The organism is Thauera sp. 27 (assembly GCF_000310125.2).
GTDB lineage: Bacteria > Pseudomonadota > Gammaproteobacteria > Burkholderiales > Rhodocyclaceae > Thauera > Thauera mechernichensis.
Map to the genome: position 1 here is coordinate 1 of NZ_AMXB01000031.1, position 56,195 is coordinate 56,195.

Genomic DNA, 56,195 nt, shown 5'->3' on the forward strand with positions numbered 1-56,195 from the left:
GGCCCGCGCACGCGGCGGCGAGCTCGGGCGACAGTGTGGCAGGCCAGCGCCGGCCGTGCGGCGCGTAGCCGGGGCGATTGGCGACGGCGATGTGGGCGAGGTCGAAGAGCGCCTGCCAGCGGTGCCAGCCGGGCAAACCTTCGAAGGCGTCGGCGCCGAGAATGAGCACCAGCGGGCGGGCGGGACCGAGTTCGGCGCGCAGGCGCTCGAGGGTGAGCACGGTGTAGCTCTTGCTTGCGGCGCGTACCTCGCTGTCATCGACTTCGAATGCCGGGTTGCCGGTGCTCGCCAGCCTGGCCATGGCCAGGCGCTGATCCGCACTGCTGCGTGGCTCGCCGCGGTGGGGCGGCTGACCGGCCGGGATCAGGCGCACGGCGGCCAGCCCGAGGGCCTCGCGCGCCTCTTCGGCCAGGCGCAGGTGGCCGAGGTGGATCGGGTCGAAGGTGCCGCCGAGCAGGCCGAGCGGCCCGGCGGTTGCCGGCGGACGCGGCTCAGCCGGCATCGTCGGCGTCCTGCGGACTGCGGTCGATCACGGGGGGCGCGTCGGGCAGGCCGAACACGTCACGGGTCGCGGTGTAGAAGGTGGCGAAGATCACCGGGATGACCACGAGCGGGATCGGCAGCGAGGCCAGCGTGCCAAGCGCGGGCGAGAGCAGCCCGAGCACACCGATGACGATGCCGGGAAGGATGGCGCCGAAAATCGCCACGCCAATGGCGTAGGCCAGGAAGGGGCGCCAGTTCTGCAGGCAGGCGTAAAAGCTGAAGAACAAGGCCTTGGCTGGGGACACCTTCCACCAGGCGGCCAGTACCGGCGCGAACCAGTAGGCCATGACGACCGGTGTGGACAGGGTGAGGGCGATGAGCAGCGTGAAGCCGACACCGGCATCTTCGGCAGGCGCCTCGCCGCGCATGAGTGCGAACAGGCTGCCGTCGTCGACCAGCGATACCAGCACGAGTACGAGCAGGGTGGCGACCAGGTAGATGCCGCCGATCGCGATGAGGGACTGCAGGTTGGTCTTGAAGCCGGAGAACAGCACGTCCGGGCCAACCTTGCGACCGCTGTCGATGGCGCGGCAGGCGTTGAGCACCCCGACCGACAGGGCCGGCATGAGCAGCGAGGCGGCGAGCTGGCCCAGCAGCGGGACCAGGCTGAGCACGACGATCGAGAGCAGGTAGCCGAACGTGGCGAAGGTGATGAGCGCCGGATTGCGGCGCCAGAGGACGAGGCCCTCGCGCAGCCAGAACCAGCCGCGCTGCATGGGGAGTCTGTTTGCTTGCATTGATGTTCTTCGTGGGCGTTCAGGGGGGAGGAGGGGCGTCCGGCGTTCGGTCCGCAGACTCGGGGCCATCGGCAGCGATCGGCAGGGACGCCGGGAGCTGTGGTGCGAAGGTTTCCTTCCAGGCGGCATAGAGCGCACATGCAATCACCGGGATCAGCACCAGCATGCCGAGCCCGGCGGGGAGCATCGCCACCCAAAGCAGGACATAGAGCAGCGCGGCGAGGATGAGGAAGGCGAGCAGGTTGTGGATGCAGGCGCGTGCAGACAGGCGCATGGCGTCGAGTGGGGCCATCTCGTGCAGCATCACCAGGGCGGGGGCGAACCACAGCGCCATCATGAGCAGCGCCCACAGCACGGTAAACACCACCACGCCGAGCATCATGCCGCTGCCGGCCATGCCCATGCCTGCCAGGGCACCGACTGCGGCGCCGGTCAGCGCCGCACTGCCGCCGATGGCGGCGGCGATCAAGGCGGCCAGCAGCAGGCCGAGCAGATGGAAGACGCCGACCAGCAGCAGGTTGCCCGCATGGTGGCGAACACCGTCGAACAGGTGGTCGACGCGCAGCGACTCGCCGCGGTCCAGGGCCTGGGCTCCGGCGATCATGCCGCCTACCAGCACCGGCAGTGCGATCGGCGCCGCAGCCCAGCCGAGGAAGGGCATCAGGCCGAGCGCGGTGAGGATGACGAAGAAGATCAGCGCCTGGATGGCCCACACGCCGGGCGCCTTCATGAACAGGCGCCAGCCCTCGCTGAGCCAGTTGAGGGCGTGGCCGGGGGCGACGTCGCCAGGTGCGGGCGGTGCAGGGTGGGGGCGGCGAGCTTCGGTCATAGCGGCAGTGGCGGGGTGTCCGCGATGCGCAGGCGCAGGATGTCGCGGTATTCGTTGGGGTCCTTCACCAGCACCATCTCGCCTGCGCGTGGTAGGTGGAAGTCGGCTGCGCGCGACAGCCAGAAGCGCAGTGCGGCTGCGCGCAACTGGCCGGGCCAGGCAGCGCGCTCGGCCGCGGTGAACGGACGCTCGGCATGGTAGGCCGCGAGCAGGGCCGTGCAGCGGGTGCCGTCGAGGCCGCCGTCGGGCAGGGAGCACCAGTCGTTGACCGTGACCGCGACGTCGAACAGCAGCGCGTCGTGACCGGCGAAGTAGAAATCGATGACGCCGCCGATGTGCACGCTGCCGTCGGCATCCGTGTCCCATAGCACGTTGTCGCGGAAGAGGTCGGCGTGGATGGCGCCGGCGGGCAGGTTGGCGAGCGCCTGTGCGGACTGGAAGGCGATCTCGGCGTCGAGCAGGGCGCGCTCGTCAGTGGGCAGGAAGTCGCGCACCGCCTGCGCCGTGGCCAGACGCCACTCGGGGCCGCGTGGATTGGGCTGGCGGCGGCCGTAGGACTGGCCGGCGAGGTGGAGTCCGGCAAGCATGGCGCCGACACGGGCGCAGTGCTCGACGCCGGGCGCCATCTCCGAAGCGCCGGACAGGCGCACCACCAGCGCGGCCGGGCGCTCCTGCAGGGTGCCGAGGTATTCGTTGTGCAGGTTGGCGATCGGGCCCGGCACCGGCAGGCCGTGGCGCGCAAGATGGGCCATCAGATGCAGGTAGTAGGGCAGCTCGGCGCGCGACATGCCTTCGAACAGGGTGAGGACGTAGCGGCCGAGCGTGGTGGTGACGAAGAAGTTGCTGTTCTGCACGCCGGCCGAGATGCCCTTGAGTTCCACCAGGCGGCCGATGGCGTAGTCCTTGAGCCAGTCGGCGAGCGCGGATTCGGGAACGGGGGTGAAGACGGACATGCGGGCTCCGGTGGGAGGGGGTCAGAGGGCGCCGGGGCTCAGCCGGCGAGTGCGTCGGCCGCACAGGCGGCGGAGCGCACGGCCTGCCAGGCGGCAAGCTTGGCCTCGAAGCCGCGTGCGGCATGCGCCGGGCTGGTCGATGGCAGGCGGGTGAAGCGCAGGGGCTGGCCCGTTGGCGGTCGTTTTACATGACGACGGAAGGCGGCCTCTGCAGCACTGCCATTGAAGAAAACGTGGCCGATGCCTGGGCAGGCCGAGAATAGCGCGGTGAAGTCGTTGGCCACGATGCTGTCGCGCGCGATCGCGCTGTCGAGGCTGCCCTCGCGCTGGCACGCGCCGATGACGTCCCACAGGGCTACCCCGGCGGCGCACAGGCGTTCGAGGCGTTGCACATACGGCAGCTCGGGGCCGGCACCGAACAATGCGCCCATGATCGGCCAGAACGCGTTGCGGGGGTGCGCATAGTACTGCACGGCGGCCAACGAGGCTTCGCCCGGCATGCTGCCCAGAATGAGTACGCGCGCAGCGCCAGTGTGCACCGCAGGAAAGCTTCGCACGCGCTGCCCCTGTCCGGTTTCCCGGGTAGGGCGCTCGGGGAGATCGGCCGGGACGTCCGGGGTGGTCCCCGGTGTTCCATGGCGAATCGGCGTTTTCTGCCGACTCGCCGGCGGCACGATCGCGGCGCTCACCAAGACTTGATCACCCACATCGGCACGGCAAGGCCGGGCGCAGCGTCGTCGCGCACCATCTGCCCGTTGCCTTCCTTGTCGATCAGGTAGTAGGGCACGCCGTGCGGCGGGGTTACCTTGACCATGTAGAGCTTGCCACGGATGCGGTACTCGGCCACGGTGTCCTCGCCGCGCTGGACGATGGTGACTTCGGGTTCGTCGAGCTCGCTCATGCCGGCGGGCATGGGCGGCGGTTCGGGGATGGGCTCGAGGCCCGCGGGTTGCTGGGCGAAGGCGGGTAGGCTGACGGCCAGCAGCAGTGCCAAAAGGGTGCGGCGCATGGTGTTCTCCTGAAGATGCCTCAATTCTAGCCAGAAATGCTCAGGAGCCCCAGACGCTCGCCCGCCCCAGACGCCATTACAGGTTGAGCATCATCTCGCGCTCGGTGGGCAGGGGCTGGAAGCCGCGGCGCTCGTAGTGCTTGAAGATGGCCTCGACGACGTCCTCGGGCTTGTCGATGACCTGGATCAGGTCGAGGTCTTCGCGGTTGATCATGCCTTCGCTGACGAGCCGGTCGCGCAACCAGTCGAGCAGCCCCTGCCAGAAGGGACCGTGCACCAGGATGATCGGGATCTTGCGGCTCTTCCTGGTCTGGATCAGCGTCATCGCCTCGAGGAGTTCGTCCAGCGTGCCGAAACCGCCCGGCATGACGACATAGGCAGTGGCGAACTTCACGAACATGAACTTGCGCGCGAAGAAGTGCTGGAAGGTCTGCGAGATGTCCTGGTAGGGGTTGGCGCTCTGCTCCAGCGGTAGCTGGATGTTGAGGCCCACCGAGGGGCTCTTGCCGAAGTAGGCGCCCTTGTTGGCGGCTTCCATGATGCCCGGGCCGCCGCCCGAGATCACCGCGAAGCCTGAATCCGACAGCAGGCGGGCGATTTTTTCGGTGAGCATGTAGTACAGGTGGTCGGGCGGCGTACGCGCGCTGCCGAAGATCGACACCGCCGGCCGGATCGAGGCCAGGCGTTCGGTCGCCTCGACGAACTCTGCCATAATTCCAAAGATTCGCCAGGACTCGCGCGCGTTGTAGCGTGGCGCGGTACTGTCGGGCGCGCTGCGGGGGAGTTTTTCTTTCGCGGTCATGTTGTTGTTCTCGTTGTGTCTCTCTGGGGTCAGGTCTTGCATTTGCTCGTTCCGGTGAAGCGCGGATGAGCAAAAGCAAATGCAAGACCTGACCCCAACAAGGACAAGGATTTTCCAGAAGATGCCCACCCTGCTGCTCGTCGATGGCTCCAGCTATCTCTACCGCGCTTTCCATGCCTTGCCTGACCTGCGCAATTCGCAGGGCGAGCCTACGGGGGCGATCCGGGGGGTGTTGTCGATGCTAAGGCGGCTGGAGAGCGACTACAAGGCAGAATTTCGCGCCTGCGTGTTCGACGCCAAGGGCAAGACCTTCCGCGACGACTGGTATCCCGAGTACAAATCGCACCGCCCGCCCATGCCCGACGATCTGCGCGCGCAGATCGTGCCGCTGCACGAGGCGGTGCAGGCCGAAGGCTGGCCGCTGCTGGCGGTGGAAGGCGTGGAGGCCGACGACGTCATTGGCACGCTTACCCGCCAGGCGCTCGAGCGCGGCTGGGAGGTGGTGATCTCGACCGGCGACAAGGACCTCACCCAGCTCGTGCGCCCCGGGGTGCAGTGGGTCAACACGATGAGCGAGGAGGTGCTTGACTCCGCGGGCGTGGAGGCCAAGTTCGGCGTGCCGCCCGAGCGCATCGTCGACTATCTCGCGCTGGTCGGCGACACGGTGGACAACGTGCCGGGCGTGGAGAAGTGCGGCCCCAAGACGGCGGTGAAATGGCTGACCGAGTACGGCACCCTCGACAACCTGGTCGCCAACGCCGACAAGGTGGGCGGCAAGGTGGGCGAGAACCTGCGCCGACACCTGGACTTCCTGCCGCTGGGCAAGAAGCTGGTGACGGTGGCGACCGACGTCGAGCTGCCGGTGACGCTCGATGAACTGCCCGCGCGCGCGGACGACAAGGTGGCGCTGCGCGCGCTGTACGAGCGCTTCGAGTTCCGCGGCTGGCTCAAGGATCTGGACGCCGGCGCAGCGAGCGTCGCCGCCTCCAAGGCCGCGACCGAGGCGCGTCGCTTCGATGGTCAGGGAAGCAGGGGGCAGGCCCCAGGCGATGTCGCCTTCGACCCCTCGCGGCTCGCGCCGCTCCCACGCTCCTCGCACCCGCAAGGGTTTTCCGTAGGAGCGGCGCCAGCCGCGAGCCTTTTCGGCGATGGAGAGGGTGAAGAACAGCTCGCGGCTGGCGCCGCTCCTACGGGGGGCGTTGCAGGCGCCCACCGCAGCGGCTATGTGACCATCCTCGACTGGCTGGGCTTCGATGCCTGGCTGGCGAAGATCTCCGCCGCCGCGCTCACCGCATTCGACACCGAAACCACCAGCCTCGACCCGATGGCGGCGCAGTTGGTCGGCATGTCCTTCGCGGTCGAGCCGGGCGAGGCGGCCTACCTGCCGCTGGCGCACCGTGCATCGGACGCGCCGGCGCAGCTGCCCTTGAACGAGGTGCTGGACAAGCTCCGTCCCTGGCTGGAGTCTGACCAGCACGCCAAGCTCGGCCAGAACCTCAAGTACGACGCCCACGTGCTCGCCAACCACGGCATCGCGCTGCGCGGCATCGCCCACGACACCCTGCTCGAATCCTACGTGCTGGAGAGCGACAAGCCGCACGACATGGATTCGCTCGCCAAGCGCCACCTCGGCCTGGCCACCATTCCCTACACCGAGGTCTGCGGCAAGGGCGCCAAGCAGATCGGCTTCGACGAGGTCGCCATCGACCGCGCCACCGAATACGCCGCCGAAGATGCCGACATCACCCTGCGCCTGCACCTGCAGCTGCACCCGCAGCTGCAAGGGACGGCGGCGCTCGACGCCCTCTACCGCGACATCGAGATGCCGGTGCTCGGCGTGCTGCAGCGCATGGAGCGCACCGGGGTGCTGATCGACCCCTTCCTGCTCAGCCAGCATTCCGAGGAACTCGGCCGCCGCCTGCACGATCTGGAGCGCGAAGCCCACGATCTCGCCGGCCAGCCCTTCAACCTCGGCTCGCCGAAGCAGCTCGGCGAGATCCTGTTCGGCAAGCTCGGCCTGCCGGTGGTCAAGAAGACCGCCACCGGCCAGCCCTCCACCGACGAGGAAGTACTCGAGAAGCTCGCCGAGGATTACCCCCTGCCCAAGCTGCTGCTCGAGCACCGTAGCCTGGCCAAGCTGAAGAGCACCTACGCAGACAAGCTGCCGCGCATGGTCAATCCGAAGACCGGTCGGGTGCACACCAGCTTCTCGCAGGCCACCGCCGTCACCGGCCGGCTGTCGAGCTCCGAGCCCAACCTGCAGAACATCCCGATCCGCACGCCGGAGGGCCGCCGCATCCGCGCTGCCTTCATCGCGCCGCGTGAGCACCTCATCGTGTCGGCCGACTACTCGCAGATCGAGCTGCGCATCATGGCCCACCTGTCGGACGACGCCCGCCTGCTCGAAGCTTTCGCCCACGGCGAGGACGTGCACCGCGCCACCGCTGGCGAGGTTTTCGGCGTGGCGCCGGCCGAGGTGACCAGCGAGCAGCGCCGCTACGCCAAGGTGATCAACTTCGGCCTCATCTACGGCATGAGCGCGCACGGCCTGGCCAAGAACCTGGGTATCGAGCGTGCCGCTGCGCAGAGCTGGATCGACCGCTACTTCGCGCGCTACCCCGGCGTCGCGGCCTACATGGACCGCACCCGCGCCGAGGCGCGCGAGCAAGGCTATGTCGAGACCGTGTTCGGCCGCCGGCTGTACCTGCCCGACATCCGCGCCAGCCAGGCCGGCCGCCGTGCCGGTGCGGAGCGTGCGGCGATCAACGCGCCGATGCAGGGCACGGCCGCCGACCTGATCAAGAAGGCGATGATCGCCACCGACGCCTGGCTGGCCGCGTCGGGGCTGAAGTCCAGGCTGGTGCTGCAGGTGCACGACGAACTGGTGCTGGAAGTGCCCAGGGCCGAGCTCGACACCATCCGCGCCGAACTGCCGAAGCTGATGGGCGGTGTCGCCGAGCTCAAGGTACCGTTGCTGGTCGAGGTGGGGGCGGGCGACAACTGGGACGAAGCGCACTGATGGCGGCGGACACCGCTGCCGAGCGCTTCCTGGCCGAGGCGCTGGCGCGCCAGGTGCATAACGTTGGCGCCCACGACTTTGGCGGCGAGCGCGTGTGGGTGAAGAAGGCGGGCCCGCGCAACCCGCGCTGGCGCTACATGCTGATGGGCTTGCTGTCGCGCGCGCTCGGTCTCGGGGTGCTCAGCCCGGTACCCAACTTTGGCGGTGCCGACGCCATCAATACCGAGGTGCGCCGCCTGCAGACCCTGGCTGCGCAGGGCGTGTTCGTGCCTGAGGTGCTGGCCTGGAGTGATACCGGCCTGATGCTCAAGGACCTGGGCAGCACGGGCGAGCCGGGTCTGAGCCTGCAACAGGAAATGGCCACCGCCATGGACGTATCCGCCTGCCTCGCCCTGTTCGACGAGGGCCTCGCCGCGCTGGCCGACCTCCATCGCCGCGGCGGCTACCTGAGCCAGGGCTTTGCCCGCAACATGGTGCGCGCCGCTAACGGCCGCATCGCCTTCATCGACTTCGAGGACGACCCCGGCCGTGCGCTCGGGCTCGCCCAGTGCCAGGCGCGTGACTGGCTGTGCTACCTGCACTCGACCGCGCTCATCCTCGACCAGCGCGAACTGCTCGAGGCCGCCGCCCCCAGGGTGCGCGCTGCCCTCGCCGCGGTAGATGCCGATATCCGCGCCCAGGTCCTGCGCACGGCGGGCCGTCTGGCCTGGCTGCGCCATCTGCCGCGTGGGCGCCGCTTCGGCCGCGACGGTCAGCGCCTGCGTGCGGTGGCCTGGCTGTTGCAGGGCCTGTCGCGCTGACGCCACGAGCACCGCGTCGGCTTGGCATATCATTGGCCGCCATGAGCCCAGCCCCTTCCAGTACCGAGCCCACGCCCGCGCCCGAGGCGGTGCCCGCATCCGCGCCTGCGAGCAGCCTCACGATCTACACCCGCCTGCTTGGCTATACCAAGCCCTACCTCGGCTACTTCCTGCTCAGCATCCTTGGCTTCGCCATCGCCGGCGGCGGCAAGGCGGGCCTGGCAGCGGTGTTCAAGTTCTTCGTCGATGGGCTGGCCACGCCCGATGCCCCGGCCACCACCGGCATCGGCTGGCTCGATGCGCTCGACATCGTGTACGCGATCCCGGTCATGGTGATGCTGATCGCGCTCTGGCAAGGGGTGGGGACCTTCCTGGGCAACTACGCCATCTCCAAGGTGTCGCTCGGGCTGGTGCACGACCTGCGCACCCAGCTCTTCGAGAGCTTCCTGGTGCTGCCCAACCGCTTCTACGACGCGCAGAACTCCGGCCACCTGGTCTCCAAGCTCACCTACAACGTCACCATGGTCACCGGTGCCGCGACCGACGCGGTGAAGACGCTGTTCCGCGAGGGGCTCACCGTCATCGCGCTGCTGGGCTACCTGCTGTGGATGAACTGGCAGCTCACCCTGACCTTGCTCGTGGTGCTGCCCGTCATCGGCTGGCTGGTATCGAACGCCAGCCGCAAATTCCGCCGCCTGTCCAAGAACATCCAGACCGCCATGGGTGAGGTCACCCATGTGGCCTCCGAAACCATCCAGGGCTACCGCGTGGTACGCAGCTTCGGCGGCGCGGACTACGAGCGCGGTCGCTTCGTGCATGCCAGCCTGGACAACACCAAGCGCCAGCTAAAGATGGTGCGCACCGAGGAGGTTTTCTCGGCGCTGATGAACCTCATCATCTATACCGCCATGGGCGTTCTGCTGTTCATGGTGCTGAAGGTGCGGGGCGACGCCACCGCGGGCGACGTCGTCGCCTTCATGACAGCCGCCGGCCTGTTGCCGCGCGCCATCCGCCAACTGGGCGAGGTCAGCTCCAAGATCCAGCGCGGCGTGGCTGCAGCCGACAGCATCTTCGAGCAACTCGACGAAGCGCCGGAGCCCGATGGCGGCAGCGTCGAGCGCGAACACATCAGCGGTCGCGTCGAGGCCCAGGGCTTGGGCTTCACCTATCCCGGTGCGGAAGGGCGTGCATTGCAAGGTATCGACTTCAAGGCCGAGCCGGGGCAGATGATCGCCCTGGTGGGCAAGTCGGGCAGTGGCAAGTCCACCCTCGCCAACCTCATCCCGCGCTTCTACCAGCACGACGAAGGCCGGCTGCTGGTCGACGGCGTGGCAGTGGAGGACTACACGCTCGCCAACCTGCGTCGTCACATCGCGCTCGTCACCCAGCAGGTCACGCTGTTCAACGGTACCGTGGCCGAGAACATCGCCTACGGCGAGCTCGCCGGTGCCAGCCGCGAAGAGATCGTCGCCGCCGCCGAGGCTGCCAACGCGCGCGAGTTCATCGACCGCCTGCCCCAGGGCTTCGACACCGAGATCGGCGAGAACGGCGTGCTGCTCTCGGGCGGCCAGCGCCAGCGCCTGGCGATTGCGCGCGCCTTGTTGAAGAACGCGCCGATCCTGATCCTCGACGAGGCGACCTCCGCGCTCGACACCGAGTCCGAGCGCCTGATCCAGGCAGCGATCGAGCGCCTCATGGAAGGGCGCACGACCATCGTCATCGCCCACCGCCTATCGACGATCGAGAAGGCGGACCAGATCCTGGTGATGGAGGCCGGGCGCATCGTGGAGCGGGGGACGCACGCGGAACTGGTGGCGCGGGGTGGGGTGTATGCGCGGCTGCAGGCGATCGGGGAGGAGCCGGATACCGTGCGCTGAGGCTGTCATCGAGATTGCGATGCGCTCGGGTGCTTGGCCCGAGGTTGCTGTTCTGGGTCGAGCACCTTTCTCAGTACGCGTTCGGATTCACGAAGCCCTTCAACACCGTCAGTAGGATGATCTTCAGGTCAAGCCACAGCGACCAGTTGTCGATGTACCAGAGGTCGTGCTCTACGCGTGCCTGCATCTTTTCGAGCGTGTCCGTCTCACCGCGCAAGCCATTGACCTGTGCCCAGCCGGTGATGCCCGGCTTGACTTGGTGACGCTGCATGTAGGACTCGACGAGGTCCTTGTAGTACTCGTTGTGGGCAAGCGCGTGTGGGCGTGGCCCGACGATGGACATGCGGCCTTGCAGCACATTGAAAAACTGCGGTAGCTCGTCGAGGCTTGTGCGCCGCAGAAAGGCCCCGATGGGCGTGATACGGACATCGTCCTTAGTGGCCTGGGTGACCTGTCCCCCGCTCTCCCGGTGAACGACCATTGAACGAAACTTATAAACCTTGAAGTTCCTGCCGTTGATTCCCGTGCGGTATTGCTTGAACAGCACAGGTCCTGGTGATGTGAGCTTGATGGCCGCTGCGATTACGGCGCATATCGGCAGGATCATCAGGAAGATCAGACCACCGATGATGAGGTCCTCCGCGCGTTTGACGATGCGAGCGGGGCCATCCATGGGCGTGACACTGAGATCGATCGAGTAGAAACCCGCGACACGGCTCACTTGGTGGTTGAGAAGAGGAAGGTCGTTCAGCTGGGGCATGAAGCGCACCGAAACCACGTGGTGCCGCAGTGCATATACGGCGGCCTGGATCTGCGCGCCTTCATTCAGGGGCAGCATCAGCCAGACTTCATGCGCTCGAGTGCCTTCCACTGCCGCAGCCAACTCCTCCAGCCACTCGGGCGATGAGCTGCAAGAGACGGCTCGCGAAACGGTATAGCCCTGCTCGCGAAGTGCTGGCTCAGACGGCAACTTCGAACTGCGAACGCCGGCGGGTGTTACAACGACCAGCTGTTTCAGGTTTCGTCCCGAGCGACGGGCTCGGCGCAAGGCCACGAACGCGCAGATACGCAGACCAATGCCGAGCCCCACGCTTAACGTGACCGTGTAAGCGAACCAGAGCCGTGAATAGTCCTCTGATACTTTCAACAAGAAGCCGAGCATTGTCAGTGCGGTGGCCGCGAGGAGCCAGCCACTGACAGAGCGCGCGGCCCGTCGTGCGAACGACTGGCCGCGCCACGAGCTGTAGGCACCTACCAGGAACAGCATAAGTACCGCCAAGCTGGCCCACAGGATCGCGCCAGCCACGTAGAGCGGGCTGAGTTCTGTATTGTTGAACCGCAGGTAGAAGGCCAGATACGCCGCCAGCACAGCCGCACCTGCGTCGACCAGCGCAGCGGCCAGCGCAACGGGGTAGCGCTCGGCAAAGGTTGGAGAGTAGTTTATGGAGTAAGGCATGGTTACCCGGCCTGCCGTGTCGTCAGCGCGGCAGGCAAAGAAAGTCAGTTGTCGGGGATCAGAAACTCTTCACGGCGACGCCCTGATTCGACCGCGTCCTTCATCCACTTTGGCATCACGCCGCGGCCGGTCCAGGTCTTGCCCGATGCCGGGTCGCGATACTTGGGCTTGACGGCGGTGCGCTTGTCACTGCGGCTGGCGGTCTCGGCTTTTGTCGGCACGACGGCCACGAATCCCAGATCGGCCGCTGTCAGGTCGTAGTCCTGGATCTTCTGCCTGATCTCGGCGATCACGCCCGCGATCTCCGAACAGCGAACCTCCTCGGCCTGTTTCTGCAGCGCTTCGATCTGCGACATCAGTTCGGCATAGGTTGGCATGTCATTTCCTTCTGAAAGTAACTCAGCTCATTAAGGCGATTCGATCGCCCGCTCGTCCAATGCAATCTCTGACACACGGGGATCCTCATTGGCGTTGTTGATGGTAGCCAAGGCATGCTTCGCCATCATCAGGTCCATGCTGCGGGCAGCTTTCTCTGCGCGTTCCAGGCGTCCTTGGACATTTCTGCAATGGTTGGTCGCTTCGAGTAGTCGTACCGTAGGTCAAACCTGCCGACCAAGTCCCCTTCGTCGTCGTGATGCGGGCGTGGTCAGTTTGCTGCGTTCTGCGGCGCAGCCAGAGATTGCGTCGCCAATCAGTCTGGCCTGAATGTCTCTTGCTTTCATGCGCCGCCTTACCGGTAGCCTTGATACTTGGCCGGTATCGTCTATGGAAAGATGTCTGTATATGGTAACGGCATCTTCCAGGGCGTAGCGCTTCTTAGTATCGCCCCATTGGGGTGACCAGTCACGCTAGTTCTCCTGCCGCAGATTCTTCAAGCCCTTTCCTGCTGACAACAGTCCGTTCAGTTCTTCGGATACCAGCGTGTGAGCAGTTCTTCGTACTCACTCAGCACCTGCTCCCAGGTAAAGCGCTCGTAGAAGCGTGCGCGGCTGGCGGCCTTCATACGTTGCAGGGCTGCATCGTCTGCAAGTAGCCGATCGAACAGACGAGCGCAATCGGCTTCGTCCTTGAAATAGGCTGCTTCCGGCCCCGCCACCCAGCGGTTGAAGTGGTTGTCGTGAGCGATCACAGCACAGCCCGCACCCAAGGCTTCAACGAGAGAGGGGTTGGTACCACCCACCCTGTGCCCATGCAAGTAGAACCGACTGTAGAAGCGTAGGGCCTGCACCACGGGAGTCTCGTAGATCGCGCCGGGAAAAATCACTTCGTCGCTAGCAGCGTCCATCACCTGTCTGTGGAATGCATTGCGTTCGGGGGTGAAGTTACCCAGGACCACCAATTTGTGGGCGCGCCGCTTTGAACTGAAGGCGCGAACCATCTCGAGGAAGGAGTTCTCGGGCTCGGGGCGGGCGATGATCACCGAGAAACCGCCGGCCTCGATGCCGTATGCAGTGAGCAGCGCTGCGTCAGCTGAAAGGACCTCGTCACCCCCATAAGGGATCATCGTGATCTTGTCTGCACGGACGCGCGTGGCGAGGTGGTCCTTGATGCGCGGGTGATCGGCGACGAGATGGTTGCCGATCCAACACCCGGCGCGTTCGTTGAGCCAGAACCATGTCTTGGCAACGACTCCCCATTTGTCTCGGCGCCATTCGATGCCGTCCATGTTGATGACATTCGTCTGCTTCCTGAGTCGTTGCATCAGGTTGAAGAGTGCGGTGTTGTACCCCAGAGTGAGAAACAAACCGTGCTCCGAGAGCGCGCGACAGGTCGCTTTCCAGTCGAATATGACCGTCCCCGCGGCACCGGCCCTACTGACTGGAATATGGATGCGTCTCACACCCTCCCAAGTGCTTTCCCAAGAGTTGCCATCACCATCCTCCTGGCAGAACACGGTGACTTGCCATCCTCGTTTCACGAGAAATAAAGCAAGTTTCTCGGCGAAGGTTTCAAACCCGCCGTGCTTAGCAGGCACGCCTCTGATGCCCAATATTAGGAGCTTAAGAGCCTGCATGATTTCCCTTCTTCGCCAAATAAATAAATAAAAAATAAGGAAACAAGAACGAGATATCGGATAGAGAAAAATTAAAAAAGGAGAAAATAAAAAACACAAAAAGAAAAATAAATATGAATAACTTGCTTTGGATTGATTTTCCGGTAAAAACGCAGATGCCTACGATGAAGACCGCTACCCCGATTATTCCAAGGTCAATAAAAAGCGAGTAAAAAAGGCTATGCCCAGAATAGTATAGCCAGCTCCTGTCAATTGGGTTGTGATAGGTAAGTAGTCCCCTTCCAAAAAGATTTGGATCTCCGAATAAAGCCTCTCCGAGTACCGCAAACCGACTCGCGGTCTCATGCGCGAAACGGTTTTCATAGGCGTGTTCCAGCTCGGCAAGTACCCCATCTCCAATCTCTTTTAAAAAATAAAAGTAGACAATCAGAATAACCGAAGAGCACGCTGCTCCTGCCAAAAGTGTAACCACTCTTCCAAATTTTCTTGATAGTACTAGCTCGTGCCAATTGAGAAAAATAAATACTGCTACGGCCGTAGCTTGGCTCGCCTTTGAGCTCGTTAGGAATGCGATGGTGATGCTGATCACAAGCATTGACTGCCGGTTTCTGATCTTTAGCAGGTAAGCGGCGCAGGCGGCAAGCAAAGCAGTGAAAGCGAGAGATGAGTCCGACTTCAGGAAGAATGTTCCGGAGGCTACATCTAGAGGGATCAAAGGCACTCGTGATGCCGCGGCAATTGCATCTGCATAGACGATTTGCAGGACAAGAACGGGTATCTGTATCATCAGTATAATCCTGATGATCAAGAAAGCTCTGTTTATATCAAAGGGAGGGTGGTTTGCGAAAAGCTTGGCGGAGTAAAGCGATAAGCCTAAACAAGAAAAATAATAAGCGTAAACGGCGATCGCTGTTGCGCCACTCCCATTCACAACCCCAAGAGCTAATAGCAGTGCGAGGGATAATAGTAAAAAGAGTTCGGCGATGTTTATCCGGAGAGCTTTTTCGAAGGCAATGAAAAACAACAAATTTGCTGCTATAAATAGGTTTGAGGTTGTTTGGCTCAATAGGCCTAAAAACTGAAGTGCTCCGCCAAAAGCATAAAGCATTAAAATTGCTGGGAAAATTACCAGGCATGCTCTTCTAATGCAAAATCGCCTATTTGTCATTGCGGAAATATTAATTTTATAGAATTTCTAAGCTGCTACGAATTTTAGAAATAACAGGCTCAATTTTCGACTCTAGATAGTCTTCGTTACGAAGCATTGCCTTCGTGTGCTGAGAGCACCTCGGATCATTCAGAAGGTCTTTTAAACGAGAGATAGTATTCTCGATGCCCTCATGGTTGTAGTTTATAATTGAATCGCCGGTAATTTCGTAGTCTATGGAGGTTAATACCGGCTTTCCATAATGGAGATATTCGTATAATTTTAATGGGGAGCCGTCATGGCTTTTTGATCGTAAATATGGAATTAGTCCAACTTCGAAGGTGCTCATTAAGTTAGGTATGTCGTCTTTTTTGAACCTGCCCTTTAGCGTTACGCCGGGAGTTCTTAAGAGCGTTCTCACTAGCAACTTGTCGTAAGAGTCACCATAAATGACCAAGCTGAAGTTGGGGTCGCTTGCCGCCAATTGCTCGATAAACGCGAGGTCGAATTTGTCTGTTAAAAATCCAAGAAATCCATACTTAAATTCTGGTTCTGAGTTTGTCAGGCAGTTTCCTACATCGTAGAGTCCGTTGGTTATAGTGTGCTTCTTCCCCTGCGGAAAGCTTGACAGCGCTTGATCAGTAACGCCAGTTATAATGTCGGCATGGCTGGAGGTTTTTTTATATTTCTTACGGACAAGTTCTTTTTCTATTTCAGTAAAGCGGTTGTGTATAGCGAAGTTGTCAATTAAATCGTACCAGTAAAAGTTGTGCGGTATTTTAATTGTATGAATATTGGCGATTGGGGTAAAGTCTAAAATGACGACGTTATCCCATGATGAGATTGAAGATAATAGTTTCGGCTTTAGTTCTGTGTAACATTCCTCGGTCCAGCGGCGCCCTTTGAGAGGTCCAATTAAGTCGAGTGAGATGTGCTTTATATAGTTGTCTTCGTGGGTTATGCGCCCTAGAGACGCCTCGTAAACCGTTAGTGGTCGATCTACGATTAGAAGCTTTCCGGTATCATTTCTTCTTTTCAGGACTTCAATTATTTGCAGATCTCGAACAGAGACCCCGTAATTCTTCTTAAAAAAATAGCTTCGGTATGGGAAAACGAGATAATTAATTGCCATTTTTCGAGCGGTTCCGATGTGCGAGTTGAGCCAATATCGGTTTCTTGAGGCGCCAGGAGTGGATTGCGTCAAGCGGAATTGCAGTGGAGCATCTGTGTTACCGAGAAGTGCGTTGGTTAATAATCTCGGCCCCAAGTTCGAGAAGTTCTCTGTTGAGTAGCCAAATGAGCACTGCGTACAGAATGACTCCAACGGTTAAGCCAGAGCCCAAACGTAGCCACGGTTGGTTGAATATACTAACGGACAACCATGCGGCTCCCCCGGCAAGTACCGCACACAAGGTGGGTATCAGAACTTGACGACTGTATGCCCAAAGGGTTGCGTTACATGTGGGTTTTACCAATATTGCCCAGCTCGGTACGAATAATGTCATTATCATTCCTGTCATGGTCCACGCCATGCCTTCGGCGCCGTAGTTGGAGCCAAACCACAGAGCTGGCGGAATAATAAAAAGTAGGGCAAGGTTCCATAGAGTAGATAGTCGAACACGACCCAAGCCGAAGACCAAGCTACCGATTGGGTTGCTAAATGACCTAAATAGCCCCCAAGCGGCGAGCACGCGAAGTAGCGGCACAGCATCATGGAATTCATTTCCAAAGAGAAGCTGCACGAACTCGGGTGCAAATACAGCCGTCGCCACATAAATCGGGGCATTGACGCTTGCGGTAAAGTTCATGATTTTAAGATAAACTCGCCGCACTCGATCGTTGTCGTTCTGGATGGAAGCAATAACCGGGAAGCCGACCCGCGTAAAGATTGGATTCACTAAAAACTGAATCTGTAAAATTAAATTGCGTGGAACGCTGTAAAGCCCAAGCTGCGCTGCGCCCAGCAGACGCCCCCCTATCAGCACATCCACCGTGGTGTTGATATGGTTGATGACGTTATTGGCCACCATGCCTCCACCGAAATGTACGAACCAGCTTACTTCTGTCCAACGAAAGCGCCACAATGGGCGCCAGCCCCGAGCCAATATCGTCCAAGCGAGCAGCATTGTGATCCATGCGCTGGACATGGCTGCAAGCACCAACGCATGCACACCCCAGCCTAGCCATGCTGCGGTTACAGCAACTGCAAAGCCAATGACGGCTGAGATGACCTCAATAACCGCAACTGGCCTGAAGTTGAGTGCTTTCTCGGCATCGATGCGAAGCTGTTGCCCTAGCGCGACCACTAGGAAGTTCGTGGAGACCAGGGTGATCAGGCCCGGCAACAGCGGCTCATCGAGCAAATATGCCGCCAGCGGGCTTGCCGCCATAACGAGCAGCATTAACCCCGCACCGACCGCCACATTCAGCCAGTACAGGCTGCTGCGCTCTTCTTGGCTCACGTGTTGACGCTGCACGAATGCCGTGCTCAGGCCCATGTCACTGAATAGAGCGGCATAGCTGACAACAACCGTAACCATCGCCATCAGGCCGTAGTCCTGGGGTGACAGGAAGCGCGTGAGCACAATCAGCTGGGCAAGCTGCAGCCCCGCGCGTGTGATGTTGGATACGGTCGTCCAGCGAGCTGCCGATATTGAGCGGTGTGCCAAACTCACGTTGGTCTCACAGCGATCTTGTCAGTCCGGAATAGAGACATGTAGTGATCCGCCTGCTTAATTAAGTGGGATTGGCTCATCTCTGTGCTTTCTATAATTTTGGATGGCCTTAATCAATCGTTCTGTTTTTATACGTTGATGCGTTCGCCCCCAGTGAGAGTAAATAAGCTGTCGATTAATTTCCTTTTCCCGTTCTTGAAGTGGCTCTAAGTTAAAGCCGTCTGTTGATCCCATGATGGCGCCCCGGGATTCCAGCCAACCCGTTAACGGATTCTGTTTATTGAGATATACCTTGGCGCCTATTAGCATCGCCATGCAGATGTTCCCGAGAGCTTGTTGCCTTAAATGGTTCATCATGACAAAGCCGCATGAACGTACCGTCTCTAGATACTGTTCTTTTGGCATGAACGTTATAAGTGGCGAAAATGCCTCACCAAGTATTCGCTCGCCTTGCTCGATTACCTTGGAGCGGTAGTATAGGTCGCCGTAGCTTAACGGGACAATCACTTTACGGTTCGTTAAATCAACATTTCTACGGATCGCCTCGAATATTTCTACATGGTTGTTTGTTGCGGTGGCGCTGTTGCCGACAAGTATGTTCGTCCCGGTTGTGTAGCTCATATCAGGCAGTGAAAGATCGTCTTCGGCAGTGCCGTAATTCCACGTTATATACTTTGCTCGTAGTTGTACATGCCGTAGCACCATCGCATATTCAATATCGAGGACTGGTGAAAAGTAATCGATTCTTTTCAGGTCGGAAACCGATGCTCTGTTTTTTATAAGCCTGAGCTTGTCCAAAAAAGGATTCAATATACGTTTTGCGCAATTTTTGAAGGGCGGCGACTGCAAATATTTACTTTTGGGAAGAATTCGAGAGTCTTCGTTTTCGTGCTTTAGTAGAGAGTAATAGTCATAGCCCCAGCCAAGCCACACAACACATTTGTCATCTGGGATGTGGCGGAGCAACCTGTAATAAGTCGGGAGTAGGCCATGGAAAATAACTCCGGCAACATTCGAGCGTGATAACTGTTGCAGCAATTCATCGAGAGTGCATTTCCTGGCAAGTGGTGACTTCGTCAGGATTAATTCTTTAGCGACTATCCAAAATTCGTTAACTCCGCGGGCTTCCTCTTCAAACTGACGAATAGCCATGTCATTAAACTTTTCATCAGCCATAACATGGATAATCTTGTTTTCGTTCGGCTGAGTCATGGGTTAGTTTCTGCGATTCATGGGCGTTATAATGAACGCATTGTTCTGCCCTGCCGGGCGGAGGAGAAGTTCATCGTTCTGTTCGTGGCATCTTGAAAGATTTTTCCATTTCGAGAAGATTTTTCTTACGTTCCTTAATCCGCTTGGCAGGTACGCCAGAAAAAATACCAAACGCTTCGCACCGCTTAGTCACTAGGCTTAATGCGCCGATCGCAACTCCGTCTTCTAAAACTACTCCTGGAAGAACAACGCTTCCAGCGCCAATGATGACATGACGGCCGATGAAGACATCTGCATGCTTGACATTGGTGAACTCAGAGGGGACGGTTGGGCCTGTTAAGAACGCTCCGCTGTAATCGTCGTTGCTGCTGTAGATCGAAACCCGTGAGGAGATTCCGCTGAAATCACTTGCTGTGATATTTCCAGAGCCGATGAGAGAAGCGTAAATCGCAATATGAACATGGTTCCCAATGTTTATCCCGCCATCTCCTGCAGATATAACGCAAAAATCGTCAATCCGGACATTGTTGCCTATTTTTATGTTTCTGCAGTTGTAGTAAGACGCCTTGTCGGAGAGTTTCGTATTTTTGCCGACCTGCGCGAAACCCATCAAGTTGACTTGTTCTTGACTCATAAATCCCATGTCAGTGCTCCTGTAAAAGATCTGCGACCCAGCTTAGTTGCTCATTTTCGAGGGCCGGGTATATTGGAAGGCAGATGATCTGCTCTGCGACCAGATTGGCAATTGGCAAGTTATTGTGTTGTGCGGAACTCATGCCACGATACATCGGGAAGTTGCTGATCAGAGGGTAAAAGTACCGACGAGCGAAGACATTGTTGTCTTTCAGCTTTTGATACAGCGCATCGCGGTTCAATGGATAGTCGGCATCGACGAGGATCGGGAAGTACGAGTAGTTTGCGGTGGTCTGACCGGCGCTGTTGACTAGGCGGATGCCGGGCACATCGTGGAGTTGCAGGCGGTAGAACTGATCGATTTCGCGGCGTCGCTCTAGGGCATGGTCGATATGTTGTAGCTGCAACAGTCCGAAAGCGGCGTTGACCTCGCTCATCTTGCCGTTGATACCCGGGGCGACCACAGTCACCTCATCGACGAAACCGAAGTTCTTTAATTGGTCGATGCGTTTCTTGGTCTTTGCGTCCGGGCATACGATCGCACCTCCCTCGAAGGTGTTGAACACCTTGGTTGCGTGAAAGCTCAGTACGCTCAGGTCGCCATGGCGCAGTATGCTGCCGCCGGCATCTTCCACTCCGAAGGCGTGGGCGGCGTCGTAGATGACCCGAAGATTGTAGTTGTCGGCGATTTTTTGGATGGCGTCGACATCGCAGGGGTTGCCGTAGCAATGCACCGGCATGATGGCGGTGGTCTGAGGGGTAATGGCCGCCTCGATCTTCTCCGGATCAAGGTTTAGGGTGTGCGGATCGATATCGACGAATATCGGCTTGATGCCGTTCCAGAGGAGCGAGTGGGCGGTGGCGACGAACGAGTAGGGTGTGGTGATCACTTCTCCTGTTACCCTTAGGGCCTGTAGGGCGGTTAACAGGGCGATGGTGCCATTATTGAATAGCGCCACATGCTCAACTCCGAGGTAATCGCTCAGAGCGGCTTCCAGTTGTTCGTGCATTGGGCCACCGTTGGTTAGGAACTTGTTATCCCAGATCTTCTGTAGATATGGAATAAATTCCTCCAGCGGCGGAAGATAGGGCTGCGTTACGTAAATCGGTTTTTTGCTCATTAGAACTCCGTGGAGTGGGGAGAGCGTTTCTGGCATGTTATCGCCCATGAAGGCGACAACGGCCTCGGCTGTTGCTCTTTGGGTCAAGATAGTTGTCGCCTCGATAGAATCTAGAACCCGAGGGCGATAATGGAAGAACGAAGTGGCTAGATACGGACAAGCATTCAAGGACAAAGTGGTAGCACGGTTGTTGCCCCCGGAGAGCGCCGGCCCGATTCGACGCGGTCCTGGTTATCGCATCGATGGATGAGGCCAGCGAGAGCGCCTGGTGCCGCGAAAAGGGGGTGTATCCGCAGGAGTTCGGGCAATGGCGCGCAGTGGCCACGCAGGCGCTGGCCGACCGCGAGGCTGCCGCGCGGATTAGCCACCGCGAGAAGAAGGCCGACCTGCGTCGCATTAAGGAGCTCGAGCGCGACCTGAGTCGCAAGGAGAAGGCCCTGGCCGAAGCCGCCGAGCTGCTGGTGCTGTCAAAAAAACTCGAGGCGATCTTTCCGAAGGACAAGGACGAGGATGCATGATCGGCCTGGAAGATCGCCAAACGATGGTCTGCCACATCGACACGGCTCACGCAGCGGGTGCGCGCTTGCGCCCGGCGTGTGAGGTCGCCGGCATCACCGACACCCTGCAATGCTGCAGGGCCGAGGACGGCCTGCAGGTCGGCTATCGCCGGCCCTTGGCCGACCGTCCGACGCCCGCGTGCGCGCTCACCGAAGAGTAGCGCGCACGCGTCCTGGCGGTGGCCAATGAGCTGCGTTTCGCTGATCAGCCGCTGGCGCGCATTGTGCCGACGCTGGCCGATGAAGGCGTCTACATCGCCAGCGAATCGAGCTTCCAGCGCGTGCTGCGCTCCCAAGGGCAAACCCGTCCTAGGGACCGCGCTGGGACACCACGGCGCTCGCGTACGCCCACCACGCATATGACCACTGCGCCGGGGCAGGTCTGGTGCTGGGACATGACTTACCTGCCCACGCAGGTGCAGGGGCGCTGGTTCTACCTCTACCTGATCCAGGACCTCTACAGCCGCAAGATCGTCGGCTGGGAAATCCACGATGCCGATGACGCGGACCACGCGGTGAGCCTTCTCAAGCGTACCGCGCTCGCCGAAGGCGTCCACGCGATGACCGACAAATCCGTGCTCCACGGCGACAACGGTAGCACGCTCAAGGCCACCACGGTGCTCGCGATGCTGCTCTGGCTGGGGGTCAAACCGTCGTACTCGCGCCCGCGCGTCTCCGATGACAAAGCCTTCGTCGAGTCGCTCTTCAAAACGGCCAAGTATCGCCCCGAAGTCCCGGCGCGTGGCTTCGCCACGCTTGAAGATGCCCGCCTCTGGGGGCGCGAGTTCGTGCGCTGGTATAACTTGGAGCACGGCCATAGCGGCATCCGCTATGTCACGCCGGGTCAACGACACGCACTGGGGGATCGGGAGATTCTGGCGGCACGCTATCAGACGTATCTCCAGGCCCGCGAGCGCAACCCTGCGCGCTGGTCCCGTGGGACACGCGACTGGACACCGGTCGGCGCGGTCACGCTCAATCCGGAGCGCGATGTCGTCGTGCGCGAGCACGTACATGCTGAAGATATAAGGCGGTTGGTTGCATGAATCAGGCGACAACTATCTTGACTTGTTCCGATTGCTGGCATTCAGCCTTGGATACGATGCATGCAATAGGCCTAAGCCATTAGGCACGGGGAATGCAACTTGAGACGCAGCTGCTGCAGAATCGCATAGGCCTTTGCCCAACATGCCGGCAGACAGAGTGCGTGCGGTTATGGCAAGCGAATCCGTAGCCGCATCGGTGGACATCTTCTCGCTGACGGTTGCGTGCGGCGCCTGACAGCTCGCTTCGTCGACGAAGGCCGCGCGGATTGGCGCGCCACGCTGGGCGTGCTCTTCGTGCTTGTCGACGATATTGGGGGGTGAGTGGCGACGCCCGATCTTGGTGGAAGCTGGTTGATTTGAGCCAGGAGGAGCGAGCGCATATACTCAGATGCGAAGTCGCCGCCGTTTGCCCAGACCTCGGTCTGCCAGTGTCGTCCAGGCGCGCCGTGGAGAACATCGTCTCGTCCTTGAGCGGTTCGGACATCTCACCTGATGGTTCGTCGAACTGTGCAACCTCGCCCGCCGTGTCGTTTTTGAACCGGAGGTATAGCCGATAGCCAGGGCGTGCTTCTACGTGTGTGGGGTGCAGGAACATGGTTCGTTACTCCAACGGTGCGATTGGCTCGAGTGGTTTGCGTGGTTACGCGGGTACCCAATCTTCCGTGCGATCTGCCTTGTGTTCGTCCAGCCTGCCTAACCCCAGTTGGAAACTGGGGTTAGACCTGGTCTTCTAAGGTCTGGCGGTGGGCGTCCAAAAGTTGACGAGTTACAGTCAGCTTCAGGTCAGTCTGGGGTTGGGTTTAGTCCCTGGTCTTCTCCGGGCTGTCGTTGTCGTCCCCACGCCACCACGCCCTCACCAGTGCGCCGAAGATCCCCAGCATGCCGCCCAGCAGTCCGCCCAGCACCAGGCCAAGCGCCATACCCGGTTTGCGCTCCTTGATCTCCGTGCCGTCAGGCGAGGCGACAAAGCGCATCGCGCGCAGGTAGGTGTTGGTCCAGTTCGCTCGCTCTACGTCGAGTTCGTTCCAGGTCTGTTCGACGATGTCGACCGACTTGTCCTGGTCCTGGAAAATTGCGGTCTGGATGTTTGCGAGGCCCTCAAGGAAAGCGGGCCCCGTAGTGGGTTGCTGAAGGGCTTGCTGTGCTTGGCAGTAATAGTCGCGCTTGAGCGCACTGGCAACGCGTTCCCGCTCACGACGTACTTCGGCCAGCTTCATGTCGGCGATCTGGATCTCGGCTGCGACAAGCTGCGCGGCTGGAGAGAGGAAGCGCTCGCTGCCCTTCTCCAGCGAGACGATCTGGCGGTTGTCGCTCACTGCCGCCTCGGGGTTGCGGGCGATGATGTCGCGCAGGGTTGCGACTCGGCGTTCTTCCTGGGTGATGGCGAAGTCGTTGGTGAGTTGGGCGTTCCTCAACTCCTGCTCGCGTGTGCGAAAGTCGGCACAGCGGGCGAGCATCGTGCCCTCGAAATTAACTCTTATGAGGGTGTCTCGCACATACTCGGCCAGCAGGGCGACAGGGGGACCGTTGGTTGGCTCCTTGTGCTTGAACTGGATACGGACGCCGATCATGGCCCCGGGTTCGTCGTTCTCGGTAACCTTGACGCCAAACGTCTTCTGGTCCTTGTCGGTGAAGGCGAATTCCGGCTTGAGCGTGTCACGTAGTGCATCCTGATTGTCGGCGAGCTCGTACAGCATGGCCCCATAGGGGGTACTTACCTGATTGGTGCTGCGCAGGTACTGCTGCAAGCGCGGTCCGTTGGAAAACACCACCTCGAAGCGCTTGTAGTTGGCTGCCGATACGCCGGGGGTCATGAACAGCCCATCAGTGACGTACTTGGTCGAGATGAGGCTCGCGCCCACGCCGAGGATGGCGCCGAGGACGCCGGTGCCGACGATGAGGTTCTTCTGTCGCCAGAGCGTTTTTACAAGTTGGCGCAGGTCGATCTCGTCGTCGTCGTATGGCTGTTGGGAAGGCTGGGGGATTTGCATGGTGCTCGGAGAATGCGGAAACTGGAATTATCTCACCCCATTGCCGCGATTATGAATTCAACGAAAGTAGTACTCCAAAATCATGTCATTGGAGTTTTTGAGGCTCAGGCGACCCCACCGGCAAAGGGTTGGCCGGCATGGCCCTGGCTGTACTAGTGAAAGGGCTGATTGCCCAACAGGCATGGACTGCGATCAGAACCCACAAGCCTTGGTAAAGGGAGGATGTGAGAAGGGTGTAGTCGACCATCCCCGCCGCGAGGAGCGTCACGAGCATCGCCAGCGGACCGCGAACTGCTTCATCGCGCCTCGTGATCAGCCCCCCAAGTAGGCGCAATGTGCTGTACAGCCAGCCCAGTACGGCAAACACGCCGACGCTTACTCCCATGTCTAGCAGTACATTGTGGGTTCCGGTCCTCCAGCGATTGCCCTCCAGGAACGGGAAGGTGCCCACACCCCAGCCGAACCAGGGCGCCTCGCGCCACTTTGCAATGGCAAGCTCGAGCAGGGCGCGGCGCGTAACGTCGCTCCCTGCTCGCTGGAAGTCGATGATCTCGAGGGCCTCTGCAGCCCAGACTGATGCGGCAATGGAGGCCAGTAGCGCGAGATGTCGGACGTTGGTGTAAGCAACCAGGCAGAGGAGGCCCGCAAGCGTGCCGATGAGGCTTCCTCTTGAGCCTGTGGCCCAGAGTATGGGTAGGGCAAGGATGATCAGCAGCCAGGGCCAGGGGCTGGCGTGTCTCGCACGCAAGAGTGCGGCAGACAGTACGATGCCGAGAGCCATGAACAGGCCGAGTGCGTTAGGGTGGTATACGGCGCCCGAGATGCGATGATTCCAATTCGGTGCAGTGCCGGCCGACCAGTGGTTGTACAGGTCGTAGTAGCCGGACAGGATTACGGCCGCCACGGTGATCATGCTGAGCGTTACCGCGAACCGTACGCTGAGCCAGCCGCGCTCCAGCATTACAGCCCAGGCCAATCCGAGCAGCAGGATACGCGCCACGGCTTTCACAGCCTCAGCGAAACTGGGCTCTACTGTGAGGGGGGCGAAGTAATGCCAAGCGGTGGCGACAAGGACTGGTATGAGCCAGGGCAGCGTCGTCCCCAGATAGAGCCGTGCCGGCGCTGCGTGCAGTTCGCTCTGCCTGGCGCTGATCAAGCTCGCAGCAAGCAATATCGCTGCGATGTGTACCGTAGCGAGCTTGAAGGGCAGGCTGAGAATGAACAGCGCTGCGAGCAGCTTGACGGCGTGAGCCTGCCAAGCGGTCGGTGGAGAGATCTGCACGGGCGTGACGGACGGGAAAGCCCGGATTATGTCACCCGAGTCCGTTGCGAAGGAATTGGACAAATGTAATAGATTCGCTCCTCAGACCCTGGCGGCGCCGAGATGAGCCAGGAACCACGTGTAGGTTTCGTTGAGGCCGCGCTTCAAAGAGGTGCGCGCCTGCCACCCCAGTCTCGCCAGCCGGCTGACATCCATCAGCTTGCGCGGCGTCCCATCCGGCTTGGTGGTGTCGAACACCAGCCTGCCCTCGTAACCGATCACCTCTACGAGCGTCTCGGCCAGTTCCCGAATGGTTACGTCCGTTCCCGTGCCCACATTGATGTGCGAGCGCATCGGCTCGGTCTCGCTCGCGTAGCGCTCCTGCGAGATGTTCTGCAGATGCACCACGGCTTCGGCCAGGTCGTCCACATGCAGAAACTCCCGCATTGGTGTGCCGCTGCCCCAGATCACCACCTCGGGCGCCTTCGCCAGCTTGGCTTCGTGGATGCGCCGCATCAGCGCGGGGATGACGTGGCTGTTCTCGGGGTGGAAGTTGTCGCCCGGGCCGTAAAGATTGGTAGGCATGGCGCTGCGGTAGTCGCGCCCGTACTGGCGGTTGTAGCTCTCGCACAGTTTGATGCCGGCGATCTTGGCGATCGCGTAGGGCTCGTTGGTGGGCTCGAGCAGGCCGGTGAGCAGCGCCTCTTCCTTTATCGGCTGCTGGGCGAGCTTGGGGTAGATGCACGACGAGCCGAGGAACATCAGCCTGCGCACGCCGTGCGTGTGAGCGGCGTGGATGATGTTGGCCTCGATCATCAGGTTCTGGTGGATGAACTCGGCCGGGTAGGTGTTGTTGGCATGGATGCCGCCGACCTTGGCCGCGGCCAGATAGACCTGGTCGATGCGATGGGCGGCGAAGAAGGCATTGACCGCGTGTTGGTTGGTGAGGTCGAGCGCGTCGCGGCCGGCGGTGAGGATGTTGGCGTAGCCAAGCGCCTGTAGCCGGCGCACGATAGCCGAGCCGACCATGCCGCGATGGCCGGCGACGAAGATGGTGTCGGTGAGGTTCATTCTGTAAGAGCGGCGCAAGCCGCGATGTTCGAGTCGATCAATTTTCAACAGCCACCGGCACATCGTGCCCATGCGCCTTCAGGAACGCATGCCGCTGCGCCACCTTGAGATCTTCGGCGACCATTTCCGCGCACATCTCCTGCACGGTGATCTCCGGTGTCCACCCTAGCTTTTCCTTGGCCTTGGCGGGATCGCCGAGCAGGGTCTCGACCTCCGCGGGGCGGAAGTAGCGTGGATCGACGCGCACGATGACGTCGCCCACCTTCAGCGCAGGGGCTCTCAGTTCGCTCCCCTCGCCGTCGATGTGCTCGACCACCGCGTGCTCTTCCACGCCCTTGCCCTCGAAGCGCAGCGTGATGCCCAGCTCCGCCGCCGACCAGCGGATGAACTCGCGTACCGAATACTGCACGCCGGTGGCAATCACGAAGTCTTCCGGTTGGTCCTGCTGCAGCATCATCCACTGCATGCGCACGTAGTCCTTGGCATGGCCCCAGTCGCGCAGTGCGTCCATGTTGCCCATGTACAGGCAGTCTTCGAGGCCCTGTGCGATGTTGGCGAGACCGCGAGTGATCTTGCGGGTGACGAAGGTTTCGCCGCGGCGCGGGCTTTCGTGGTTGAACAGGATGCCGTTGCAGGCATACATGCCGTAGGCCTCGCGGTAGTTCACCGTGATCCAGTAGGCGTAGAGCTTGGCCACCGCGTAGGGGCTGCGCGGGTAGAAGGGGGTGGTCTCCTTCTGCGGGATCTCCTGCACCAGGCCGTAGAGCTCGGAGGTGGAGGCCTGGTAGAAGCGCGTCTTCTTGTCCAGGCCGAGCAGACGGATGGCCTCGAGCAGGCGCAGCGTGCCCATGGCGTCTACGTCGGCGGTGTACTCGGGCGACTCGAAGCTCACCGCTACGTGCGACTGCGCCCCGAGGTTGTAGACCTCGTCGGGTTGCACCTGCTGCAGGATGCGGGTGAGGTTGGACGAGTCGGTGAGGTCGCCGTAGTGCAGGACCATGCGTGGGTTGGGGGTGTGCGGGTCCTGGTAGATATGGTCGATGCGCTGCGTGTTGAAGCTCGAGGCGCGGCGCTTGATGCCGTGGACTTCGTAGCCTTTGGCGAGCAGGAACTCGGCGAGGTAGGAGCCGTCCTGGCCCGTGATGCCGGTGATGAGGGCTGTCTTGGTCATGGGGAGGGGAGCGTGACGGTTGGCTTGCGCGGAAGCGGGCTGGCGCGTGCGTTACAATCCGGCCCGAGAACGTGTGACAGGCCGCGATTATCCCACGCTCCTGTCAACGCCACAAAACCACGGCCTTGGGGCAGCTGTATCGATGAGTGAATCGACCGATCGCGGGGCAGATCTTGTCCTGCGCCTGAATATGGACATCGCCCCAGCCAGGATGGACTTGCTGAGTCCGGGAGGCCGCATGCGCTGGGGGCGTTGGAAGCTCGAGCTCAACCCGCCGTCGGGAGGTCGGGCCGATTTTTCGGTCGTTCTGGCCAACGCAAGGCCCTATGACAAGTTCCGCTGCGCACCGCAGAACACGCTGTTCATTGCGGGCGAGCCGCTGGAAAAGAAGCTCTACGCGCAGAACTTCTACAGGCAGTTCGGGCACGTACTCGATACCCACCCGATGTCTCGCCATCCCGGCTTGATTCTGGGGGCGCCCGGGCTCAACTGGCATGTTGGGCTCGACTTGCAGACGCGCACTTACCGCTTCGGCTACGACCATCTCAAGGCTTTGCCGCGCCCTGCGAAGGATAACCGTATCGCGGTCGTATGCTCGAGTGCCAACTTCACGCCCGGGCAACGGCACCGCTTGGCCTTGCTGGATTATCTGAAGCAGCGCCTGGGTGACCGGATTGTTCATTTCGGCAGGGGATTTCAACCTGTGGATGACAAGATGGACGCGATTCTGCCTTATCGATTCCATCTGGTACTCGAGAATACTCAGGCGCCGAACTACTGGACCGAGAAGTTGGCCGATGCTTATCTGGGGTGGGCATTTCCCGTGTATCTCGGGTGTCCGAATCTGGATGAGTTCTTCGCGCAAGAAGCGTTTTGCGCGATTGACGGCGACGATTTCGAGTCGGCAGCGGTTCGCATAGAGAGATTGCTGGATGCCCCTGAGACAACGGATGAGGTGACCGCAGTCGCAGGTGCGCGCAATCGGGTGCTGGATGAGTACAACCCCTTTGCCTGGGCCGCGCATTGGGCCGATGCCCTTTACCGGCCTGTATCCGAGTCCGATGTGGTAGTCCGGATTCACAAGGCGTTCCGACCGTTTCCGCGTGGCTTGATTTACCGGCTTCGCCATGCGCTTGGCGGCATGTAGGCCGAGAAGGTTTCGATGATCTTTGCAGCAGGAATGTTCGGGTGGGTTGCCTTGCGATGACGGATCGTGTGCTGATTGCTATCGTGAAAGGAGGGCTGGGTAATCAGCTTTTCATTTACGCCACAGCCAGGGCGCTGGCGCTGAAGACGGGTCGGAGTTTGTATCTGGACGCAGTTCGCGGATACGTGGCCGATGATTTCGGTAGAAGCTATCGACTGAATCGTTTTGGGATCGACGCAGCGTTAATGCCGGAGTCGTGGAGAGTGGCGCCAGATTTGCGGCACCCTCGTGCGAAGTTGATCAGGGCGCTGAATAAGTTTATTCCAAAGAAATGGCGCTTCTATGTGGCAGAGCGGAGTGATACGCGACCCGGTGAGCTCCTGAAGCATGGGTGTAAAGCCAAGCGTGTGACGCTTCTCGGGTACTGGCAAGACGAAGCCTATTTTACCGATTGCGCCTCCCGTTTGCGCGAGGAGCTTTGCCCGCCGACGCCTGATTCTAGCGCGGTTCGTGCGCGTGGCGAACGCTTCAGAGGCGTCGAGTCGGTGTTTCTCCATGTCCGGAGACATCGATACTCCCCACTATTGGATGTGGGCTACTATCAAAAGGCGGTTGATAAGGCTTGTGCTGAATTGCTCAATCCCGTATTCGTCATTTTTGGCGACGACATCGAGTGGGTCGTCAATAATGTCGACTTCCGTGGTGCTAGCTATGAGCCCCAAGATTATGACGGTGGTGACGAACTCACGGACCTTTGGCTGATGACTCGTTGCCGTCATGCGATTATTGCGAACAGCTCCTTCAGTTGGTGGGCTGCTTGGCTCGGGGGCGCGGCTGGTTCGGAGCGCCGCGTATGGGCGCCCAGTCGATCCGGACTGCCGCTGAAGCGTGCCGAAGGCTGGGAGCCTGTCGAGGCAGAGCCCGCGTAAGCTCAGCCGGTTCTCACGGTTCTCGACTGGGCATGGGCTGCATATCAGAGTCTTGCTCTACTCAGCTGCTTTTCGATCAAGTACCGCAAGGCATTTATTGGATTCTTGTTGACTCTTCGTCGGCTCTTGATCGTTGCGGAGCGTGAGACGAGGCTTGATCTCGAAGGTGTATGGTGCTCATTCACGAGTCTCGCAATGGTTGCGATAGTGCCATATTTTTCGAGAACGAGATTTCTGCTCTCAAGGATGGCAGGTAGCCTTTTCTCGTACCAATTTTCGCGGATCGCCTGCTCCAGGAGCTTGGCTGTGCCCTCGGGGTCGGTTATATCGATAAGGACAAAGCTCTCCGATGGGAAGTAGTCGTGAAGGTTCGTGCAGCCGTAGTAGAACGGCAGACAGGCGCCAAGAAATGCATCCGCGAGTTTTTCGGTCCAGTGATGGGGGCCAGAAAAATTCTCGATAGCGAGGTGATAACGGTAGTCGTCAAGTGCATCTGCTTTGTCGATGAGCGGCCTTACGCCGTGGCCGTAAATGTCGATTGAGGGCAGCTTCGCCTTGAGTGCCTGGGTGAAGTCGTAGCGCGCTCGGTGCAGGGTGTTGCCTTGTCGCTTGGATGAGCAGACGGTCGAGACATCCAAGGTTTTCTCTGTCGGAACGTGACTGACGAGTGTGTCGTAATCGCAGCGAGGGGGCGTGTCTGCATAGAACCAGATCAGCGCGGGTTGCTCGAATATCTGACCGGGGTGATGGCCCAAGGCCCAGCTTTCCTGTGACGACAGAATCCACTGATATTGCTTGAGATAAGCTCTGCCGTAGATCTTGATTGAAGAGGGCTCTGTTGTGATCAGCAGTGTGTTGCGCGGGTCGCAGGCGAGACGCTCTTCCCATAAGGGGTGCCGCTCGCCTGCGATTGAGGGCAGGTCATCATATACAACCAGCCAATCGTATTCCTGACAGTGGCGGTCAAATATGAACGTGCAGTTTCCCCAGTGCTGAAGATTGCCAGGGAACATTTTTAGCCAGCCTTCACCGTCGTGGCCGGGTTTGTACTTGCTGAGGAACTTGATGCGGATTTCCGCGCAGGGTGTTAACGCCATCTTTGGCAATCTGTGCTCGCTTGCAGGTTATCAAAAGCCGCGACGTCGTTTGACCCATCCGCGGCCTGCATCGTAAATGCCCTCCAGTGCGAACAGACTGCGTCGCAGCGCGCGTCCGATGGCATAGGATAGCGCGGTGGATCCCGGTTGCGGCAGGGCAATCAGATGGAGATTCTCGTAACTACGCCCCGTTATGTCGGAGATGCCGTCCCTCTGGGTGACGATTGACGTGCTGATAGCTAGTACAGTCAGCGTCTTGGACAGGGTGCGTGCATACCAGCGGTCAATCGCGCGGTTGCGGGTAAGCCATTTCCAGATGGTGCGCTCAGTGGGAAGTTTGGCCAGTAGGGTGGAGTAGGCGCTTTCGTTGACGATATAGGCATGTGCTGCATTACACCCATAGATTTCGCATAGCTCATAGTGCTTTGGGAGTTGTAAGCGCTTCATGAATGGTCCGATGGGGTCTGTGTAGCCGAGATAGCAGATGTCCCATTGGAGCGTATCCAGGGCTTGTTCAATTGGGGTGAGTAGGTCGTCGAAGTCAGGCTCAAGCTGGATGTCGTCTTCGAGGACAAGTACTCTTTTCCAGCTGTTTCTCGACGCATGCTCGATTGCTGAGCGGTGCGAAAGCGCGCAGCCGGCGCGGCCCGCCCAGGTCTTGTCGCGCTTGTGACCGTGGAAGAAGGGTTTCTCTCCAAAGCCAGGAAGGGCGACGCCCTTCACTGCGGACAAGCGTGTGGGTACCAGAGGGCGTAGTCGATCTGCGGCCTGATCCAGGAAGCTCTGCCACCGATCGGTGCGCTCGTCGAGGTTGATGACCAAGACGCCGTCGGCAAGGCGCGATGCAGCGCTCATCCCTGTTCACTCCAGTACTTTGACAGCCATGGGGCAGGGCGGATGTAATGGTGCGGCTTTCCGTCGGAGTAGCCAGTGATCGCCTCTGCTGGGTCAGGTCGCCCATGAAAGACCAGAATCCGGCAGTCTGGCGCAACTTTTGGAGTGACGAACAGATTCAGTGGGAAGATGGGGCGGCAGTTCCACTTGTAGCTCTGCACCCACTCTTCGGGCCACCAGTTCACCTTCTTCATTGCGTGGGTGAGGAAGGCTTGCTCAGTGTTGAATATACGACGGTCTTCTGCTTGCGCCATTTCGCGCAGAAAGGTCTCATACACCTCGTTAGATTTCCCCGCATCGAAGCGGAAAACCGACGAGTTGCCCACCGCAGGGCGACGGCCGAGCAGCTCTTTGCGGCGGCTCACCCAGTTGTGGATGATGCAGTACTCGCCCGGCTTGTAGTCGAAGAAACAATCGAGCTTGCCCATGATGATTAGGTCAACATCCATGAACAGGGTTGGGCCCTGCAGGTTGCCAAAGCCGTCTTGAAGCACCATGAGCTTGACGAGGATGTCGGGCCAGCCGCGCTTGACGCCCGGATTTTCTGGAAACGGGATAATGCGGATAGCGGGGTCGAGGCCTGTAGGGTCGTCGGTGCAGCAGTGGAAAAGAAAGGGGCGGTCCAGGTTTCTCGAAACCGAACGGTAGAGGGTATTGACGTAGTGCGCGCCGTAGCGTGTGCCCCATTTGAGGCAGAGGATGTTCACCGGGTCTGGGCGAGTGGTCACGAGCAGTCGCTTCCTTTGTTGTCTCTGGGCTGTCTTGGATATCCGGTCAGGCTTGAGTATAGCGACAGGGTCGCCGATTGCATTTCGTCCAGCAGGTAACGGTAACTGGGGCCAACCGTGGCGTTCAGTCCGGTAAGTGCGTGTTTGATGCTGCGGGCAGCGCCCTCCACGTCCCCCTTCGCCACCGCCCCCTGCGGAAACAGCTCCGCCAGAATTTCCGCCACCCCCCCGTGCGCATACCCCACCACCGGCCGCCCCATCGCCAGCGGCTCGAGCACCGTGCGCCCGAACGACTCCGGTGTGCTCGACAGGCTCAGCACGCAGTCCGAGATCGCATAGATTTCGCGGACGTCGCTTCGATGCCCGGTAAACACGATGCGCTCACCCAGCCCTTCGGCCTGCACGCGCTCGCGGATTTCCTTCGCGTAGCCGGGCCGCTTCGGGTCATCGCCGCCGACGATCAGCCCGACCACGTCCAGTCCGTCCGCGACCAATTTGCCGGTGAGGGTGATGAAGTCGTGATGTCCCTTCAGCCGCGTGAGCCGCCCCGGCAGCGTCAGCACCTTGCGCTGGCCGATCCGGGGGAACTCGGCGTGGAAGCGCACCAGCCACTCTGAAGATGGCTGGTAGTCGCGTGGAAACTCCGCCGGGTCGATGCCGCGCGGGATCACCGTGATGCGGTCATCGGTGAGATGCGGCCAGCGCGCCGGCGGGTAATGCGTGCGGATGTAGTCGCGCACCGTGTCGCTGACCGCGATCACGCGCTCGCCAGCGCACATGATGGCGCTGTAGCGGCTCACCGAGTGCATGCCGTGCACCGTGGTGACGAAGTGCGGTCGGGCGCTTTCCGGCATGCCCCGCCAGGCGAGCCAGGCCACCCAGGCGGGCAGGCGCGAGCGCGCGTGCACGATGTCGAAATGCTCGACCTCGAAAAGCCTGCGCAGCGCGCGGTACTGCAGGAAGGTGGTCGGCGATTTGCGCCCGAGGTCGAGCATGATGTGGCGCGAGCCCTCGCGCTGCAGCGGCTCGACCAGCCGCCCGCCCTTGGACAGCACCACTGATTCATGCCCGGCCGCGACCAGCGCGCGTGCGATCTCCAGCGTGCCGCGCTCGACGCCGCCGCTGTCGAGCGCAGGGAGCAGTTGCAGGACCTTGAGGGGCTTCATTTACGCTTCAACCCTCGAAGAGGTCCGTGTGCGTGCCGGTGCGGACGAAGGTGATCTGCTTTTCGTCGGCGGTGTAGATGAGCAGGAAGTCGCCGCCAACGTGGCATTCGCGGTGATCGGCCCAGTTGCCCTTGAGCGGGTGGTCGAACCACTCGGGGCCGAGCGGGGCGTCGTTGGCAACGAGCAACAGCATGACCTCCTTGAGCCGCTTGAGGTCGAAACGGCCGGAGCGGCTGAGTCGTTCCCAGTCCTTGTGGAAGGCTTTGCTGAAATCTGCCGCGCGCGGCAGCGATGCCCGCTTGGTTTTAGCGGGCTTTTTCGAGCGCATCGAACAGGGCGTCGGTCGATTCGAAACGTGCCTGGCGCGCCTTCATCATGGCGCGTGCCTCTTCCATGGCGGCGCGCGTTTCGGCGTTGGGGACCTTGAGCTCGAGGGGAAAGGCCTGGTCGTTGACGACGCGCTTCAGGAAGATGCGCACGGCGTCCGACATCGACAGGCCCATGGCGGCCAGCGCCTCGGTGGCCTGGGTCTTGGTGTCGTCGTCGACGCGGATGTGGAGCATTGAACTCTGTGCCATGGCTTCCTCGTTTGCTGTGTGCGGATTATGTATCGCATATGAGATGCGATCAAGGCGCGTGGTTCCTTTCCGAGGGGTTCCGTGGCCTCAGTATTCCGGCTTTGGCAGCCTGGCCACGAGCGCATCCCACGCGATCGACACGCCGGGCAGCACGCCGATGGGGGTTTCGTCCTTCAGCTCGTAGATCTCCGGACGGCCGTACTGGCTGTTTTCGAGCAAATAGACCGTCAGCGTGCGGTCGCCCGGATGGACCAGCCAGTATTCGCGCACGCCGGCGCGCTCGTAGGTGCGGCGTTTGGCGATCTGGTCGTGGGCGGCCGTGCTGGGGGAGAGCACCTCAAGCAGCCAGTCGGGCGCACCACGTATGCCGCGGCGGTCGATCTTGGCCGGGTCGCACACCACCAGCACGTCGGGCTGGACCACGGTGTCGATGGCGTCGTCGGCCTCGTCCTTGCGCGGCAGGCGGACGTCGACCGGGGCGATGTAGGGGCGGCAGGGCTGGCCGTCGAGCTGGCTGCGAAGCTGGTAATAAACGTCGCCCGCGACTTCCTGATGCTCGATGAGCGGCGCGGGCGCCATCAGGAAAGCTTCGCCGTCGATGAGCTCGTAGCGTGCGTCGTCCGGCCACTTGAGGTAGTCGGCGTAGGTGTGGTGCTTTTCCTCTTTCAGTGCGAGACCCATGGCGGTGCCCCTGGCGGGTTGCGACGATGTCCGTATTCTAGGCGATCGTGCCGCGCGCTATTGCGGCCATCGAGACAGGACCGCGTCCGCGACGCGGTCGGCCTCGCGCAGAGGCGTTGGCGGCGTGTGCAGCCGGCCCTCACGCTGCCAGCCCGCGAAAGGCGTAACGAAACCCTCCTGCTGCAGCTGCGCCACCCCGGCCGTGATTCGCGTCTCGCCCAGCCGCGGCACCGCGAGCAGGCCGGTGGCGGCGCCGGCGGTCAGGCTCTCGTACACCATGGATACGCTGTCTTCCGTCACCCAGGCCTGGGCACTGCGCGCCACCTGCGCCATCGCCCAGCCGGGCGGGGTGTCGGCCACCGGCCGCACGTCGACCCCGCGTTCGCGCAGGGTGAGCAGGGCGGCTTCCGTTTCGGCCGGCGTGCGCCGCGAGGTGGTGAGGGTCCACCGCATACCGGGCGTGGCGGCGAGGATGGCGTCGATCTGGGTGAGCAGGCCGGGGGTGTTCCAGCCGTGGTGTTTCGATGGACCGCCGATCAGGAACAGACCCGTGTCGGCCTCGCGCTCGGCGCTGGGACGGGCGGTGTTGAGCACGCCGCGGGTGGCGAGGACATTGGTGCGGGCGGGCGGCTTGTCGTGCTGCGGGATCACGCACAGATCGAACCAGCCCAACGGCAGGCTGGGCCGCATCAGCGCGACCAGCTTGCCGCCGCGTGCGCGCCGGGCGGCGAGGCCGGCGAGGTGGGTGCGGTGGCCGGCGACGAGGATCAGGTCCGGGGCGGGCAGGTCTGCGCCGGCTGGGAAGCGGCCGCTCAGCCAGTGCCACAACGCGCTGCGACCCGCCGGTGCTTCGATCCAGTGCGCGTCGATCGCCACGCGCGCTGCCAGCGCCTGCGCCAGCCCCTGCAGCTGGCTGCGGTGGCCGGGCTTGTTGTCGGTGATGAGCCAGAGGGTGAGCATGTCAGGGCGACCTCAGCGGTTGAACCACTTCAACACCACCCCCCAACGCTCGACGTCGATCCGCGTCACCTGCCCGCAGCCGAAGTCGAGCCCGATCCAGCGTTCGGGCGGCATGCCCAGCAGGTGCCCGGCGATTGCGCGCAGCGGCCCGCCATGGGCCACCACGACGAGTCCATGTTCACCATTTCCGGCTCCGGTCACCTCCTCCAGCCACGCCAGTACCCGTGCCGCCATCTCGCGCGGCGACTCGCCGCCCGGTGCGCGAAAGCCGAGCGGGTCCGCTGCCCAGTCGTCGATCGCGCTACCGATGTCGGCGAAGTTGCGGCCCTCCCAGTCACCGAAGTGGATCTCCTTGAGGCGCTCATCCTCGCGCGGCGTGCCGAGCGCTTCGGCGAGCAGGCGTGCGCGCGCGAGCGGGCTTGTGTGCAGGGCGAAGGTTTCGGGCAGCAGCGGGCGCAGGCGCTCGGCGACGGTGGCCGGGCATTCGGCAAGGCCAAGGTCGGTCTGGCCATAGCAGATGCCGGGCGCGACAGCGGGACGGGGGTGGCGGATGAGATGGAGTTGCACCGGAAGGCTCAGCGTAGGGCTGGACTGAGGGTGGTCGTGACGATGCCCACATAGCAGGCAAGCTCGGTCACCTGCTGCACGGCGCCGAGCAGGTCGCCGGTGTGCCCGCCCAGACGGCGCAGGCAGAGGCGGGCGAGCCATACGGTGAGGAGCGCCGCCAGGCTCAGCGCAGCCAGCGCCGGCAGCGGTGCGAGCAGCACCAGGGCGGGCAGCAGGCCACAGGCGGCGGCGATGGCGAGGTCGTTGCGGCCGAGGCGGCGCACCACCGCAGCCGCCTTGCTGCCATCGTCGCTGCGCGCGTAGGGCAGGGCGTGCAGCACCGCCGTGGCGGCCAGGCGTGACAGCGCGTGGGCCACGAACAGGGCAATCGCAGCGGCAGCGGGGCTGGCGCTAGCCAGCTCGATCAGCGCCGCAGCCTTGGCGAGCAGCATCAGCACCAGGCCGATGGCGCCATAGCTGCCGATGCGCGAGTCCTTCATGATCGCCAGGATCTGCGCCTTGTCCCAGCCGCCGCCGAGACCGTCGCAGCTGTCGGCGAAGCCGTCTTCGTGGAAGGCGCCGGTAAGGCGGATCGTCACTGCCATGGACAGGATCACCGCCAGGCTGGCCGGGAGGAACTGGGCGAACAGCAGCAGGCTTGCCGCACCTGCGCCACCCACCACCCAGCCCACCAGCGGCAGCCAGCGTGCGGCGTGGGTGAGGCGCTCCGGTGCCCACGCCACCCAGCCCGGCACCGGGATGCGGGTGAAGTAGCCGAGGGCGATGCAGAACAGTTCGAGCTGCGTGCGCATCGGGCTTCAGCTCTGGTCGCTGACGCCAGCCGACTCGAAGCTCGCCATTTCGTTGAGGAAGTTGACCGCCGCCTGCACCAGCGGGAAGGCGAGCGCTGCGCCCGTGCCTTCGCCCAGGCGCAGGTCGAGCTCCATCAGAGGCTCGACCTGCAGGAAGTCGAGCTGCACGCGGTGCCCCGGCTCCTGCGATCGGTGGGCGAACACGCAGTAGGCGAGGATGCGCGGATCGATGGCGTAGGCGACAAGCAATGCCGAGGTGACGATGAAGCCGTCGATCAGCAGCAGCATGCGCTTTTCGGCCGCGCCGAGCATGGCGCCGGCCATCATCGCGATCTCAAAGCCACCGTACTCGGCCAGCACTGCCAGCGGATCGCTCGGCCGGCCGCCGCGCTCGAGCGCTTGCGCCAGCAGGCTGCGCTTGCGGAAAAGGCCGGCGTCATCCAGCCCGGTGCCGCGGCCGGTGACGTTGTAGAGCTCGGCGTCGTGGTCGGCGCCCACCAGGCAATGGGTGATCAGGGACGCCGAGGCGGTGTTGCCGATCCCCATTTCGCCGAAGCCGATGCAGTTGCAGCCGTTGCCGGCGAGTGCATGGGCGATGCCGCGCCCACGCTCGAGGGCGGCATCGCGCTGCGCCGGCGTCATCGCCGGGCGGTCGATGTAGCTCGCCGTTCCGGGGCCGATCTTGGCGTCGATCAGGCCTGGGCGCTTGCCGAACTCATGATTCACGCCTGCGTCGACCACGCTCAGCCCCAGCCCCATCTGGCGGCTGAAGACGTTGATCGCGGCCCCACCGGCGAGGAAGTTCTCCACCATCTGCCAGGTCACGTCCTGCGGGTAGGCCGATACCCCGGCGCGTGCCGCGCCATGGTCGCCGGCAAAGACGACGATGTGCGGTTGGTGCAGCTCGGGGGCAGGCGTCTGCTGCACCAGTGCGATCTGCAGCGCGAGCGCCTCGAGCCGCCCGAGCGCGCCCACTGGCTTGGTCTTGCGGTCGATCTTGTGCTGGATGGCGGCGCTGAGCAGGGTGTCGGGCTGGGAGAGCTGGAAGTTCATGATTTACGGATGCCGGGTCGCGGGCCTGCCGGATGCAGACGGAATGAGCGCGAGTTTAGCCGTCCTTGAGCACCAGCGGCAGCCCTGCAGCGACGAACACCACGCGTGGGCACGCTGCCGCAACCGCTTGGTTGAGTCGGCCCGCCTCGTCGCGGAAGAGCCGGCCAAGCGCGGTCTCGGGGACCAGCCCCAGGCCAACTTCGTTGGCGACGAGGATGATGTGCCCCGGCAGGGTCGGCAGCACGGCCAGCAATGCGTCGCGTTCGCGGCGGAAGGCAGGCAAGTCTTCGGCGCTCGCGCCCGGGGGCAGGTGGTGGGCATCGGTGAACAGGTTGCTCAGCCACAGCGTCAGGCAGTCGACCACCAGGCAGTGCCCGGGGGCGGAGGCCTCGCGCAGCGTGTCCGCGAGCGCAATCGGCGCCTCCACCGTGCGCCAGCCGGCGGGGCGGTCGGCCTGGTGGCGCCGGATGCGCGCAGCCATCTCCGCATCCAGCGCCTCGGCGGTGGCGATCACCGTCACCGCCAGCCCCGACGCCGCCGCCCGGCGCTCGGCCTCGCGGCTCTTGCCGGAGCGGGCGCCACCGAGGATCAGTTCGCATGTCATTGTTCTGGCGGGTCCTTGTGTAGGGAACGTCTGTATCTTATTGCAGTGCACGATACCGCCCCGTACGGTATCATCCGCGCCGACTGCCCCGGAAGGGGCAACGCGTTATCGGTGCCCACGGGCGTTTCTCGCCCAGGGTTAAACGGGAAACAGGTGCGCGGCCCCTCGCAAAAGAGGCCGCAATGCCTGTGCTGCCCCCGCAACGGTAAGTGCGCGCAAGGTGGGTCATGCAGCCACTGGGTCCTCGACCCGGGAAGGCGATCCATCCGTCCGGCTCTGCCGGCACAGCGCACGAGCCCGGAGACCGGCCGGAGCGCGAAATGGCGGATGTGCCGCGGGGTGGCGGCGACGGGCGTGGTGGTTTCTCTTTCTGCTCTCTTCGGTTCTACCTGGGTCGCGGTGCGTCCATGTGCTGGATGGCTTGTCGCATGCGGGGACGCATTGCGCAGCTCAGGGAGTCTTTTCGATGAATCTGCGTTATTCCCAACTTGGCCTCTGTGTTGGCGGCCTGGCGTCGGCAGTCCTTGCCGTGCCGGTCTACGCTCAGGAGCACATTGCACCGACGGTTGTCGTTACCGCAACGCGTCAGCCGGTCAAGGCCAACGAACTGCTCGCCGACGTCACCGTGATCGATCGCGCCCAGATCGAGCGCGCCGCGGCATCCAACGTCGTCGATCTGCTTAGCCGTCAGCCCGGTGTCCAGTTTGCCCGCAATGGTGGTCCCGGCGCATCGGTCAGCCTCTACCTGCGGGGCACGAAACCGGATCAGACCAAGATTCTGGTCGACGGTGTCCCGTTCAACTCCACGGCCTTGTCGGGTTCGTCGCTGCAGTACCTGTCGCTCAACAACGTAGAGCGTATCGAGATCGTCCGTGGGGCCGCGAGTGCGATCTACGGTGCGGACGCCATTGGCGGAGTAATCAACATCATCACCCGCACGGCTGAGCCCGGGCTGCGCCTGGACGGATATGCCGGTGCTGGCAGTCGGGATACGCGTCAGGGCGATCTGGCAGTGTCGGGCGGGGATGAGCGGTGGCGCTTCCGCCTTCACGTCAACTCGCTGAACACCGATGGCTTTTCGTCCCGCAGGGGCGCCAGCAATCGCGATGCGGATGACGATCGTTACCGCAACGAGGGCTATGGTGGTGCGCTGTCCTTCCATCCTGCCGAGGGGCACGAAGTGGGCGTTTCCTTCCTTGAACAGTCGGGAACGGTGCAATATGACAGCTTTGGCGGTAGCGGCAACTTCGATGACCGTGCGAGCTTCAAGACCTCGGTATTCAACGCATTCGTCCGTAACCGCCTGACCTCGTCGTGGTCCAGTCGCCTGTCGTATGGGCGCACCGACGAGGATCGTGCGGACTACAGCGAGCCCGCGCCCTGGGATCCTTTGGGCATCACCCGGCGGGAGAGCACCAACGAGACCTTGAGTTGGCAGAACGACATCGCGCTGCCGATCGGGACGGGACTTGTCGTGGTCGAACGCTTCGAGCAGGTGGCGCGCCCGCGCGAGACCTTCGCCGAGGGAAATGTGCAGATCGACTCTCTTGGCCTGGGCTGGACTGCCGATCTGGGGCCACATAGCTGGCAGGCAAATGTCCGCCACGATGACCATAGCCGCTACGGGGACAAGCTTACCGGCGGGGTGTCCTACGGCTATCAGCTTGCGCCCGACTTGCGTGCAAGCGCAGGCGTCAGCAAGGCATTCAAGAGTCCGAGCCTTGACCAACTCTACAACGTCTCCTATGGCAATCCGGACCTGAAGCCGGAAAATGCGCTTAATCGCGAACTGGGGCTGACCTGGGCAAGCGGTAACCAGCTGGTTACCGCGACCTATTTCATCAACACGATCGAGGACATGATCGGCTGGAGCGGCGGCTACGCGAACGTAGACAAGGCCAGGATCCGTGGCCTCACGCTCGCCTATGCGCTCAACGTCGATGGTTGGGACTTCGCAGCCAACGCGGACTTCCTCGATGCAAAGGACCGCACGACCGGGTTCCGGCTGGGGCGGCGTGCCAAGCAGTCGATGAATGTCTCTGCCACGCGAACGATTGGGGCATGGACGCTTGGTGGGGAGTGGGCGCTGGTCGGGTCGCGGTACGACACCAACTTCGAAACCAACCGGCTCGGCGGCTACGGACTCGTTAACCTGACCGCACGCTATGCAATCGATCGCGACTGGTCAGTCGAGGCGCGCGCAGACAATGTGTTCGACAAGCAGTATGAGACGGCGCGTGGCTATGGAACACCGGGTGCTGGCGTGTTCATCGGTGTGCGCTATGCGCCGCGCTGAGTCCTGAAGTCGCGCATTCGGGGGCCCGGCCATGTCATGTCGTCGCCGGCACGTGCTTTCGCTGATCGCGCTTGCAGCGCTGGGCTGCGGCGCATTGTTCGCAGCGCTGGTGGCGGGTGAGATTCCGATGGGGCTTGCAGATGTTGCTGCCGCTTTGAGTGGCGCGCAGCATCTGCAGGCCGCCATCATCCTCGAGCTCCGCCTCCCGCGCGCCGTCGCGGCGTTCGTCAGTGGCGGCCTGCTCGCCACCGCGGGTGCGCTCATGCAGGTGCTGCTGCGCAACCCGCTTGCCGACCCCTACATCCTTGGCATCTCGGGTGGGGCGGCGGTGGGGGCGCTGGGAGCAATCACGCTCGGGGCAGCGGCGTTCTGGATCGATGCGATGGCCTTTGCCGGTGCGCTCACGGCGATGCTGGTGGTGTTCGGCCTGGCGCACGGCGACGGCAGCTGGACGCAGACGCGGCTGTTGCTCACCGGCGTCATCGTCGCAGCCGGCTGTGGCGCGGCGGTGTCGATGATGCTGGCGCTGGCATCGGATACGCGGGTGATGCCGATGCTGTTCTGGATGATGGGCGACGCCAGCGCGGCGGCGCGGCCGTGGCCGGCAGTGGTCGTGCTGGTACTGGCGCTGCTGGCGGTGATGCCGTTCGCGCGCGATCTGAACGTGCTCGCGCGTGGCGAGCTTACGGCGCGTGCGCTCGGCGTGCGCGTGCAACGGCTGCGCATCGTGCTCTACGTGCTGGCCTCGCTGCTTACCGCCACCGCGGTCACGCTGGTTGGCTCGGTGGGTTTCGTTGGCCTCATCGTGCCGCACCTGGTGCGGCTCGTCCTCGGCAATGACCAGCGCGTGCTCATCCCCGCGGCGGCGCTGGTGGGCGGCACCCTGCTCACCCTGGCCGACACCGCGGCGCGAACCATGCTGGCGCCGCAGCAACTGCCGGTGGGCGTGCTCACTGCGATGATCGGCGTGCCGGTGTTCCTGTTCCTGCTTTCGCGCAGTCCGCGCAGCAGCACATGAACGCTGCTCGCCGCCTGCCCGTCGATGCCGCGCCCTTGCTCGAGGCCGAACGCCTCGCACTGCAGGTGGGAGAGCGCTGGCTGTGTTGCGAGTTCAGCCTGAGCCTGGCCGCGGGCGAGTGCCTGGTGCTGCTCGGGCCCAATGGCGCTGGCAAGACCACGCTGTTGCATACGCTCGCCGGTCTGCGCGAGCCCACGGTGGGGCAGGTGCGCCTGGGCGGCCTGCCGTATGCGGCGTGGCCTGCACTCGAGGCCGCGCGCTATCGCGGTTTGCTCGCCCAGCAGCAGCCCGACCCCTTCGCCGCCGGTGTGCTTGAGACCGTGCTGGTGGGGCGCCACCCGCACCTCGGGCGCTGGGGCTGGGAGGGCGCGGAGGATGTTGCGATCGCGCGCCGGACGCTGGCCGAGGTGGGGCTGGCGGGCTTCGAGCAGCGCGCGGTGCATACGCTGTCGGGCGGCGAGCGCCAGCGCGTGGCGATCGCCGCACTGCTGACGCAGGCGCCGCGGCTGTTCCTGCTCGACGAGCCGCTCAACCACCTCGACCTGCACCACCAGATCGCCACACTCGAGCTGTTCCAGCGCCTGGTGCGCGAGCCTGGAACGGGGCGCGGCAGCGTGATGGTGCTGCACGACATCAACCTTGCTGCACGCTATGCCGACCACATCATCCTGCTCGATGGCCGCGGTGGGGTGATTGCCGGGGACCGCGACACTGTGCTGCGTGCCGACCTGCTTGGCCAGGCTTTTGGTCACCCGTTGCGCCGCATCGAGCACGAAGGGCGGGTGGTGTTCCTGCCGGACTGAGGTGCCCCGGCGAGTGAAGCCGTTGAAGCTGATGCAGAGGCCGAGCGCGTCTGCCCGGATGCGCGCCACAGAAGGCGCCTTAGCCTGTGGCCGAGCGTGCATTGCGCGTCGTAAGGACGTACGCTCTCGCCCTCTGGACGCGACCTGGCACGCCGGGCTGCGTCATCGACATGAAGCTGGACGCATTTGACCTCGCCGCAGGGGTGAAGGCGGCGGCCGGTATGGAGCAATTGACATGACTATTCCCGATCTTGCCGTTCATCGTCCCGGTCCCCAGCCCGGCTGGGTGTATCTGGTGGGGGCAGGCCCTGGTGATCCGGAGCTGTTCACGCTGCGCGGTGCGCGTCTGGTGGCCGGGGCGGATGTTGTCGTGTACGACAACCTCGTTAGCCCAGCCATCGTCGAGCTCGCGCCTGCCGCGGCGGAGCGTATCTACGTCGGCAAGAAGGCCGCCGACCACTCGCTGCCTCAGGACGAGATCAACCAGCTGCTGCTGGAGCTCGCGCAGCAAGGCAAGCGTGTCGTGCGCCTGAAAGGCGGCGACCCCTTCATCTTCGGTCGTGGGGGCGAGGAGATGGAGGTGCTGGTCGATGCGGGCATCCCGGTCGAGGTCATCCCTGGCGTAACCGCGGCGGCGGGTGTCGCCGCGTACGCGGGCATTCCACTCACTCACCGCGACCACGCCCAGTCCGTGGTGTTCGCAACCGGCTTCCTCAAAGAGGGCAAGGTCGATCTCGACTGGCCGATGCTGGCGCGTCCGCATCAGACTGTGGTGATCTACATGGGCATTTCGCGGTTGGCCGATATCTGTGCACAGTTCGTCGCCCACGGCCTGCCGCCGGAGACGCCGGCAGGGGTCATTGAGCGCGGTACCACGCACGCCCAGCGCGTGGTGGTGGGTAACCTCGCGACACTGGCGCAGCGTGTGCTGGAAGAAGGTGTGCGCCCGCCCTCGCTGACGGTGATCGGCAGCGTGGTCGGCCTGTATCCCAAGCTCGCCTGGTTCGAACCCCAGGACCAGCCCAAGTCCTCGCCGCTGCCGCATGCCGGTTGCGCCGTGGTGCACGGCAAGGGCGCAGCGTGAGCGCTGCAGGTGGGCGCGCCTGCCCGGCGCTGCTCGTTGCCGCACCGGCCTCCGGCCAGGGCAAGACCACCATCACCGCGGCGCTTGCGCGCATGCACACCCGGCTCGGACGGCGGGTGCGGGTGTTCAAGTGCGGGCCGGACTTCCTCGACCCGCAGATCCATGCGGTGGCGAGCGGGGCTCCGGTGCATAACATCGATCTCGGCATGTGCGGCGAGGCCGACATTGCTGCGCGCCTGTACGCTGCCGCCGGCGAGGCAGACCTGATCCTGGTCGAAGGCGTGATGGGGCTCTACGATGGCACCCCTTCCGCCGCCGACATTGCACGCCGTTTCGGGATCCCGGTGATGGCCGTGATCGACGCACGCGCGATGGCGCAGACTTTCGGCGCCGTCGCACACGGCCTGGCGCACTATCAGCCGGGACTGCCCTTTGCGGGTGTACTTGCCAACCACGTCGGTAGCGCGCGCCATGCCGACATGCTGCGTGCGGCGCTGCCTGCGGGCATGCGCTGGTTCGGCGCAGTCATGCGCGACGCCGAGGCTGCGCTGCCCGAGCGCCACCTTGGCCTGCTGCAGGCCGCGGAGATCGCCGACCTGGACGAGCGCCTCGACCGCCTTGCCGATCATCTGCAGCAGACGGGCGCGGCCGCGCTGCCGCCCGCGGTGAATTTTCCACCAATGGCGCTGCCCGCCCCCCCGCCGCTGCTGGCGGGGCGGCGCATCGCCATTGCTCGCGACGCTGCCTACGGCTTCATCTATCCGGCCAATCTTGACACCTTGCGCGCACTGGGTGCCGATCTGGTGTTCTTCTCCCCGCTCGCGGGCGAGACGCTGCCGGCGGGCAGCGCCGCGGTATGGTTGCCCGGTGGCTATCCCGAGCTGCATGGCGCGGCGCTGGCGGCCAACGTGCGCCTGCGCGCCGACCTCCATGCCCACGTGGCGGCCGGACGGGCGCTGCTTGCCGAGTGCGGTGGCATGATGAGCCTGCTCGAAGCTGTGGTGGACAAGGCAGGCGTCGAGCACGCCTTTGCCGGCGTGCTGCCGGGGCGGGCGATCATGCAGCAGCGTCTGGCTGCGCTTGGCATGCAGCAGGCGGACCTGCCCGAAGGGCGTATCACCGGTCACACCTTCCACTATTCGAAGACCGTGACACCGCTCGAGCCCTGGCTGCATGCGCAACGGCCGGATGGCGGCGAGGGCGAGGCGGTGTATCGGCTCGGCTCGATTACCGCCTCCTACATGCATTTCTGGTTCCCTTCCAACCCGACCGCCGTTGCGGCCCTGCTGGCTGGCAACGCCCGCGCGGCGTAGGCACGTCGCGCCGCCCGATGGCGTGCCGTAGGAGCGACGCAAGTCGCGAGCCTTTCGTCGTCCCGCCACCCCCATCGCCTTCAGCCCCTCGCGGCTGGCGCCGCTCCTACGGGGGGCGCACGCGGTGTGCTGTAGGAGCGACGCAAGTCGCGAGCCTTTCGTCGCACCCGCCCACCCCCATCGCCTTCAACCCCTCACGGCTGGCGCCGCTTTCCACCGAACAGCGCGGTAAGGGCGATTGCCGGGGGCTGGTCATCCGGGCGTACCCAGCGCTCTCGCGGCGGCTTCCGCGATCGCGCCTGCGAGCCGCGCCATCACCGGGGACTGTACCTGCCAGTGGTGCCAGTAAAGCACCACCTCCTCACGTTGCGGGGCGAGGTCGATCAGCTCGCCGCGCGCCAGGTGGGCGCGGGCCTGGATCTCGGGGATGAAGCCGTAACCCAGGCCGGCGACCGCGAAGGCCATGAAGCCCTCGGAAGAGGGCACGACGTGGTGAGGGTACTGCCCGGTATCCAGCCCGAAGTGACGCTGCAGGAAGGCCTCGTGCATGTCGTCGTTGCGGCCAAAGATGATCGCCGGCGCGTGCGCCAGCGCGCTGCGGCTGAGGCCGCGCGGGAACCAGCGTGCGCGGAAGGCCGGCGAGGCGGCGCACAGGTAAGGCATCTCGCCAAGCCGGATCGCTGCGCAGCCGCGCATCGGATCCGGGCGGGTGGAGACGCAGCCCAGTACCTCGCCGTCGGCCAGCAGGGCATGAGTGTGATCCTGGTCGTCCACCACGCAGTCGAGGACCAGGCCCTCTTCACGGACCACCTCGGCGACGGCGCCTATGAACCAGGTTGCGAGCGAGTCGGCGTTGACGCCAACCGCAAGCCGCATCGGGCCGTGGCGCTGTCCCGGCTCCAGGGCGCGTCGCGCTTCGGTCTCCATCAGTCGTAGCTGGGCGAGGTAAGGCAGCAGGCGACGGCCGGCCGGCGTCGGGCGCACCGGCTTGCTGCGCACCAGCAGCACCTGGCCGAGTTCGGCCTCCAGCAGCTTCACCCGTTGCGACACCGCGGACTGGGTGAGCGCCAGGCGGCGCGCGGCACGCTCAAAGCCGCCTTCCTGCAGCACGGCTTCGAAGGCGAGCAGGCGATGGTCGATCATTAGCAGTTTTTGTCGAAAATGAATTAAATCGATTTTACTTAATCGTGCGTTTCTGCGGCGCTACATTGGGTCATTGCGGTGCTGCACCGCTCGCTGCATACAAAGGATCGCGCGGGCGCTGCCGCCGACCCATAACGACAACGGAACGCATCATGAGCAATGTCTACTTCAACGGCTTCATCCTCACGCTCGGCCTGATCATGGCGATCGGTGCGCAGAACGCCCACGTGCTGCGCCAGGGGCTGCGCGGCGAGCACGTGCTGCTGACCGTGAGCGTGTCGGCACTGTGCGACATGGCGCTGATCCTGGTCGGCATCGCAGGGCTTGGCAGCCTTTTCGTCGCCAGCCCGGACCTGATGGCAATGGCGCGCTACGGTGGCGCCGCATTCCTGCTCTGGTACGGTGGCCGCGCCCTGCGCTCGGCGCTGCGCGGGGGGCGGGAAATGAACCTCGCCGAGCACAAACGCATGTCGCGAGGCCAGGCCCTGCTCGCGGCGGCCGGTTTCAGCCTGCTCAACCCGCACGCCTATCTCGATACCGTGGTGCTGCTCGGCTCGATCGGTAGCCAGCAGGCGGAGGATCTGCGTCCGCTTTTCGCCGCCGGTGCGATCAGTGCGTCGATCGTGTGGTTCGTGCTGCTCGGCTACGGTGCGCGTCTGCTCGTGCCGCTGTTCTCCCGTCCGCTGGCGTGGCGCGTGCTGGACGGGCTGGTCGCCCTGATGCTGTGGGGGATCGCCGCATCGCTGCTGCTGGCATAGGGTGAGACCGGGGCGGCCGCTATAATCGTGGCCTTGGCGCCTGCTGCGCCGCTCTCGTCCAGGATCTCGCCGTGTCCGAACGTCTCACCGTTGCCCTGCAGTACGTCCTGCCCAAGCGTCTGCTTACCCAGCTTGCCGGCAAGCTGGCCGGTCTCGAGGGCGGACGCGTGACCACTGCCGTCATTCGCTGGTTCATCAAGCGCTACGGCGTGGATATGGCCGAAGCGGCCAATCCCGACCCGGCAAGCTACGCCAGCTTCAACGCCTTTTTCACCCGCCCGCTGCGCGAAGGTGCGCGGCCGCATGCCGAGGCCGACTTCGTGTGCCCGGTGGATGGTGCGATCAGCCAGTTCGGGCCCATCGAGCGCGACCAGATCTTTCAGGCCAAGGGGCACTTCTATTCCACCGCTGCGCTCGTGGGTGGCGACCGCAGCCTGGCTGCCTGCTTCGAGGACGGTGACTTCGCCACCCTGTACCTGTCGCCGCGCGACTACCACCGCATCCACATGCCCTGCGCGGGACGCCTCACCCAGATGATCTACGTGCCTGGCGAACTGTTCTCGGTCAATCCGGCCACCGCGCGCGGCGTACCGGGCTTGTTTGCGCGTAACGAGCGTGTGGTGTGCGTATTCGAGGGCGAGTTCGGGCCCTTCGTGATGGTGCTGGTGGGTGCGACCATCGTCGGCAGCATGGCGACCGTATGGCACGGCGTCGTCAATCCGCCGCGGCGGCCGGACATCGAGAAGCGCGCATACGCCGAGGGCGAGGTCGTGCTCGAGCAGGGCGCTGAAATGGGGCGTTTCCTGCTCGGTTCAACCGTGGTGATGCTGTTCCCGCGCGACGTGCTGCGCTTCAGTTCCGAGTGGGTCGCAGCGCGGCCGGTACGCATGGGCGAGGCCATGGCGCAGTGCAAGAAGGTTGAGGACTGAGCATCCTCGCTTGCACCGTCGCGGTGCGAGCCATGCTGCCCATGCACGCTGGTGAGGCATGCTGCAGGCGGGATATTGCGCTGCAATATTCTTGCAACGTCATTATGCTGTCAAAAAGATGCGCTAAAACAGGTGCTTGGCGCCTGCTGTCGGGTTACGGCAGAGGGTGCCGAAGCTGGCACGGTTGAAGCTTTGATAACTGTGCCTTTCCACAAGAGCATCAGGAGACAGATCATGCCCAGCCGTCCGATCCATCAGGTTCTCGCCGAGCGTCCCTTCGTCAGCGTCTCGGTCTTCAAGCCGGTGCGCGAAGTCACCCGCATGATGCAGGACCTGCACTGCAGCGCTGCCCTCATCACCGAGCATGGCGTGCTCACCGGCATCTTCACCGAACGGGACGCCACTTTCCGCGTGCTTGCCGCCGGCCTCGATCCCGACGCCACGCCGGTCGGTGAGGTGATGACCCACAACCCGCAGACGCTGACCGATGACAAGCCCTTCGGCCATGCCCTGCATCTGATGTTCGAGAACGGCGTGCGCCACGTGCCGGTAGTCGATGCCGACCGTCGTCCGCTTGGCGTGGTGACGGCGCGCGATGCGCTTGCGCTCGATGCCCTGGACTTCGGTTCCGAACTGGTGCGTCGCGAGGAAATCACCGTCATCCTCTGAGCGATCCGTGCTGCGGGGCGATCGCCCTGCAGCACGACTTCCCGGTTTCGCTTACAGCAGCCCCATGCGCTTTGCAGCTTCGCGCAGTTCGGCGCGGAAGTCGGGGTGGGCAATGCCGATCAGCGCTCGCGCGCGTTGCTTGGCGGTCTTGCCGCGAAGTTCGGCGACGCCATACTCGGTCACCACGTAGTTGATGTCGTTCTTGCTCGTGGTGACATGAGTGCCGGGCGAGAGCACTGGCGCGATCCGCGACACGGTGTCGTTCTTTGCCGTCGACGGCAGCACGATGAAGGCCTTGCCGTCCTTCGAGCGGTTGGCTGCGCGCACGAAGTCCACCTGGCCGCCGGTACCCGAGTAGGGCAGGTGGCCCAGGCTCTCCGAGCCGCACTGGCCGAGCAGGTCGATCTGCAGCGTGGCGTTGATCGCGCACAGCTTGTCGTTGCGCGCTGCGATGTAGGGGTCGTTGGTGAAGTCCACCGGGTGCATCTCGACCGCCGGGTTGCGATGCAGGTGGCGATACAGGCGCCGCGAGCCGAGCGCAAAGGTGGCAACCGTCTTGCCCGGCATGAAGGTTTTCTGGCGGTTGGTGACGGCGCCGGATTCGATCAGCGACAGGATGCCGTCGCCGATCATCTCGGTGTGGATGCCGAGGTCGCGCTTGTGCTGCAGCTGCATGACGACCGCGTCGGGGATGCCGCCGTAGCCGATCTGCAGTGTGGCGCCGTCGTCGATGAGGTCGGCGACGTACTTGCCGATGGCTTCCTGTACCGGGCCGATCTGCGGCAGGCCGACCTCGAACAGCGCCTCGGCGCTTTCGACCAGGCCGGTGACCTGCGAGATGTGGATGTGGCAGTTGCCGTTGGCGAACGGCACGTTCGGGTTCACTTCGAGCAGCACCACGCGGGCGCGCCGGATCGCTGCCATCGTGTAGTCGGGCGCCAGCGCCAGGCTGAAGTAACCGTGCTCGTCCATCGGCGAGGCCATCGACACCACCACGTCGGCCGGCGACAGGCCGCGGTCGATCAGCATCGGCAGCTCGGAGAAGTAGGCGGGAATGAAGTCCACCCAGCCCGCCTGGCCACCGGCACGGGTGGCGCCGCCGAAGAAGTAGGCGTCGTGGCGGATGTTCGCGCGCGTCTCGGGGTCGAGGTAGGCAAACTTGCGCAGCGGCAGGATCTGGCTCACCGCGACGTTGCGCAGCGCGTTGCGGCGTTCGGACAGTGCGTGCAGCAGCGCGGGCGGCTCACCGACGCCGGTGGGTACGACCACCGTGTCGCCGTCGCGCACGAAGCCGGCGGCATCGGCGGGTGTCATGCGCCGTTCGAGATAAAGGGCTTGCGGCTCGGTCATGCTGTCCTCCGTGGCAACGGTGCTTTTAGTGGCGTAACCGCGGATTATACCGGGTTCCATACTGGTGCGTATGGATGCGATGTGGCGTCAGGCTGTCGCGCCTGTTTCGCTCATGCTTGGGGCAATCGCTGGGATGCGCAGTTCGAAGCAGCTGCCCCTGTCCTTTGTGCTGCTGGCCGTGAGGCTGCCGCCCAACACGTTGGCGACGGCGTTGAAGGCGATGTGCAGGCCCAGTCCGGTGCCGCCGCGCCCCTTGCGCGTGGTGAAGAAGGGTTCGAACACCTGCTCCAGTACGCTTGCGTCCATGCCTTGTCCATCATCGCTGACGGTCAGCCTGATGCGTCCGTCCTCAGCGCGGCGTGCGGCGATGACGATCGTGCCCTGCTCGCGATCTTCGAATGCGTGGATCAAGGCGTTGTTGATGAGGTTGGCCAGGACCTGCCCGAGCGGGCCCGGATAGCTGTCGAGTTCCAGGCCGGGCTGGATGTCGGTCTCGATCGAGAACGGCAGGCGTCTGATCGAGGGCCGCAGCGTGATGATGATCTCGTCGACGACCTCGTCGAGCATGAAGCGACGGCGCTGGGCACTCGACTGATCCACGGCGACCTGCTTGAAGCTGGTCACAAGGTCGGCGGCACGGCTCAGGTTCCGCGTTGCGATGTCTGCCGCCTGGTCTACGTTGAGCAGGAAGGCATCGAGGTCCGCGCGCCGCAGCCCGGCCTGCATGCAGCGGCGGAAGTCGCCGGCCTGCCCCTGCAGCGTGCTCACCGCCATCAGCCCGTTGCCGATCGGAGTGTTGAGTTCGTGGGCGACGCCGGCCACCAGGCCGCCGAGGGCCGCCATCTTTTCGGCGCGTACGAGTTCGTGCTGGGTACGCTCGAGCTCTGCCAGCGTGGCCTGCAGCGAACGGTTGCTTTCGGCGAGGGCCTCGGTGCGCTGGGCTACGCGCTGCTCCAGGTCGAGGTTGAGCGATTGCAGGTGCGCGGCCATCGCCTCAAGGTCGCCGGACAGGGCATTGAGCTCGACCACCGGGCCACGCGGCCAGTGGCCCTGCCTGCCGTGCGCTGTGTCGCGGGCCTGGGCAATGATGCTGTTCAGTGGCGCGAGCAGAAGCTGCGCGAGGCTGCGTGACAGCAGTACGCCGAGCAACAAGGCGATCGCGAACGCCGCCCCGATGGCGATCACCATACGGCTCACCCGTGGGTTGTCGAGGCCGGTCGGGGCAATGGTGACGAAGCGCCAGTTGAGGGCGTCCGAGAGCGCCAGCCCGGCGTGGTAGCGCTGCCCTTCGAAGTCGATGTAGGGGGGCAGGGGGGTGCCTGCAAGGCTGGCCTGCAGAAGCGGCAGGCCGTTGAGATTCATGCGTCGGGCACCCGGGCCGTGGCGGGACTCGGTGATGACCTCGCCACGGCTATCGATTACCCAGAGTGCGGCAAGGCGAGTGCTGCCGGTTTCTTCCAGGGTGCTCAATACGGCGTCGAGCGGCACCTCGCCGATCAGTACGTGCGAGTCACCGGCCGGTGTCGCGACGCCAACGGTGAGCACCCCCGAGAGCGCGGACAGGTAGGTGTCACTCCAGGTCGTGCTGCGGGTCGCCTGGGTTGCGCGCAACAAGGGGGTGGATGACAGATCGCTACCGAGGATCTCGCTGCGTAGCCGGCTCATCGACGAGTCCAGTCCTGCCGCTGTCACACGCCCGTTGGCATCGACGAGGTAAAGCGCTCGCAGCATCGGAGTGCGCGCGATGATCATGTCGAGGACGCCCGCGAATACCTCTGCGTCAACCAGAGCATGACTCTCGCCTACCACCTCCAGGCGCGACTCAAGAGCACCGAGCACGATCTGTGTGCGGTTGGCGTGGTCGTTGGCCTGCAACTGCACTTCGCGCTGGGTCTCATCTTCGAGGGCGGGAATGCTGATCGCGAGCAGGGCCGCTACCACCAGCACCACGACCATGACGGTCGTGGCGGCCATGATGGCAACGACGAAGCTGCGCAGCCGCCAGTTCCGGAGGGTCATTCAGCGCACCAGGACGAACTGGCCGTCGCGGATCTCTGCGAAATGGATCGGCCGCGTGCTGTCGCCGAAGGCGTCGATCTCGATCAGGTGCTGCAAGCCGGGGTAGGGGCCGTGGCGCAGGACGGCGTCCTTCACGGACTGCCCGCTCTTGCGCCGTTCCAGCGCCTGGAACAGCACGATGCCGGCATCGTAGCTGGCGATCGCGCTATAGCCGGGGTCGCGCTGGAAACGGGCCCGGTAGGCGTCGCGGAAGGCAGTGAAGCGAGGCGCTTCGTCGGTGCGATTGTGGGATTGCGCGATCAACAGTCCGTTCACGGCCTGGCCGCCGAGCTCCACCAGCTGTTCGCTTGCGGCCCATTCCGCGGCAGCGAGCGGCACGTTTGGTGAGAGCTTGCGCGTCTGTTGTGCCAGCCGCGCGACATCCACTGCATTGGCGATGAACAGCAGCCCATCGGGTTCGGTTTCGAGAAGGCGTGCGGCGACCTCGCTGAACATCGTATCTGCGGCGGATTCGAACTCGACCGCGGCAATGACCTCTCCGCCGTAGGCTGGGAACTGGCTGCGCAGTTCGGCGAGCCAGGACTCGGAGAATGCCCGGTTGCGTACGTCGTAAGCCACAGCCAGTCGGTGCAGGCCGCGTTCGGCGAGCACGCGGGCATAGTCTGCGGCATTGTCGCGCGTGCTGCGGTTGAGCCGGATCAGCATGTCGTCCTTGCCGACGAAGTGCATTGCCGTGATGACCGGGCTGAGGACAACGACGCCTGCTGCGTCGGCCAGCGGGAGGATGACATCGGCCATCGCGCTGGTGTACGGGCCGACAATCACCGCCGGGCGGGCACGGATCAGCGCTTGCATGGCTTGGTGAGCAGTGGCAGCGTCCTGGCCGTCGTCACCGACCAGCAGTTGCAGTGGACGGCCTCCGATGCCACCCGCCGCGTTGCGCTCCTCGATGGCAAGGGTGAGCGCATTGCGCGCCGCTTCGCCGGTGTCTGTGGTGCGATTGGAGAGGCCGGCGATGAAGCCAATCACGATCGGCTCGGGTTTGCCGCATGCGGCCAGCAAGGCCGCGAGCAGAAAGATGAGGATGCGTTGTACGCTCATGCGACTCTTGTCCGGTATGTCTGCAGCCACTGCAGGAGCGCATCGAGCGGCATCGGTCTCGCGTAGAGGTAGCCTTGCGCTTCGTTGCAGCCCATCGCGCGCAGGCGTTCGGCCTGGCATTCGGTCTCCACACCCTCGGCAAGCACCGCGATGCCAAGGCAATGGCCGAGGGGGACGATCATCTCCGCAATGCGGGCGCCGGGGCGGCAGCTGTCGAGCAGGGCGATGAAGCTGCGGTCGATCTTGAGCCGGTCCACCGGGAGCTGGTCGAGGTAGGACAGCGATGAAAAGCCGGTCCCGAAATCATCGATCGCGATCTCGACGCCCAGTGCCTTGACTTCGGCGAGAAGCGCGGACACCCGGGCCATGCCCATGACGGCCACTGACTCGGTGATCTCCAGTTCGAGCAGCCCTGGCGCCACCCCGCTCTCCTGCAGGGCGAGGCCGAGCTGTTCGGCATAGCTGCGGTCGCGCAGCTGAGCGGCCGAGACATTGATGGCCATGCGGATGTCGCTGAAGCCGGCGTGGTCGAGTTGCGCGAGTGCACCCAGCGCCGTGCGCATGACCCAGTTCCCCAGCAGGGTGATGATGCCGGAGCGCTCGGCTACCGGGATGAACTGGTCTGGCGGGACGAAGCTGCCATCGGCCCTGCGCCAGCGCAGCAGGGCCTCCACGCCGGTGACCCGTCCGCTTTCCAGTGAGAGCTGCGGCTGGAAAGCGAGAAAGAGCGCATCGCTGCCGAAGGATTGCTGCAGTTCGTGCAGCAGCCGGGTGTGCTGGCGCGATTCCAGCCCGATTGCCGAGGTGTAGAACTCATGCTCGCCCTGTCCGCGCGCCTTGGCGCGCTTGAGTGCGATGGATGCATCCTTGAGCAGTTCGGCCCCAGCGCTGGAGCCGGTGTCGGCTCGCACGAAGCCCATGCACGCCGACACCGGGCGCTCGATACCGTCGAACACGTAAGGGGTTTCGAATAGTGGTGCGAGGTGGGCGGGCGACACCAGGGTTTCGTCGCCGCAGATCGCGAACACATCGCCCGAGACCCGCGCGATCGTGCACGAGCCCGGCAGGGCCTTGCGAAGGCGGCTGGCGATGGCGCCAAGCAGGCGGTCGCCATAGACGTGGCCGAACATGTCGTTCGTCTCGGCAAACTGGTCGAGATCGATGAGGGCGATCGTGCAGCCCGCGAGGGCGTCGGCCTCGATCGCAGTGTCGAGGTGCTGGACGAAGGCGCTACGGTTGGGCAGACCCAGCAAGGGGTCGACAAAGGCGATCTCGCGCAGCCGGGTGACCAGTTCGACGTTGTCTGCGCACAGCGAGATGTTGGTGCAGAACACGCCGAGCAGTTCGCGATCGACGTCGCCCAGGGGTTCGGGTGAATCGATGAACACGGCATAGCGGGTATCCTCGTGGCCGGAAAAGCACAGCGTGACACTGGTTTCGGTTACGAGGTTGCGCTGTTCGCGCAGGCAGCGGGTGAGGTTCGAGATGATCTGCGGATCGCCGATCTCGGAGACGGGGTGCTGGACGAGGTGGCTGAAGCAGCCCGCCGCGGCGATGATCCTGAGTTGTTCTGCGGTCAGGCTGTCCGGGTCGCCGCTGGCGCTTGCGCACACCAGGCCCTCCGAGGGGATGCCGAACAGGCCGGCGATCTGGGTGATCACCCCGGCGGCGAAGCCCTGTACGCCGTCGTGCGCCATCAGGTGGTGGCTGGAGGCCACGATCTGCTCCAGGCCCCTGCGGCTCTCGTCGAGCTGACACAACTGCGCGTAGGAGCGGATTGCCGCGGTCAGCGAGGTAAACAGCTTGGTGCGAGTGAGTTCGCTCTTGGTCTTGTAGTCGTTGATGTCGTAGCGGCGGATCGTGTCGATCTCGGGCGCCTGGCCGGGCTGGCCGGTGCGCAGGATGATGCGCGTGTTGTGCAGGCCCAGTTCGCCGCGGATGCCTTCCACCGCGACGAGCCCGGCGTCGGAGGCCTCCATCACCACGTCGAGCAGCACGACCGCGACGTCGCGCTCGGCGCGCAACACTGCCATGCATTCCGCCGCCGAATGGGCGTGGAGCAAGCGCAGTGGGCGCTCCTCTATGTCCAGGCCGCGGAGGGCGAAACGGGTGCTCTCATGGACGTCCTCGTCGTCGTCGACGATGAGAACGGTCCAGCTGCGTCTTCCATGGGCCGGCGCAGGCCCAGGCAGAGGGGAGTCGTCGATGAACTCGACCAGATCGTCGCCATGAGGCCCCATGAGTCGTTCCGCCTGGATGAAGAAGCGCAAAGCGAATGCCCTCCACGGGTCCTGGTACGCGCAGTGCGTACCAGGACTCGTGTCAGGCGTGGATGCATCCTTGCTTCAATCTTAAACGGTCTCTGCAGGCGCTGCGAAGGGGGCGCCTGACAGCGATTACCCGGGGTGGGGCCCCCGGGGAGGTCAGCGGTTGCCGCTGCCGGGCTTGGCCGCGAACAGGGCCGGACGCTGGGCAGGTCGTCCGCTCGTGCCGCGGCCCTGCCCGTGCGGCGCGCGGTTGCCGTCTGCGCCTGGGGCGCGCCCGCTGTTGCCGCGGTTGCCATCGACATCGGGGCGGGGGGGGGGGCGGCGGG

Annotated in this window: 50 protein-coding genes, 1 pseudogene and 1 riboswitch; of the genes and pseudogenes, 14 read left to right on the forward strand and 37 right to left on the reverse strand. The window is 63.2% G+C overall.

From position 1 onward, the window contains the following. From nadD to B447_RS15720, 7 genes are all read right to left on the reverse strand, one after another. Positions 1–502: nicotinate-nucleotide adenylyltransferase (gene nadD / locus B447_RS15690; RefSeq protein ID WP_002942558.1), on the reverse strand; the 502-nt coding region annotated here is incomplete at its 3' end. Then, entirely contained in the window at positions 492–1,280 is a 789-nt protein-coding gene (locus B447_RS15695; protein WP_269745255.1) for a BPSS1780 family membrane protein, read from the reverse strand. The genes nadD and B447_RS15695, both read right to left, overlap by 11 nt. A 19-nt stretch (positions 1,281–1,299) precedes the next feature. Further along, positions 1,300–2,109, reverse strand: coding sequence for a BPSS1780 family membrane protein (locus B447_RS15700; RefSeq protein ID WP_002942571.1), 810 nt, complete (start codon positions 2,107–2,109; stop codon positions 1,300–1,302). After that, the gene (locus B447_RS15705; RefSeq protein ID WP_002933148.1) at positions 2,106–3,062 is read right to left on the reverse strand and encodes a homoserine kinase; all 957 of its coding nucleotides are present in this window, start codon (positions 3,060–3,062) and stop codon (positions 2,106–2,108) included. Before B447_RS15705 ends, B447_RS15700 begins: the two co-directional genes overlap by 4 nt. Positions 3,063–3,100: 38 nt before the next feature. Next, positions 3,101–3,619 carry a DNA-deoxyinosine glycosylase gene (locus tag B447_RS15710; RefSeq protein WP_002942576.1) on the reverse strand — a complete coding sequence of 173 codons (519 nt, stop codon included), beginning with the start codon at positions 3,617–3,619 and terminating at the stop codon, positions 3,101–3,103. A 128-nt stretch (positions 3,620–3,747) separates the two neighbouring features. Then, a complete protein-coding gene (locus B447_RS15715) occupies positions 3,748–4,071 on the reverse strand; it encodes a DUF2782 domain-containing protein (RefSeq protein WP_002933162.1) in 324 nt (107 codons plus the stop codon). Positions 4,072–4,147: 76 nt separating this feature from the next. Then, entirely contained in the window at positions 4,148–4,873 is a 726-nt protein-coding gene (locus B447_RS15720; protein ID WP_002933163.1) for a TIGR00730 family Rossman fold protein, read from the reverse strand. A 121-nt stretch (positions 4,874–4,994) separates the two neighbouring features. Here B447_RS15720 and polA point away from each other — a divergent pair, with 121 nt between their 5' ends. The 3 genes from polA to msbA are packed head-to-tail and all read left to right on the forward strand — an operon-like array spanning position 4,995 to position 10,569. After that, positions 4,995–7,892: a DNA polymerase I gene (gene polA / locus B447_RS15725; protein ID WP_002942577.1), complete on the forward strand. Its 2,898-nt coding sequence runs from the start codon at positions 4,995–4,997 to the stop codon at positions 7,890–7,892. Continuing rightward, entirely contained in the window at positions 7,892–8,692 is an 801-nt protein-coding gene (locus B447_RS15730; RefSeq protein ID WP_002942578.1) for a hypothetical protein, read from the forward strand. Before polA ends, B447_RS15730 begins: the two co-directional genes overlap by 1 nt. Before the next feature lie 41 nt (positions 8,693–8,733). Continuing rightward, entirely contained in the window at positions 8,734–10,569 is a 1,836-nt protein-coding gene (gene msbA, locus B447_RS15735; RefSeq protein ID WP_002942588.1) for a lipid A export permease/ATP-binding protein MsbA, read from the forward strand. A gap of 70 nt (positions 10,570–10,639) precedes the next feature. On the opposite strand, the gene B447_RS15740 is transcribed toward msbA, so the two are convergent. From B447_RS15740 to B447_RS15765, 9 genes are all read right to left on the reverse strand, one after another. Then, entirely contained in the window at positions 10,640–12,025 is a 1,386-nt protein-coding gene (locus B447_RS15740) for an undecaprenyl-phosphate glucose phosphotransferase (RefSeq protein ID WP_002942589.1), read from the reverse strand. 44 nt (positions 12,026–12,069) lie between these two features. Further along, on the reverse strand, positions 12,070–12,402 hold the full coding sequence (locus B447_RS15745; RefSeq protein WP_002942591.1) for an H-NS histone family protein: 333 nt from the start codon (positions 12,400–12,402) through the stop codon (positions 12,070–12,072). Positions 12,403–12,926: 524 nt separating this feature from the next. Then, positions 12,927–14,039 carry a DUF1972 domain-containing protein gene (locus B447_RS15750; RefSeq protein WP_037983001.1) on the reverse strand — a complete coding sequence of 371 codons (1,113 nt, stop codon included), beginning with the start codon at positions 14,037–14,039 and terminating at the stop codon, positions 12,927–12,929. Beyond that, entirely contained in the window at positions 14,026–15,147 is a 1,122-nt protein-coding gene (locus B447_RS22635; RefSeq protein WP_157384709.1) for a hypothetical protein, read from the reverse strand. The genes B447_RS15750 and B447_RS22635 overlap by 14 nt, the downstream gene beginning before the upstream one ends. A 76-nt stretch (positions 15,148–15,223) precedes the next feature. Then, the gene (locus tag B447_RS22260) at positions 15,224–16,318 is read right to left on the reverse strand and encodes a glycosyltransferase (RefSeq protein ID WP_002942595.1); all 1,095 of its coding nucleotides are present in this window, start codon (positions 16,316–16,318) and stop codon (positions 15,224–15,226) included. Positions 16,319–16,415: 97 nt separating this feature from the next. Then, positions 16,416–17,861, reverse strand: a complete 1,446-nt coding sequence (locus B447_RS15760) for an MOP flippase family protein (RefSeq protein WP_002942597.1) — start codon at positions 17,859–17,861, stop codon at positions 16,416–16,418. A gap of 57 nt (positions 17,862–17,918) precedes the next feature. Continuing rightward, positions 17,919–19,073 (reverse strand): TDP-N-acetylfucosamine:lipid II N-acetylfucosaminyltransferase, encoded by a 1,155-nt coding sequence (locus B447_RS22265; protein ID WP_083491483.1) that lies wholly within the window; start codon positions 19,071–19,073, stop codon positions 17,919–17,921. A gap of 70 nt (positions 19,074–19,143) precedes the next feature. Then, positions 19,144–19,716, reverse strand: a complete 573-nt coding sequence (locus B447_RS22270) for an acyltransferase (protein WP_002942599.1) — start codon at positions 19,714–19,716, stop codon at positions 19,144–19,146. Between the two features lies 1 nt (position 19,717). Next, the gene (locus B447_RS15765; RefSeq protein ID WP_037983006.1) at positions 19,718–20,827 is read right to left on the reverse strand and encodes a DegT/DnrJ/EryC1/StrS family aminotransferase; all 1,110 of its coding nucleotides are present in this window, start codon (positions 20,825–20,827) and stop codon (positions 19,718–19,720) included. A 142-nt stretch (positions 20,828–20,969) separates the two neighbouring features. Here B447_RS15765 and B447_RS15775 point away from each other — a divergent pair. Beyond that, positions 20,970–22,430: pseudogene (locus B447_RS15775) on the forward strand (IS3 family transposase). Positions 22,431–23,230: 800 nt separating this feature from the next. Here the strand turns inward: B447_RS15775 and B447_RS15780 are convergent. From B447_RS15780 to gmd, 4 genes are all read right to left on the reverse strand, one after another. After that, positions 23,231–24,421, reverse strand: coding sequence for a Wzz/FepE/Etk N-terminal domain-containing protein (locus tag B447_RS15780; protein WP_002942607.1), 1,191 nt, complete (start codon positions 24,419–24,421; stop codon positions 23,231–23,233). A gap of 85 nt (positions 24,422–24,506) precedes the next feature. Beyond that, positions 24,507–25,766, reverse strand: coding sequence for an O-antigen ligase family protein (locus tag B447_RS15785; protein WP_002942610.1), 1,260 nt, complete (start codon positions 25,764–25,766; stop codon positions 24,507–24,509). Positions 25,767–25,784: 18 nt separating this feature from the next. Beyond that, entirely contained in the window at positions 25,785–26,753 is a 969-nt protein-coding gene (fcl, locus tag B447_RS15790; protein WP_002942612.1) for a GDP-L-fucose synthase, read from the reverse strand. 37 nt (positions 26,754–26,790) lie between these two features. Continuing rightward, positions 26,791–27,924: a GDP-mannose 4,6-dehydratase gene (gene gmd, locus B447_RS15795; protein WP_002942614.1), complete on the reverse strand. Its 1,134-nt coding sequence runs from the start codon at positions 27,922–27,924 to the stop codon at positions 26,791–26,793. A 142-nt stretch (positions 27,925–28,066) separates the two neighbouring features. Here gmd and B447_RS15800 point away from each other — a divergent pair, with 142 nt between their 5' ends. Together B447_RS15800 and B447_RS22275 are read left to right on the forward strand one after the other, a co-directional pair. Further along, a complete protein-coding gene (locus tag B447_RS15800; RefSeq protein ID WP_002942619.1) occupies positions 28,067–29,071 on the forward strand; it encodes a glycosyltransferase family 10 domain-containing protein in 1,005 nt (334 codons plus the stop codon). A 56-nt stretch (positions 29,072–29,127) separates the two neighbouring features. After that, positions 29,128–30,000 (forward strand): alpha-1,2-fucosyltransferase, encoded by an 873-nt coding sequence (locus tag B447_RS22275; RefSeq protein WP_083491484.1) that lies wholly within the window; start codon positions 29,128–29,130, stop codon positions 29,998–30,000. Positions 30,001–30,044: 44 nt separating this feature from the next. Here B447_RS22275 and B447_RS15810 read toward each other — a convergent pair whose 3' ends face one another. The 12 genes from B447_RS15810 to cobU form a co-directional block, all read right to left on the reverse strand. After that, entirely contained in the window at positions 30,045–31,097 is a 1,053-nt protein-coding gene (locus B447_RS15810) for a glycosyltransferase family 10 domain-containing protein (protein ID WP_002942629.1), read from the reverse strand. Between the two features lie 30 nt (positions 31,098–31,127). After that, positions 31,128–31,952, reverse strand: coding sequence for a glycosyltransferase family 25 protein (locus tag B447_RS15815; protein WP_002942635.1), 825 nt, complete (start codon positions 31,950–31,952; stop codon positions 31,128–31,130). Beyond that, positions 31,949–32,719, reverse strand: coding sequence for a hypothetical protein (locus B447_RS15820; protein ID WP_002942638.1), 771 nt, complete (start codon positions 32,717–32,719; stop codon positions 31,949–31,951). The genes B447_RS15815 and B447_RS15820 overlap by 4 nt, the downstream gene beginning before the upstream one ends. Beyond that, positions 32,716–33,885, reverse strand: a complete 1,170-nt coding sequence (locus B447_RS15825; RefSeq protein ID WP_002942639.1) for a glycosyltransferase family 4 protein — start codon at positions 33,883–33,885, stop codon at positions 32,716–32,718. Before B447_RS15825 ends, B447_RS15820 begins: the two co-directional genes overlap by 4 nt. A gap of 7 nt (positions 33,886–33,892) precedes the next feature. After that, positions 33,893–34,213: a type II toxin-antitoxin system YafQ family toxin gene (locus B447_RS15830; protein WP_002942641.1), complete on the reverse strand. Its 321-nt coding sequence runs from the start codon at positions 34,211–34,213 to the stop codon at positions 33,893–33,895. Further along, on the reverse strand, positions 34,191–34,463 hold the full coding sequence (locus tag B447_RS15835; RefSeq protein ID WP_198291823.1) for a type II toxin-antitoxin system RelB/DinJ family antitoxin: 273 nt from the start codon (positions 34,461–34,463) through the stop codon (positions 34,191–34,193). The genes B447_RS15830 and B447_RS15835 overlap by 23 nt, the downstream gene beginning before the upstream one ends. A gap of 87 nt (positions 34,464–34,550) precedes the next feature. Beyond that, positions 34,551–35,144 carry a Uma2 family endonuclease gene (locus tag B447_RS15840; protein ID WP_002942645.1) on the reverse strand — a complete coding sequence of 198 codons (594 nt, stop codon included), beginning with the start codon at positions 35,142–35,144 and terminating at the stop codon, positions 34,551–34,553. Positions 35,145–35,201: 57 nt separating this feature from the next. Beyond that, complete coding sequence (locus B447_RS15845; protein WP_002942647.1) at positions 35,202–36,104, reverse strand: mitochondrial fission ELM1 family protein; 903 nt, start codon at positions 36,102–36,104, stop codon at positions 35,202–35,204. 12 nt (positions 36,105–36,116) lie between these two features. After that, entirely contained in the window at positions 36,117–36,671 is a 555-nt protein-coding gene (gene cobC, locus B447_RS15850; RefSeq protein ID WP_002942650.1) for an alpha-ribazole phosphatase family protein, read from the reverse strand. Positions 36,672–36,679: 8 nt separating this feature from the next. Continuing rightward, positions 36,680–37,462 (reverse strand): adenosylcobinamide-GDP ribazoletransferase, encoded by a 783-nt coding sequence (locus B447_RS15855; RefSeq protein ID WP_002942652.1) that lies wholly within the window; start codon positions 37,460–37,462, stop codon positions 36,680–36,682. A 6-nt stretch (positions 37,463–37,468) separates the two neighbouring features. After that, positions 37,469–38,515 carry a nicotinate-nucleotide--dimethylbenzimidazole phosphoribosyltransferase gene (gene cobT / locus B447_RS15860; protein ID WP_002942661.1) on the reverse strand — a complete coding sequence of 349 codons (1,047 nt, stop codon included), beginning with the start codon at positions 38,513–38,515 and terminating at the stop codon, positions 37,469–37,471. A gap of 55 nt (positions 38,516–38,570) precedes the next feature. Beyond that, positions 38,571–39,119: a bifunctional adenosylcobinamide kinase/adenosylcobinamide-phosphate guanylyltransferase gene (gene cobU, locus B447_RS15865; RefSeq protein ID WP_002942663.1), complete on the reverse strand. Its 549-nt coding sequence runs from the start codon at positions 39,117–39,119 to the stop codon at positions 38,571–38,573. Between the two features lie 92 nt (positions 39,120–39,211). Further along, positions 39,212–39,445: riboswitch (cobalamin riboswitch) on the forward strand. 140 nt (positions 39,446–39,585) lie between these two features. On the opposite strand from cobU, the gene B447_RS15870 reads away from it, so the two are divergent. From B447_RS15870 to B447_RS15890, 5 genes are all read left to right on the forward strand, one after another. Then, the gene (locus tag B447_RS15870; protein WP_002942665.1) at positions 39,586–41,415 is read left to right on the forward strand and encodes a TonB-dependent receptor domain-containing protein; all 1,830 of its coding nucleotides are present in this window, start codon (positions 39,586–39,588) and stop codon (positions 41,413–41,415) included. 31 nt (positions 41,416–41,446) lie between these two features. Next, on the forward strand, positions 41,447–42,433 hold the full coding sequence (locus B447_RS15875) for a FecCD family ABC transporter permease (protein ID WP_002942667.1): 987 nt from the start codon (positions 41,447–41,449) through the stop codon (positions 42,431–42,433). Further along, positions 42,430–43,236 (forward strand): ABC transporter ATP-binding protein, encoded by an 807-nt coding sequence (locus B447_RS15880; RefSeq protein WP_002942672.1) that lies wholly within the window; start codon positions 42,430–42,432, stop codon positions 43,234–43,236. The genes B447_RS15875 and B447_RS15880 overlap by 4 nt, the downstream gene beginning before the upstream one ends. A gap of 235 nt (positions 43,237–43,471) precedes the next feature. Next, positions 43,472–44,320 (forward strand): uroporphyrinogen-III C-methyltransferase, encoded by an 849-nt coding sequence (cobA, locus tag B447_RS15885; protein WP_002930826.1) that lies wholly within the window; start codon positions 43,472–43,474, stop codon positions 44,318–44,320. After that, the gene (locus B447_RS15890; RefSeq protein WP_002942675.1) at positions 44,317–45,633 is read left to right on the forward strand and encodes a cobyrinate a,c-diamide synthase; all 1,317 of its coding nucleotides are present in this window, start codon (positions 44,317–44,319) and stop codon (positions 45,631–45,633) included. Before cobA ends, B447_RS15890 begins: the two co-directional genes overlap by 4 nt. A gap of 252 nt (positions 45,634–45,885) precedes the next feature. Here the strand turns inward: B447_RS15890 and B447_RS15895 are convergent, their stop codons facing one another. Then, a complete protein-coding gene (locus tag B447_RS15895) occupies positions 45,886–46,776 on the reverse strand; it encodes a LysR family transcriptional regulator ArgP (RefSeq protein WP_002942676.1) in 891 nt (296 codons plus the stop codon). 152 nt (positions 46,777–46,928) lie between these two features. Here B447_RS15895 and B447_RS15900 point away from each other — a divergent pair, with 152 nt between their 5' ends. The 3 genes from B447_RS15900 (at position 46,929) to B447_RS15910 (ending at position 49,132) form a co-directional block, all read left to right on the forward strand. Beyond that, positions 46,929–47,534, forward strand: coding sequence for a LysE/ArgO family amino acid transporter (locus B447_RS15900; RefSeq protein WP_002942677.1), 606 nt, complete (start codon positions 46,929–46,931; stop codon positions 47,532–47,534). Positions 47,535–47,605: 71 nt separating this feature from the next. Further along, positions 47,606–48,463, forward strand: coding sequence for an archaetidylserine decarboxylase (gene asd / locus B447_RS15905; RefSeq protein WP_002930833.1), 858 nt, complete (start codon positions 47,606–47,608; stop codon positions 48,461–48,463). Positions 48,464–48,697: 234 nt separating this feature from the next. After that, on the forward strand, positions 48,698–49,132 hold the full coding sequence (locus B447_RS15910; protein WP_002942689.1) for a CBS domain-containing protein: 435 nt from the start codon (positions 48,698–48,700) through the stop codon (positions 49,130–49,132). Between the two features lie 51 nt (positions 49,133–49,183). Here the strand turns inward: B447_RS15910 and B447_RS15915 are convergent, their stop codons facing one another. From B447_RS15915 to B447_RS15930, 4 genes are all read right to left on the reverse strand, one after another. Beyond that, positions 49,184–50,482 (reverse strand): acetyl-CoA hydrolase/transferase family protein, encoded by a 1,299-nt coding sequence (locus B447_RS15915; RefSeq protein WP_002942699.1) that lies wholly within the window; start codon positions 50,480–50,482, stop codon positions 49,184–49,186. 87 nt (positions 50,483–50,569) lie between these two features. Further along, positions 50,570–52,501 (reverse strand): sensor histidine kinase, encoded by a 1,932-nt coding sequence (locus B447_RS15920; protein ID WP_002942707.1) that lies wholly within the window; start codon positions 52,499–52,501, stop codon positions 50,570–50,572. Continuing rightward, positions 52,502–53,602 (reverse strand): ABC transporter substrate-binding protein, encoded by a 1,101-nt coding sequence (locus tag B447_RS15925; RefSeq protein WP_002942710.1) that lies wholly within the window; start codon positions 53,600–53,602, stop codon positions 52,502–52,504. Continuing rightward, the gene (locus B447_RS15930; protein ID WP_232431647.1) at positions 53,599–55,842 is read right to left on the reverse strand and encodes a GGDEF/EAL domain-containing response regulator; all 2,244 of its coding nucleotides are present in this window, start codon (positions 55,840–55,842) and stop codon (positions 53,599–53,601) included. Before B447_RS15930 ends, B447_RS15925 begins: the two co-directional genes overlap by 4 nt. Between the last annotated feature and the right edge of the window lie 353 nt (positions 55,843–56,195).

Excerpts from the sequence above, each read along its gene's own strand:
- B447_RS15750 (WP_037983001.1), bottom strand. The coding sequence starts at position 14,039 with ATGCAGGCTCTTAAGCTCCTAATATTGGGCATCAGAGGCGTGCCTGCT.
- polA (WP_002942577.1), top strand. The coding sequence starts at position 4,995 with ATGCCCACCCTGCTGCTCGTCGATGGCTCCAGCTATCTCTACCGCGCT.
- B447_RS15920 (WP_002942707.1), bottom strand. The coding sequence starts at position 52,501 with ATGACCCTCCGGAACTGGCGGCTGCGCAGCTTCGTCGTTGCCATCATG.
- B447_RS15720 (WP_002933163.1), bottom strand. The coding sequence starts at position 4,873 with ATGACCGCGAAAGAAAAACTCCCCCGCAGCGCGCCCGACAGTACCGCG.
- B447_RS22275 (WP_083491484.1), top strand. The coding sequence starts at position 29,128 with ATGACGGATCGTGTGCTGATTGCTATCGTGAAAGGAGGGCTGGGTAAT.
- B447_RS15910 (WP_002942689.1), top strand. The coding sequence starts at position 48,698 with ATGCCCAGCCGTCCGATCCATCAGGTTCTCGCCGAGCGTCCCTTCGTC.
- B447_RS15815 (WP_002942635.1), bottom strand. The coding sequence starts at position 31,952 with ATGAGCGCTGCATCGCGCCTTGCCGACGGCGTCTTGGTCATCAACCTC.
- B447_RS15845 (WP_002942647.1), bottom strand. The coding sequence starts at position 36,104 with ATGCTCACCCTCTGGCTCATCACCGACAACAAGCCCGGCCACCGCAGC.
- B447_RS15715 (WP_002933162.1), bottom strand. The coding sequence starts at position 4,071 with ATGCGCCGCACCCTTTTGGCACTGCTGCTGGCCGTCAGCCTACCCGCC.
- gmd (WP_002942614.1), bottom strand. The coding sequence starts at position 27,924 with ATGACCAAGACAGCCCTCATCACCGGCATCACGGGCCAGGACGGCTCC.
- B447_RS22265 (WP_083491483.1), bottom strand. The coding sequence starts at position 19,073 with ATGACTCAGCCGAACGAAAACAAGATTATCCATGTTATGGCTGATGAA.
- B447_RS15925 (WP_002942710.1), bottom strand. The coding sequence starts at position 53,602 with ATGAGCGTACAACGCATCCTCATCTTTCTGCTCGCGGCCTTGCTGGCC.
- B447_RS15730 (WP_002942578.1), top strand. The coding sequence starts at position 7,892 with ATGGCGGCGGACACCGCTGCCGAGCGCTTCCTGGCCGAGGCGCTGGCG.
- B447_RS15900 (WP_002942677.1), top strand. The coding sequence starts at position 46,929 with ATGAGCAATGTCTACTTCAACGGCTTCATCCTCACGCTCGGCCTGATC.
- B447_RS15840 (WP_002942645.1), bottom strand. The coding sequence starts at position 35,144 with ATGGGTCTCGCACTGAAAGAGGAAAAGCACCACACCTACGCCGACTAC.
- B447_RS15740 (WP_002942589.1), bottom strand. The coding sequence starts at position 12,025 with ATGCCTTACTCCATAAACTACTCTCCAACCTTTGCCGAGCGCTACCCC.
- cobA (WP_002930826.1), top strand. The coding sequence starts at position 43,472 with ATGACTATTCCCGATCTTGCCGTTCATCGTCCCGGTCCCCAGCCCGGC.
- fcl (WP_002942612.1), bottom strand. The coding sequence starts at position 26,753 with ATGAACCTCACCGACACCATCTTCGTCGCCGGCCATCGCGGCATGGTC.
- B447_RS15875 (WP_002942667.1), top strand. The coding sequence starts at position 41,447 with ATGTCATGTCGTCGCCGGCACGTGCTTTCGCTGATCGCGCTTGCAGCG.
- B447_RS15880 (WP_002942672.1), top strand. The coding sequence starts at position 42,430 with ATGAACGCTGCTCGCCGCCTGCCCGTCGATGCCGCGCCCTTGCTCGAG.
- B447_RS22270 (WP_002942599.1), bottom strand. The coding sequence starts at position 19,716 with ATGGGATTTATGAGTCAAGAACAAGTCAACTTGATGGGTTTCGCGCAG.
- msbA (WP_002942588.1), top strand. The coding sequence starts at position 8,734 with ATGAGCCCAGCCCCTTCCAGTACCGAGCCCACGCCCGCGCCCGAGGCG.
- B447_RS15835 (WP_198291823.1), bottom strand. The coding sequence starts at position 34,463 with ATGGCACAGAGTTCAATGCTCCACATCCGCGTCGACGACGACACCAAG.
- B447_RS15825 (WP_002942639.1), bottom strand. The coding sequence starts at position 33,885 with ATGAAGCCCCTCAAGGTCCTGCAACTGCTCCCTGCGCTCGACAGCGGC.
- B447_RS15870 (WP_002942665.1), top strand. The coding sequence starts at position 39,586 with ATGAATCTGCGTTATTCCCAACTTGGCCTCTGTGTTGGCGGCCTGGCG.
- B447_RS15780 (WP_002942607.1), bottom strand. The coding sequence starts at position 24,421 with ATGCAAATCCCCCAGCCTTCCCAACAGCCATACGACGACGACGAGATC.
- B447_RS15695 (WP_269745255.1), bottom strand. The coding sequence starts at position 1,280 with ATGCAAGCAAACAGACTCCCCATGCAGCGCGGCTGGTTCTGGCTGCGC.
- B447_RS22635 (WP_157384709.1), bottom strand. The coding sequence starts at position 15,147 with ATGCTTTATGCTTTTGGCGGAGCACTTCAGTTTTTAGGCCTATTGAGC.
- B447_RS15830 (WP_002942641.1), bottom strand. The coding sequence starts at position 34,213 with ATGCGCTCGAAAAAGCCCGCTAAAACCAAGCGGGCATCGCTGCCGCGC.
- B447_RS15930 (WP_232431647.1), bottom strand. The coding sequence starts at position 55,842 with ATGGGGCCTCATGGCGACGATCTGGTCGAGTTCATCGACGACTCCCCT.
- B447_RS15800 (WP_002942619.1), top strand. The coding sequence starts at position 28,067 with ATGAGTGAATCGACCGATCGCGGGGCAGATCTTGTCCTGCGCCTGAAT.
- B447_RS15895 (WP_002942676.1), bottom strand. The coding sequence starts at position 46,776 with ATGATCGACCATCGCCTGCTCGCCTTCGAAGCCGTGCTGCAGGAAGGC.
- B447_RS15765 (WP_037983006.1), bottom strand. The coding sequence starts at position 20,827 with ATGAGCAAAAAACCGATTTACGTAACGCAGCCCTATCTTCCGCCGCTG.
- B447_RS15855 (WP_002942652.1), bottom strand. The coding sequence starts at position 37,462 with ATGCGCACGCAGCTCGAACTGTTCTGCATCGCCCTCGGCTACTTCACC.
- B447_RS22260 (WP_002942595.1), bottom strand. The coding sequence starts at position 16,318 with ATGGCAATTAATTATCTCGTTTTCCCATACCGAAGCTATTTTTTTAAG.
- B447_RS15915 (WP_002942699.1), bottom strand. The coding sequence starts at position 50,482 with ATGACCGAGCCGCAAGCCCTTTATCTCGAACGGCGCATGACACCCGCC.
- B447_RS15705 (WP_002933148.1), bottom strand. The coding sequence starts at position 3,062 with ATGTCCGTCTTCACCCCCGTTCCCGAATCCGCGCTCGCCGACTGGCTC.
- cobU (WP_002942663.1), bottom strand. The coding sequence starts at position 39,119 with ATGACATGCGAACTGATCCTCGGTGGCGCCCGCTCCGGCAAGAGCCGC.
- cobT (WP_002942661.1), bottom strand. The coding sequence starts at position 38,515 with ATGAACTTCCAGCTCTCCCAGCCCGACACCCTGCTCAGCGCCGCCATC.
- B447_RS15810 (WP_002942629.1), bottom strand. The coding sequence starts at position 31,097 with ATGGCGTTAACACCCTGCGCGGAAATCCGCATCAAGTTCCTCAGCAAG.
- B447_RS15745 (WP_002942591.1), bottom strand. The coding sequence starts at position 12,402 with ATGCCAACCTATGCCGAACTGATGTCGCAGATCGAAGCGCTGCAGAAA.
- B447_RS15700 (WP_002942571.1), bottom strand. The coding sequence starts at position 2,109 with ATGACCGAAGCTCGCCGCCCCCACCCTGCACCGCCCGCACCTGGCGAC.